The following is a 57,671-nucleotide window of genomic DNA, read 5'->3' on the forward strand; positions in this document are numbered from 1 at the left end:
GGCACGGTGCGGGTGTTCGTCGACGCCCGGCAGCTGATCTGGTCGAACAAGGCCCGCTGCGTGCCGATCGATCTCGCGTGGATCGACGGCGCGCTGGTCGGCGAGATCCCCGAGGTGCTCGGCACCAAACCCGGAGCGAAGAACGCGTGGTTCTACACGCTGCGCCTGCACGACGGCGTGGACGTGCTCGGTCCGGGCCGCACCACGTCCGGCCCCGACGGCGACGGCGCGGAGGCGATCGGCGGCTTGCAGTCGTTCGGGCTGCACCTGCGCGCGACCGACGACGCCCTGCGCTACACCGGCACGCACTTCGCCACCGAGGTCGCGTGCGGCAGCGCGAGGATCGAACGGCCTGGTTGCGAGCCGGTGGCCTGCGAGGGCTGCAGCGAGCTCGCGCTACGCAAGCGCCCGCTCGATCGCGGCGTCGCGACCGGCCCCGTGGCTGGCACGATCACGCGCTCCGGCGGCGCGTGCGAGCCGTGCCCCGCGGACACCTTCGGCCCGCTGCTGCATCGCCTCGACGCCGCCGTCACCGGTCGCATCTTCATCGACGACGCGGGCGACGACGCGGGTCCGGTGTTCCACCGCCGCGTGCAGACCTGCACCGTCGAGCTGAAGCAACGCTCCCGCCGCCTCGCCCGCGCTCGCCGACCGCTGTGATCGCACCGACGTCGCGACGCGAGCCCGCGGCCCGCCGCGTCGCGGCAGTCGGTGTCGACGCGCTCCACATCGTGCCAGGCAACCGCCCTACCGCTTGCCCTGGTTCAGCCAACCGCTCCATCGCGCCACCCGCTGGCCGCCGGGCAGGTACACGCGGGTGGCCTGCGGTGGGGACGTGCCCCGCAACACGTGCTTCAGCAGCGCGACGCTCTGGCTGCCGATCCCCGACGACGTCGTGCCCTCGACGCCCACCGTGGTGATCCGCGCGTCCTCGGAGAGTTCCTGCACCCAGCGGTCCGCGTGGTCGTACTGCGCCGTTTCGTATTGGTTCGATCCCGCCGAGTGGCAGGCGTGGATCACCGCGACGCCGCCGGCGGTGAGCATGTTGCGGAACCACGCGCAGACGGCCGGCCAGGCCATGTTGCTGTAGCCGCGGGCGATCTGCGGACTGAGGTTCCGAGCCTGCAATGGCGCCCCGCCGAACACCAACGGTCCATCCCAGCCGCCGTGCGCGAGGCAGACGATGACGTCGACCCGCGTCATCAAGTTGGGGTAGGCGTCGATCCATGGCTGCGGATCCTTGCGCGCATCGCCGACGTCGAAGGTCTGGCAACTGAACTTCTCGGCCTGGAGGTAACGAACCACAGCGTCGCACGAGCCCTTGAAGTCGGGACCAGCGTGGAAGACAAACGCGCGTCGCATGGCGACTAGATGCCGCGGGCACGCGAGGGGTTCACGGCGCGCGCGGTCGCAGCGACGACGGCGGCATGACGAGGTCCGAAACGCTGTTTGCTCTCGCGAGCGAGGGGAACCACCGCGGCGTGATCACGCGCCGCAGACATCGTCGGGGCATGGGGTCCCCAGCAGCTCCCACACGTACGACGTCAGCGTCACCGGTCCGCCGTACAGGCCGGTGCCGCCGGCCGCGAAGCCGCGGCTGGTCTCGTTGACGGCGGGTGAGTTGCCCGGCGGCGGATCGTTGGGCTCGGCGAAGACCTCGGCGATCCGACGCTCGCACGGCCACGGCCACAGCGGCTCGTCGGTGGGCTGATCGAACCCGGCCTCGCCCCAGTGCGTGCCGGAGATCCCCCACCGCGTGCGCAGGTCGGCGCCCGGTGTGTTCGACACGACATCGGGTCCGGTGGGATCGATCACCGATTGCGGCGCGTCGCCATCGTCGAGCAGGAACGGCTCGCCCGCGAAGCCGCCGACCGTGACGTGCGACGCCGTGTTGGCGCGAACGCCGGTCGCACCGTCGGAGACGCCCCACACCACCGCGTGATCGACGACGTTGCCCTGGCCCCACTCGACCCCGAAGATCCCGGCGTGATCGACGGCCTCGCCGATCACCATCACGCCCTGGAACCGGATGTTGCTCCCCACCTTCGCGATGTAGAAGCCGCCGTACTTGCCCTCGCCGCCGGTCTGTGGCGCGTGGCCGTCGATCGCGATCACGTTCTGGTAGAGGTGATCGCGGACGGAGTCGTCGGCGTTGTTGCCATAGGTGTTGAAGGTGGATTTCGGCAGCGGCGAGCTGGTGTAGTCCATGCGCCCGACCACCCGGCGCCAGATGTTTCGCTGGGTCGAGGCGTCGGGCCCGCCCTGGACGAAGCATGCCCGGCACGATCCGACGCCGGCGACGTCCTCGACGAGGTTGTCGTTGCCCCACAGCTGCAGCAGTCCGCCCTGCTCGCCGGACTCACCGGCGCGGCGGAAGATGCTCCGCGTCAGGCGGCTGTGATCGCCGGCGATGGTCCCGACGAACTCGTCGCCATCACCGGCATCGAACACGAACCCGTCGACGTGCACGCGATCGCCGATGAACAACAGATCGCTGCCACCGACGATGCGCACCGCCAGCGGGTGCCGGGCCGCGATCGTGGTGAAGCCGTCGGTGCCGGCCGGCACGTCGACGATGGCGTTCTGCGGTCCCGCGTACTCGCCGTCGTCGACGAGCAGCACGTCGCCGGGCGCGAGCTGGGCGATGCCGTGCGCGAGTGTCTTCCACGGCGCGGCTTCCGAGCCGTCGCCGGTGTCGTCGTCTCCGGTCGGCGCGACGTGGAAGGTCGGGGCGAGCGGGAGCGCGACGTCGCAATCGGAGGGGGGCACGGGTGGATCGTCGCCGCCGGTGGTCGGATCTGCGCCGTCGGTCGCTGCGGCGGAATCGGACGATGCCCCGCCCGAGCTGGTCGCCGGCGACTCGCTCGTCGGGTTCGGTCGGCCGTCGTCGCCGTCGCTCGCCGCGAGCGACGGGTCGTTCGTGTCGCTCGCGTCGGCGTCGGCGGGGGACGTCGAGGTGCACGCGATCGCGCACGCGAGGGTGCAGAGGCTCGGAGCCAGGACAGTGCGGGCCATGTTCCGGCCTTGGTGGCCGGCACCCCTCGGTTCCGTGCCGATCGCCGCGCTCGCCCTGCGACGGCGTCGCGCGGCCGCAGGCAGCGTCGATCCTCGTGGGCTGCTCTAGCGTCGTTGCGCAGGCGAGCGGCCGCGTCGAAGGGACCCATGGGGATGTCGCCGAGCGCGACCGCCTCGTCACGCGACCAAGGCGAGGCTACCTTGGCCGCATGCCACGCCGCCCTCCATGGCTCGCGTTCGCGCTGCTCGCCTGCCGCCCGAGCGAGGACACGAAGCCGACCTCGCCGCCCTCCCGCGACGCACCGGATCGCGGCGAGGTCGAGGCGTTGTGGCTCGGCGCACGCGTGCCCACGCACCCCGACGGCATCGTTGCGATCGCCGTGCAGGACGACGCCGTGATCGCAGCGACCGAGGCCCCGCTGGTGATCGAGGGGCGCACGATCGGCGCGGTCGATCCCGGCGTGCGCGTGTGGCGTGCCGACGGCCGCCTGCTTGCGCAGTTCGGCGACACCCACGTGGTCGCGATCGCCCCGGTGCCGAACGATCGCGTGGCGACGGCGGACGTGAACGGCCGCGTGCGCGTGGCGACGCTCGACGGCGGCAACCCGATCGAGCTCGGCGGTGGCGCGCGCGTCGTGGCGCTGGGCTGGATCGCAGCGCGCGAGCGACTGGCGGTCGTGCGTGGCGACGGACAGATCGCCCTGGTCGAGCTGGCCCCGAACGCGGCACCGCAGGTCGTCGGTGCGCTCGGGCGCGAGATCACGTCGGCGGCGATCGGTGCCACGCGGGTGGTGATCGGTGGCAAGGACGGCAGCGTGGTCGCGCTCGACCTCGACACCCCGGCTGCCGCGCTGCGCCACCACGCGACGGCGGGGCGCGCCATCACGGCGATCGCGATCGCGGCCGACGGGCGCGGCTTCGCGGCCGGCGACATGGAAGGCGAGATCTTCGTCGGGCGCATCGGTGAGGCCACGCGATCGATCGCCGGCAGCAACGGCTGGCCGGTGCGCGCGCTCGCGATGATGCCGAGCGGCGACGTGGTGGTGTCGACCTCGACCCAGGGCTGGTACCTGCAGGTCCACGATCCCAGCGGCCACGTCGCGATGCTCCCCGCCGACGACGGCCCCTACGACGCGATGGTCGTCGACGGCACCCGGCTCGTCACCGGCAGTGCCGGCGGTGTCGTGTCGGCGTTCGACGTCGCTGGCAAGCGCGAGCTGCTCGCGGGCGCCCGCAATGTGTCCGCGCCGCGTGCGATGGGCTTCGATGCCGCGGCCACGTCGCTGGTCACCTACGCGCGCCCCCAGCCGCTGCGCTGGTCGCTCGCGGACGCCTCGGGCCAGCAGCTCGCCGCGCCGGAGGTGCTTCCGATCGCGATCGCGCCTGGTGGTGCGCAGGGCCTCGTGGCCGACACCGAGCGCAGCGCATGGGCGTGGAACGAGGTCGGCACCGACCGCCTTGGCCCATGGCACGCCTTCGTCGGCACCGAAATCGACGTCGCGTTCGCGGGCGACGTGCTCGGCATCGCTGTGCACGAGGGCGGCCAGCGCGATGCGGCGACCAACTTCGCATTGTACCGCGGGGAGGTCATCGTCGCGAGCTGGCGCGCAGACGATCACGTCGGCCTGCGTGGCTTCGCCGCGGCACCCGACGGTAGCCGCTGGGTCTCGCTCGACGGCGACGATCGCCCGCATGTATGGAGCGCCACCGGTGAGCACGTGTGCGCCGTGAAGGAACCGCGGCTCAACGCCGAGATCGTGTTCGGGCGCGACGCGAGCGAGCTCGTGCTGGTCTCGCAGAGCGATGGCCTCGAGCTGCTCGACGCGAGCCGCTGCACCACGCGCACGAAGCTCTGGGAAGGCGACGGCGATGCGCCCCAGGGCACCACCGACGCGATCTGGGCGCTCGCGGCCGCACCCGGCCAGGCCCTGATCGCCAGCGGTCACACCAGCGGCACGGTGCGGCTGTGGTCGCTCGTCGACGGTCGCGAGCGCCGGTCACGGCACGAGCAGACCAAGCTGATCGAAGATCTCGAGTTCGATCGCAGCGGTCAAATGCTCGCGAGCGCCGCGCAGGACGGCAGCCTCGTGGTGTACCGCTGGTGACGCGAGCTCGGGTCCCTGGCCAAAGCCCGCGTGGGCGATCGTCTCAGACCGCGCGACGACGACGCCGCCGCAACGCGACGCACGCAGCCGTGAACCACGGCACCGCGGCGTCCCGCGTGTCGCCGATGCTGTTGCACTGACATCCGCTCGGCTGCACGTAGCCGTCGTCGGCACCGGCAGTCACCGTGCTGATGCCACTGCCGCCCTCGCCACCGCCGTTGCCCCCGGTGCTGCCGCCCTCGGTGCCCGCAGCGTCGTCGTTCGATCCGCCACCGGCCTCGCCACCGCTGCCACCACCGGCCTCACCGCCTTCGCTGCCGGAGTCTGCACCGCTACCACCGTCGCTGCCCGAGTCCTCACCGCCCGGGTTCCATTCGCCGTCGGCGCGTCGCGCATTTGCGGTGAAGGTCTCGGCGGCGAAGTACGAGAGGTTGAGCCCGGTGCCCGCGACGTACGAGGTCGGCGGCCCTGCGGTGCCCGAACCCGAGGGCCAGTTGTGACCGACGCCCATCGAGCTGATCGACGCCACGCGCTCGCCCTCGGCGTCGTCGTAGGCCAACGCCGAGCCCGCGGGATTGGTGCCGGGCAGCGAAGCGACATCGAAGGGTGCGCTCCCGAGCAATGTCCCGCCGCCGTAGATGGTCGCGTACATCTCGGCGTTGATCTGCGCGTAGCCCTGCGCGACCGTGAAGTCGTTGCTGTCGGTGAACGTGATGGCCAGCTGGGTGTCGAACGACGCCGCATTCGCGCCGGCGTACTGCTGGCACAGCGTGACGGTCTGCCCCACGTTGGTGCCGACCTGCGCGATCTGACTGACGCTGGTGCCGAGCGATGGCCCCGCCGAGACGCCGACGCCGGCGAAGATCTCGGGTGCGAGGCAGCCCACGATGAGCGCCTGGCCGCCGCCGGAGGAGAAGCCGACCAAGTAGATCTGCGCCGGATCGACACCGTAGCCGGCGTCATCCCGCAGGCTCTCGGCGAGCTCGATGATGGGCTTGTTGTGCCCGCTCGTGCGCGTGTGCGTGGCACCGTAGTAGTTCCAGCAGCCGGCGATCACGCCGCCGCCCGGCACGGTCGGCAGCGCGACGACCATGCCGAAGTCCTCGGCGGCCGACTCGAAGTTGCCGTACTGCTGCAGCTGGCTGCCGGTCTGTGCGCAGCCGTGCAGCGCGATCATCAGCGCACGGCCGCTGCCGATCGGGCTCACGCCCGCTGGCGTGTAGACCTCGACGCTCATCCCCGCGATCTGCTTGGTCTCCCACGCGGCGTGGGCGACGGACGAAATCGACATGGCCGCGGCGACCAGCCCGGCGATACGAAGTGGCGACATGACGACGCTCCTTGGTTTTCACCCGCGAGAGCAGGCGCGAGCACGATGCGAGTTCACTGCTGATAGTCGACGAGGAACTGGTGTGCACCACCGACGTTGGTGCTGGTCAGCCACGGTGGCGAGCCGACCACGAAGAGGCGGTAGTCGGCATCGACCACCCGCCACGGTGCGCGCCACCGCGAAGCGACACTCACGTGTGCCGTGACGATCGCGCCGGCGGGCACCTGCACGCTGATCCAATCGACGACGTCCGCGCTGTCGGCGGTGATGCTCTGGAGCTTGCCGTCGACCTCGATGTCGAGCACGAGATCGACGTCGTCGAAGCTGGCCGCGTGCTGGTAGAGGTTGAACGGGAACACGGCGCCGGGCACGAACGGCGGGATCGCGAAGCCCAGCGTCGCCGACTCGCCCAGCAGCAGCATCGCGGTCGCGAACGGCCACTTCGTCCACGCCCCGAACGCCACCACCGTCACCATCTGCAGCTCGTCCGCATGCATCGGGTAGCTGTCGACCTCGTCGCCGTCGATGCGCCCCTGCACCATGAACGAGGTGTCGTTGTCGGGCATCGCCTGCGCGAACGACTCTGGGTAGTTCTCGAACAGCTCGAACACGCGGGTGTCGTTGCGTGCCCACTTGACCGTCACCACGCGGCACACTCCGTCGGCGTTGCGCGGATCCTTGCCGTGGCAGGTACCGGTCCAGTTGCCGTTCTCGTCGGCATCGTGGCCGTGCGCGCCGACTGGACCGAGCGGTCCGGTCGCACCCAGCGCACCGAGCGGACCGATCGGGCCGAGCGGCGCGAACAAGCCGCCGGGCTCGAGCTGCCGCAGGAACGCCGGCGTGAGCGAGGACTCGCGGGCCGCGAGGTCGTCCCAGTAGGCGTCACCGAGCGGGCCGTCCGGTCCCAGCGGGCCCGACGTCGACAGCGGACCGCCGGCATCGGTGAGCAGCGTGGCGAACGAGTCCCACGGCGCCGACAGTCCGATCCACGACGACGCGGTCCAGCTGCCGTCGCCGACCGGACCGAGCACACCGAGCGGACCGTAGGGACCGAGCGGACCGTAGTAGCCGAGCGCGCTCATCGGCTTCAGGTACGTCGATAGTGGCAGCGGGTCGCCGACCACGAACGCGTCGATCTCGGGCCGTACGCTGCTGAGGTCCCCGCCGAGGGCCTGCACCGAGCTGGAGCTGAGCGCGACGCCTTGCTCGATCATGCCGTCGGGGTCGTCGGCCTTGCCGCTGACACTGCCGGGATCGCCATCGTCGTCGGCCGCGCCACACGCTGCGAGCACGACGCTCGCCGTCAGTACCCGAGGAATCGATCGCAGCGTGCGTGGCCGGGTCATGTCGCGTCTCCGTCTGCGCCGCCGCCGAGCCCGAGTCCATCGCGAATCAGCGTGAACACGTCGTCGATGGTCTTCTTCGGCGGCAGGCGATTCTCCCACAACACCCAGCGCATGCCGAGGAAGTCGAAGATGCCCATCAGCGCGAAGGCCACCGCCTCCGGATCGAGCTTGCGGATCTCGCCTTGCTTCATGGCCTTCGCGAGGCCGTCGCGGTAGCCCTGGGCCAGACGTTGGTAGTAGTCGCGATACAGCGCTTCGTCGACGAATTCTGCCTGACGAATGATGCGGTAGAGGTTCTTGTGCTCCTGCACGAACCGCAGGAACGCCACGAAGCCGGCGCGCTCGACCTCGAGCCGCTCGCCGTGGCCCTCGATGGCGGCCGCCAGTGTTCGGCGCAGGGTCGCGCCGAGCTCACCGACCAGCTCGGCGAAGACCGCCTTCTTGCTGTTGAAGTAGAGATAGAACGTGCCTTGCGCGACACCTGCGGCGCGGGTGATGTCGACGATCGACGCGGCCTCGTAGCCGCGCTCGCCGAAGACGGTCTCGGCGGCGTCGAGGATGCGCTGACGCGTCCGTTGACCGCGCGCCGTCACCGGCTCTTGCACGCCTTCGCTGGGGGAACTCGCCATCAGACCTGCTGCTCCTCGAGCGCCCGTGCGGGGGCGCCACTGCGCTGGTGCACCAGCAAACCCACGACGCCGACGCCAACGCTGATCGCAATGGCGATGCACGACGACACCGCGGGGTTCGCAACCCCACCGAACCACTGCAGCCCGACGTGTACCAGCAAGGCGACCGCCGCAGCGCTCGCCACGACCCACGCGGGGATCGCGGTGCGCACCATCACCCCGAAGAGCACCGGCACGAACGACGCGGCGGCGAGTCCGTAGACACCGCGCTGCGCGAACAGCCCCACCAGGGCCGGAGGCTCGAGCGCCAGCAGGAACGCGATCACGCCCACCGCCACCAGCGCCAGCCGCGACGCGGTGAGGCCCGCTCGGGCGTCACCGTCGCGCCGCCCGCGGAGCACGAGGTCATGCGTGACCATGGTCGAGAGCGCGACCAGGATGCCGTCGAGGGTCGACATGCCCGCGGCGAGCATCGTGACGAGCGTGATCGCCGAGACCACCTCGCCAGCCCCACCGCCGCCGAACGCCTGCACCACATACTCGGTGACCACGCGGTCCTGCTGTTCGGGCGGGAACACCATGCCGTCGAGCCGGGCGTAGAGCCCCGCGAACAGGCACAGCGAGAACACCACGCCGAGCGCGACCGACGTGAGGATGAAGCGGTTCACGTCGCGTTCGCTGCGAAGGTACAGCACCTTGGTGAGGATGTGGGGCTGCAGCATCAGCGCGAAGGTCACCACGAACGCGCTCACGAACACGGAGAACACCGAGCCGTACAGGTTGCTCTCGGGGTTGAGCACGGACGCGAACGAGGTCGATACCTGCGCGAAGGCATCCACCACGCCGTTGCCGAGGTGGTGGGCGCCCGAGGCGAACAGCATCACCGCCACCACCGCCATCATCGCGGCCTGCACGACGTTGGTGTAGGCGTGGGCGTAGGTGCCCCCCAACAGCACGTAGCTGAACACGACCACCAGGGTGCCCGCCAGCGCCAGCTCGTACGAGACGCCGAACAGCGCCACCACCAACAGCGCGCAGCCGACCATGATCAACACCACGAAGGCGATCGACAGCAGGTTCAGCACCGCGAAGGCGCGCGCGAGCGTCTCGCTGCCGTAGCGCGCGCGGATCCAGTCGGGCACCGTGAGGCAACCGTGGGTGTCGCCGACGCGGCGGAAGCCCTTGCAGACCGCCAACAGCCCGCACGCGACCCCTGCCTGCGCCGCGACCCCGTAGTGGAGCAGGGCCGACAGGCCGTGGTTGTAGACGAATCCCGGGTTGATGACGAAGGTCGCGGTCGAAGCGATCGACGACGCCATCACGACACCGACCAGCACCGGCCCCATGTCGCGGTTGCCGATCGCGAAGCCCACGAGCGAGGTGGTCTTGCGCATGCCGAGCCACGACAGCCAGTACACCGCGGCGAGATAGACCGCGAGCACGCCGAGCTTGACCGCGAGGATCATCGGCCACCTGGGCGGGTCGGGCTGCGAGCCGCGACCGGGGCGATGGTGACGTCGTCGTCGGTCGCGGGCGTGGGATCCTCCGCGGGCGGCGCGGCGTCGCCCGGCACCGGCGCGGGCGCAGGTGCGGGCGCAGGCACAGGCTCGACCGGCGCCGCGGCCTCGTCATCGCGCGCGTCCGGATCGGTGCCCGGGGTGTACAGCGGCTCGATCGTGGTGCCGACCGGCGCGCCGCCGCCACGACGCTGGCGTGGCGCACCGGGCTCCTTGGTGTCGGCGAGGAAACGCAACACCGCCTGGTTCCACTGCTCGGCGGCTTCGAACTGCGCCATGTGACCGGCCTTCTCGAGCATCACCAGCTCGGCGTCGGGCATCTGCGCGACCGCCTTCTTGGCCAGGCGCTCGGTGCTGCCGCCGTGGAGGAAGGGATTGGGGATGAGGCCGTCGTCGTTGCCGAACAACACCAACGTCGGGAGGTCGAGGTCGTGCAGCCGATGCAGCACCGGGCCATCGATCATGCCCGCGACCGAGCGCGACACCGCCATGCAGTAGGCCTGGAAGTCCGGCCCACCGACCACCGCGAGGCGGTCGCGCACCATGAACTCCGCCGCCTTCGGGGTGCGGTGGAAGTTCTGCGTGTGACGCAGCCACACCGCCTCGGCATCCGCGGCACAGGTGAACTCGGGCGTGACCGTGCCCGCCAGCCATCGCGCCTCGCCATCCTCGAAGGCCTCGAGTCCGGCGGGCGAGGTCAGCACGAGCGCCTCGACATCCTCGGGGTAGTCGAGCGCGTAGGTCATCGCGATCTGCCCGCCCATCGAGTGACCGACCAGGGTCACGCGGCCGAGCTGCAGCTCGCGCACGACGCCTCGCACCGCTTGGGCGAAGAACGCCATCGAGTAGGCGTAGTTGCCCTTGGTGCTCTTGCCGTAGCCGGGCAGGTCGATCGCGACCACGCGGTAGCGCTGCGCGAGCGCGTCGATGTTGCGCTGCCACGCCGGCATCGAGCTGCCCAGGCCATGGATCAGCACCAGCGTGCGCTCGCCCTTGCCGGTGTCGTGCACCGCAATCTTCGCGGTACCCACGGCGACGGTGGTGGTGTCGACGGGGTACTTGATCTGGGCGAACGCGACGCCCTGGCGCTTGGTGCAGCCGCTGGCACCGAGCCCGAGCAGCAGCGTCGCAGCGAGCGCACCGGCGCGCGCGAAGGATGATGTGCGTGAACGGTTCATCGTCGCGGGCCTCAGATCATCAGCCACTTGAGGGTGAGAAAGCCGGTCCAGGGATCGCGCGGTCGCCCGCTGCCACCGCCGCTGGCCGCGGTGCTGACGATCTCCGAGCTGGCGAAGAAGTCGCCCAAGCGCAGGTACGCCGCATGGGCCTCGACGCTGAGCAACGGCCGGATTCGCCACGAGAGGCTACCGTTGACCTCGGCGCCCATGAAGTATGCGCCGTCGATCGGCTGCACGTTCGATCGCGCGAACGCGGTGCCGATGCGACCCGTCAAGCGATTGCGCAGGAAGTCGTAGGAGACCCCGAGCGAGGCCGCCATCATGCCGTAGCCGGCGTTCGAGATGTCGGTCGCGGCGGCGTAGAAGCGGTTGACGACGTTGCCGTGCGGCAGCAACAAGTAGGTGCCGAACGTGGTGAACGGCGCCGCGGGAGCGCCCCAGGTGTTGCCAGTGACCACGCCGCTGTAGGTGCCGTCCTCGAGGCCATTCTTGTCGCCCGAGGTGTAGAGGAGGTCGGCGACGATGGCGTCGCGCGGGGTCCGGCCGAAGCGGAACGCGGCGCGCACGTTGGCCGCCAGGCCGAGCACGTTGGTGAGCTTCTGGAAGTCGCCGGGCTGGTTCGGGATCGCCGTGACGATCTGCCCGAAGTTGCCGACCGCGAACGCCGAGCCGCCGAAGCGACCGGCGGTCAGCTCGGGATTGTAGGAGACGTCGCCGGCCAGCCACGCGAAGCGACCGCGCCAGGTCTCGACGTTGTCGGGAATCGTGAAGCGATAGCCACCGGCGTAGTCCACCAGCGTGCTGTCGGGGCCCTGGCCGAGGATGCCGACGCCACCCTGCCCGGTCGAGGTGTCTCGCAGGTAGCGGAAACTCGCGCCGGCGTGGAGCGTCTTGCCGAGGTGACGGTCGGTCGCGAACTCGAACAGCGAGACGTCGTCGTCCTTCTGGATCAGGTTCTCGTACAGCTGGTAGGCGCCGAGCTTGAAACGCTGCCCCCACTGCGTGCCGTGCAGCACCGCGCCGACGGCATCGGTGCCCCACATCGCCAGGCGCGTGCCCGTGAGCTGCATCGTCGAGACCGGCGTGCGGTAGGGATCGTAGGCGCTGTCGTAGAGCCGCTGCAGACCGACGTCGACCGACCAACCCTTCCACAGATCGATCTCGACCGCGACGTTCTGGGTCTGCAGGTTGACCTGGTCGGCCGTGATCGACGAGCCGAAGTTGCCGCCCGCCGAGTTCGAGGTGTCGCCGAAGGTCCAGTCGAGCTCGAACGACGCGCGCAGGCGAGCCCGGCGGTTGAGCAGCGCCGGCTCCACGACCAGGAACGGAATCAACCGCTGCTCGAGGAACACCGCCCGCTCGCGCGAGGTCGTGGTGGTGTTGGGCCCGAACAGCCGGCCGACCACCTGGCCCTTGAAGAGATCGTTCGCCGGCGCGACGTTGGTGATCTCGGCGCGGGTCAGGAAGTAGCCGTACAGCTGGAACGCGCGGAAGTCTCGCTTGCTGCGCTGGATCTGCTCCGGCGCCTGCTCGACGTAGGGATCAGGCTCGGGCGGCGGCGAAGGTGCCGCGGCGAGCATCAACGACAGCATCGACCAGGACAGCATCGGTTCCCAAGATCCCCTGACGTCACTGGCGGACGAACAGCTGCGTGAGGTCGTCGCCGAAGCTGGTGGAACCGAAGCCGCCCTCGGCGGTCGGCGGGATCGCACCGACGCTGGGCTCGGTCTGCACGACCTCGTAGCGCATGATCGGCGGGCTGACACTGTTGTCGATCTCGAAGATGCCCTCGACGGTGACCGCCTGCGGCATGGTCTGCTCCAGCGTGATGTCGAAGATCTCGCCGACGCCCGATGGCGTCGCGGTGTAGACCCCGACCTGCTGCACCATCTGTCCCTGATCGTCGATGGTGACGACGGTGAAGGCCTGGGGGCCGAAGGTCGCCGTGATCGAGACCGCGTGGGTCAGGTCGACCAGCAGCGGCGCGACGTCGTCGCCCTCGCTCAGCCACGTGCCCTCGAGGGTGACATCGCCGGTCGCAGTGTCGGAGCCGCCCGAGTCCGAGCCCATGGCGGTGTCGTTGCCCGACGCCGACGCCGTGCTGGGATCACCGCTGGTGTCGGCGTCGGAGTCCACGCCGGTGTCGTCGCTCGCCGAGGCAGACCCTGCGGTCGGATCGGTGGTCGCGTTCGTGGCGGACGCGCTCGCGCTCGCGGACGCGCTCGCGGACGCGCTCGCGTCACCCGCGGAGTCGTCGGTGTCGCCGCCGGTGCGGGCCGTGGTGGAGACGCCGGCACCGCTGCAGGCGGTGAGCGCAACGAACGTCAGGACGTGAAGGGCTCGCATGGCGACTCCGGTCTCTTTTGTGCACCGCAACATGACGACTGATTCATGTCTCATACCCCGGGCGCAGGACCCTGTCAAGGCGGCCGCACGGGGCGATACCTCGATTCCGGACCGTCGTCAGGGCACCCCGAGGACGCGCGCACTCACGACCGCGGAACGTGCCGCGCAAGAAACGTCAGCGCCGCTGCGTTCCACTCGTCGGGTCGTTCGAGCTGCACCATGTGGCCCGCACCGCGAACCATCGCGAGCGTCGCGTTCGGCATCCGCTGCACACCGCAACGCGCGAGCGTAGCGGTGTCGCGGCCGTGCAGCATGCGATTGGGCACCAGCGCGTCCTCACTGCCGAAGCTCACGAGCACCGGCATTCGCAGCGCACCGAGTCGGTCGATGACCGGGCGCTCGAGCATCGCCGCGACCGATCGCGTCACCGCGCGGGCGTAGGCCCGCACGTCGGGTCCACCGATGATCGCCAGGCGATCGCGCAGCAGCGGCCAGGCTGCCGTGGGCATGCGATGGAAGGTCGGCAGGTAGCGAGCGACGACCGTCGCGGCCGAGGCACGCGCGGTGTAGTCGTCGTCGACGGCCGCGCGGATCCACCTGCCCTCGGCCTCGCTGAAGCGCTCGAGCCCCGCGGGCGCCGCCAGCAGCAGTGCCGCGACGCGCTCGGGCTGGGACAACGCGAGCTCCATCGCGATCTGTCCGCCCATCGAGTGGCCGCACAGCACCACGCGATCGAGCCCGCAGCGATCGAGCAGCTCGACCACCCGCGCCGCCATCCACGGCAGCGAGTAGCTGACATCGGGCTTGCTGCTCTTGCCGAAGCCCGGCAGATCGACCGCGAGCACCCGTGCACGCCCCGACAGCGCGGCGAGGTTGCGCGACCACACACGCATGTCGCTACCCAGGCCGTGCAACAGCACGATCGGCGGATCGCCCTCACCGCAGGTGTGGACCGCCAGCTCGACCTGGTCGAGCCCCACGAGCTCGAGCGGGAGGCCGTAGTCGAGCGATGCGAACGACCGACCGGGACGCACGCTGTTCCACGACCACGACCACGGCCACGACCATGGCCACGACCACGCCGAGCTCGCGCTGCCGGAGCGGCCGCCCTGCATCAAGCGCTCCGCACGTGTCGCCACACCGAGCACGCCATCGCGAGCCCGCCACCGGTGGCACAGAAGACGATCGGCGCGCCATCGGGCAGGTCACGCTGCAGCAGCGCGTCATCGAACGCCACCGGGATGCACGCCGAGCCCAGGTAGCCGAAGCGATCCATGATCATGTGGGTCTTGGCGCGCGGCAGCTCGAGCACGTCCATCACCGCCTCGATGGTGCGGGCGTTGAGCTGGGTGAAGACCAACAGCTCGACCTCGGACAGCGAGACGTTGGCCTTCGCGAGGCACTGCCGGATGAGCGGCGGCCAGCGCTCGGCGTTGAAGGTGGCCGGGAACTTGCGCACGAACTGCACCCGCGGCGCGCCCTCGGCTGCGATCGAAGCGGCCGTCACCGGGCGACTCGCACCACCTTGATAGATGCCGAGCGCGTCGTGGTACTGGCCGTCGGCGACCAGCTTGCCAGACAAGAACCCCGGCTTGTCGCCGGCCGCGAGCACCACCGCGCCGGCGCCGTCGGCAAACAGCGTGGCGGTGTGCTTGTCCTTCCAGTCGATGAAGCGCGACATGCCGTAGCCGCCACAGACCAGCACGTGTCGCAGATCGTCGTCGGTGGCGATCATGCGTGCGCCGATGTCGAGCGCGGTGACCCAGCCAGCGCAGGCGGCGTTGACATCGAACACGCCGCAGCCGTGGGCACCGAGCTTGTGCTGCACCACCGATGCGGTGGCCGGGCTGGGCTGGTCTGGCGTGTCGGTCGCGACGATGATGAGATCGAGATCGCGGGGCGTCAGACCGGCGCGGTCGAGCGCCTGCTTGGCGGCCTGCGTGACGAGGTCCGAGGTGGTCTCGCCCGGCGCCATCACGTGACGCTCGCGGATGCCGACGTTGGCCTCGAGCCACTCGGCGACCGGTTGCTCGAGGATGTGCTCGATCTCGGCGTTGGTGATGCACCGCTCGGGAATCGAGCGGCCGGTCGACACGATGCGTGCAATGCTCATGGGGTTCGGCTGCGTTGGGGGCCAGGGTTGGGGCGGTTGGGTGGTGTCAGGCCGCCGACATGCGGGCATCGTCGTGGCGACGCCAGAACGCCGACAGTCGCGGCCACAGGGTGCTGGCGGCCTTGCGAGAGACCACCGCGCCGACGTGGCCGCCCGGCAGGCTGATGTGCTCGCGGACGTCGGCCCCGATGTGCTCGAGCAGGACCGCGGCGCTGCGCCACGGCACGATGTGATCGTCGGTGAAGGTCACCGCGAGGGTCGGACACTGGATGCGACCCAGCTCCACCGGGCGCCCCGACAACGTGAAGCCGCCGGTGACCAACGCGTTGCGCCGGTACAGCTGCTCGATGTACCGCGCGAAGCAGGCCCCGGGAAACGCGACGTTGTCGCTGCCCCAACGCTCGGTGGCGAAGAAGCCATCGAGGAACTCGTCGTCCCATGCGCGCTCGACCAGGCTCACGGCCTTGCGCAGCGGTAGCGTCGGTCGCAACAGGTGGAACGTCGCCTGCAGCAGCTGCCATGGCACGTTGCCGAGCGCCGCGACCAGTGCCTCGGGATCGAAGCTACGGGTCCGCGACCACACCGAGAGCAGCCCGTCGTCGCTGAAGTCGACCGGCGCCGCGAGGGCCACCAGCGAAGCGACGTGCCGTGGCCGCACCGCGGCATGGATCGCCGCCAGCGTGCCGCCCAGGCAGTAGCCGAGCACGTGGGTGCGACCGCCGCCGTGGCGCGCCGCCAGGCGGATCGCGCGTCCGAGGTAGCCGTCACAGATGTCGTCGAACGACAGCCAGCGATCCTCGGGGCCGGGCGTGCCCCAGTCGATGAGGTAGACCTCGTGGCCGGCCGCGACCATCGCCTCGACGAAGCTCTTGCCGCGCATCAGGTCGAGCACGTAGTGGCGGTTGATGAGCGACGGCACCATCAAGACCGGCGTACGGCAGCGCTGCGGCGCGGTCGGCAGGTAGTGCAGCAGCCGCCACTTGTTCTCCTCGTGCACGACCTCGGCGGGCGTACAGCCCACCTCGGGCGCCATCGAGGCACCCGACATCGCACCGGCGATGCGGCGCAACAGACTCACGCGTAGAGCTCCTCGAAGCCGTCGCGGAACGACGCGTAGACCTGCTTGCGACGGACCTTGAGCGTGGTGGTGAGCAGGCCACCAGCGACCGTCAGCGGGGCCTCGAACACGCGGAATCGCTTGATCTGCTCGAAGCTCGCCAGCTGCGTGTTGACCCGATCGACCGCCGCCTGCACCACCGCGGCCGCGGCCGCCGCTCGCTGTGCGCGGTCCGTGACCGCGCCGACGCGTGCGTCCAGCACCTCGTCGTCGAGCCACACGCCCGCGACCAGGTACTTCTTGCCGTCGCCGTAGACCAGCACGTGGCGGAACACCGGATCGTCGGCGAACAGGCGCTCGATGTTCGCGGGCGGAACGTTCTTGCCGCCCGCGGTCACCAGGATCTCTTTCTTGCGATCGATGATCTGCAGGAAGCCGTCCTCGGTCCAGCGACCGACGTCGCCGGTCTTGAACCAGCCATCGTCGGTGAATGCGGCGGCGGTCGCCTCGGGATCGTCGTGGTAGCCCCTGAACACGCTCGGCCCGCGCGCCAGGATCTCGCCGTCGTCGGCGAGCTGGAGCTCGACCGACGGTAATGGACGGCCGACCGAGTCGAAGCGAAACGCGTCGGGGCGATTCAGCGTCAGCGTCGGCGAGGTCTCGGTCAGGCCGTAGCCCTCGATCACCAGCACGCCCGCGGCGTAGAGCGACTCCTTCACCGCGCGCGCCAGCCCGGCGCCGCCCGACAGACAGAACCGCAGGCGTCCGCCGGTGCTGGCCTGCAGCACGGCGCGGGCTCGTGCCGGATCGGTCTCGACCATCGCGCGGGCGGCGATCTTCTCCCAGTACGCGGGCACGCTCATGAACACGTCGGGCCGCACCGCGGGCATGCGCTCGAGCACGTTCGAGGGCTCCGCGAAGTAGGTCGTGAAGCCCAGCGCCGTGCCGATGCAGGCCTCGCCGAAGCCGAAGATGTGGCTGAACGGCAGCCACAGCAGATCGACCGCGCCGTCGGGGATGAGCGGCGAACAGGCGCGGACCCAGTCGGCCTGGTTCACCGCGAGGTTGCGATGACTGAGCGGCACGCCCTTGGGCCGCCCGGTGGTGCCCGAGGTGTAGAGCATCAGGGCGCTTGCATCGGGATCGATCGCCGCCAGGCGTTGGGCGAGGAACCCGGGCGTGCGATCGATGCGGTCGCCGCCGTGTTCGAGCACCCGCGCGAAGCCGATGACGCGACGCTGGAGCTCCGCGGCCTCGGGCACCGCGACACCCTCGCGCGCCAACACGCGGGCGCGAGCGACCACGTCGGTGTCGTCGAGCACCACGAACCACTCGACCCCCGACAGCTGCGACCAGCACCGCAGCACCCGATCGACCAGCGCATCGCCGCCGACGAACAACACCCGCGCGGCGCTGTGACCGATCACGTAGGCGATCTGGTCCTCCGTGGAAGCGGGGTAGATCGGCACCATCACGCCGCCGGCGGTCTGGATCGCCAGCGCAGCGACCAGCCACTCCACCGAGTTCGTGCCGAGCACCGCGGCGCGCTGCCCGGCCGCGAGCACGTCGCCGTGCAGGAAGGCGCCGGCACGCGCCACCGAGTCCGCGAACTCGTTCCACGTGACTGCGCGCCAGCTCTCGCCCTGCGGCAGCATGAAGCGCGGCCGCGCGCCGAGCTGGGCGGCGCGCGCGAACAACATCTGCGGCGCGGAGATGGGCTCGAAGGCGAGACTGCGATCAACGGCCATGGTCGTCCTCGGCGTCGCGGGCCTGCAGCTGCTCGGTCAGATCCAGGAGGCGCGACTGCAGGCGATGGAGCTCGTGCAGCAGGCGCTGCTGCTCGCGCTGGGTCGGCAATCCCCAAGCCGACCACCACGCGTCGCGGGTGCGCTGGCCCATCGACCACAGCTTCATCGAGGCCGTGAGCGCGCTGCCGCCGAGCTCGAGCAGCGGCTGCGTGCGCAGCAGCTGCTCGAACGCCGCGGTCGCGCCGGCGTCCCAACGGTCGAACCACTGCCGCCACGGGGGCGGCGCGGTGCGCCCGTTGGCGGCCTGCGAGCGGGGTTCGGTGCCGCCTTGGCTGTCGGGCATCGACACCACGGTGGCCGGGGCGGTGCGGGTTCCTGGCTTCGAGCGGTCCATATTGCAGTGCAGCAATGCGCGGCGCCACCCTAGCCAGGTCGACCGGGCCCGTCAAGCGCCGTTGTGCCGCAGGCATCTCACATCGGGCGGTTCTCGGCCCGCACGCCCCATCGCGGGCGGTCCCGAGTATCATGCTGCGGCGCAACCAAACAGCCTGAGCCTCGGCCGCGACCTCCACGAGGGACGCGCCGCCTGTCCTCGCCATGATGATCGTCAAGAAGTACAGCAACCGTCGGCTCTACGACACCGAGCAGAGCAAGTACATCACGCTCGAGGAGCTCGCGCTTCGCATCCGCGACGGCGCCGACGTCCGGGTCCTCGACGCCAAGACGAACGCGGATCTGACCCAGGCGACGCTGGTCCAGATCATCCTCGAGGGCGACGCCTCGCGCCTGCTGCCCGTGCCGTTGCTGGTCCAGCTGATCCGCATGGGCGACGACGCTGCAGCGGAGTTCTTCGGCAAGTACATGGGCATGGCGATGGAATGGTACCTGGCGGCGAAGTTCGGCCTGCAGCAGGCGGCGCCGATCTTCCCGTTCGCGCAGATGCCGATGCAGGCGACCAACGCGTTGCTGCGCATGTTCACCGGCGGTGGCTTCGGCGGCGCGAGTGCACCGCCACCCACGCCACCGCCGCCTGCGGCCACCTCCCCCGCCACGACGACCAACGACGACGACGTGGCCGAGCTCCGTCGCGAGCTCGAGGCGCTCAAGCGCGAGGTCAAGGGTCGCCGCCGGGCCTAGGCAGCTTTTTTGTGCACTGCAACAATCTGGGCTTGACGCCGGACCCCGGCGGTCCTAGCTTCGCAGCCGTGGCCGGGCCCTGGTGCCCCCACAGGGGAACGAAGACCATGGAACCCATCTTTACGCAGATGCAGCAATTCTCGGCCGATCTCAGCCGGATCGTCCACGACACCGTCGCCCGCTGCCAGACCCTCGCGGAGCAGGCGCAGCAGGGCGTCGGTAACCCGGCGAAGCAAACCGAGCGTCTCGAGGCGGCGGTCGACGAGGGCGCGCGGTGGGCCAAGGCCAGCCTCGCGATCGGCCAAGAGCTCGCACAGGGCTACACGCGCATGGCGCTCGCGGCGTGGCGCCGCGCGACCGCGTGGGACCTGGCCGCCGGCTTCCACGCCCACGAGCCCAGCTGAGTTCGCGCGCATGCGGCCCCGCGTCGACGTGCGTCGGCGCGGGGGCCGACCACGCCTCACTGCGGCAGGCAGTTGGAGGCGTCGAGCTCGTGGTCGATGAGCATCTCGATCTCCGACTGGTTCTCTTGCGCGTACATGAGCTCGCGGATCTCGTCGTCGTACAACCCGATGTTGTCGTGGAGATCGGCGGCGTCGTGCAACAGGAAGTGCAGCCGTAGCCACTGCAGCTTGATCATCTCGTTGTAGTCGGGGTCCGACTTGATGGCCTCGTACACATCGGGATGCTGCGTGCGAGCGCGCTTGAGGTAGAGCTCGAGGTAATACATGAACGCGACGGCGCCATCGCGACCCGAGACCCCATACGGAATGTACTCGCCGGTCACGCCGATCGCGGCCATGCCATTGATGTAGCAGTTCATCTCGTCGAGCAGCTCGTAGAACCCATACGTGCCCTGGTCGCCGACGAGGTAGAGGTCTTTGTAGATGTCGGTCGAGCTGCCCTCGACCATGTCGTAGATCTCGCTGCGATCGAAGCCGTGCAGCTTGGGCGGGAAGAACTGCAGATCGTCGCGCAAGAAGTAGGCGAACTCGTCCACGCTGGCGTTGCCGTACTCCCACCCATGCGTGCCCTCGTGGGCCTCCGTCATGAGCCCGTCCATCAGCGACGCGAAGCTCGACGGATCGCTGAACGAGCCGAAGTAGGGGTCGCCGAGCTTGTCGGTCAGCAGGTCGCGTCCCGCGGGCCAGCGTCGACCGAGCACCTCGAGGATGGTGTCGAGGTAGGCCTGCGGGCTGTAGCTGCCCTCGAGATCCCCGAGATCGGCCGCGGGATCGAGCGGTTCGCAGTAGCAGTTCGCGGGGCAGTCGACCCCACCGGTGCCCGCGTCGCCGCCGTCGTCGGCGGGGCCGGTGCCGTGCCCCGTGTCGTTGCCCCCACCGCTGGTGGGCGCTTCGCTGGTCCCCTCATCGCCCGCGTCGTCGTCGGCGTTGGTCGCCTGCACGGTACCGCCCTCGTCGAGGGACGGCCCGTCGGTGTCGACACCACCGTCGTCGCCGAGCGCCGTCGTCATGCCCGCCCACGGCCCAGCCTCGCGCGCCTGCCCGCAGCCCGAACCCATCAGCACCCCCACCGCCACGAGCACGCAACACCGCATGTCGGCCGCGCGAGAGCACGCTCCGTGCCATGCGCGAGTGCGGCATGGAACCCCGGGCACATCGGATCGGGGCATTCGTCGGCCCCGGGCGAATCGCGCAACGGCTGGGCGAACTGCTGCACGGCAAGCCCGCGCGCCGTTCCCCCGGGCGGACGCGCGTCATCGCCCGAACCCGCACGCCGTCGAAAAAGAAACTTCACCCGCAGCCAGGCACGCATGTGTCCCGGAGGGGAGCCATGCCGACGACCGCGAGAGCCCCCGTCCTTGCCGCGTGCGTGACCTCGATCGCGCTGATTTCAGGGTGCTACGAAGGTCTCCGCGGCGGCGCCGATGGGGACGCCGCCGAGGCCGGCGGACCGGGGGGCAGCGACGCCGGGGGCAGCGACGACGGGGGTGGGTCGACCGGCGGCGACGAACCGTTCGAGACCACCAAGTTCACCTGCGATCCGACGCAGGTGCCGACCGACCTCCCGCTGCGCCGTCTCTCGCGGGTGCAGTACGAGAACGCGGTGCGAGATCTCGTCGCGTCATTGGTCCCGAGCGACGCCGACGCGGTGCTCGAGGTGGCGCGCCAACGCATGGGGCTCATCCCCGTCGACGCGCGCTCCGGCCCTGATCCGCTCTACGGCGGCTTCTCGCGGCTCGATCAGTCCATCTTCCAGGAGACCGTCGAGGGCTCCTACCACGTCGGCGCCACCATCGGCACCGCGATCGTCGGCGACGATGCTCGCCTGACCGCCGCCGCCGGCACCTGCGCGACCGATGCGGACACCACCAACGACGCCGCGTGCGTCGAAGACTTCGTGCGTCGCTTCGCACCGCGGGCGCTGCGTCGACCGCTGACCGACGAGGACGTCGCGTTCTACGTCGACGTCGCCGGCGACACCCTCGAGCGCGAGGACTACGGCGACATCGTGGCCGTGCTGCTCGCGGCGCCGGGCTTCCTCTACTTCATCGAGACCGGCGGCGAGGGCGAGCCCGGCACCCGCGCGCAGCTGACTGCGTACGAGATCGCCGCGCGGCTGTCGTTCCACTTCTGGCAGACCATCCCGGACGACGAGCTGGTCGCGGCGGCCGAGGCCGGCGATCTGCTCGACGAGGACGGCTATGCCGCGCAGGTCGAGCGCATGTTCCTCGACCCGCGCTCGGCCACCGCGATCGCAGAGTTCTACGGCGAGTGGCTCGACCCGCCCCACGCCGAGGAGCTCGACGCCAGCGTGGGGATGGCCGACTACGACGCCTTCCTCGACGGCTTCGTGCCCACGCCCGACACCCGCAGCAACATGGCCGCCGAGGTGCAGCAGATGGGCATCCACCACACGCGCGACACCGCGGCGTCGTTCGAGGAGTGGTTCCGCTCGGATCGCTCGTTCGCGCAGACCGAGGACGTCGCCGCGATCTACGGCGTGCCGGTGTGGAGCGGCGGCGAGCCGCCGCTGCTGGGCGACGGGCGCGAGGGCCTCATCACCCGCGCGCTGATGCTCGCGAGCGGCAGCGCGATGACCCACCCGGTGCTGAAGGGCGTGTACGCGCGCAAGACCCTGCTGTGCGACGCGGTGCCGCCTCCGCCACCCGATGCGAACGCGGTCGCGATGGGCATCGACGACACCGCCTTGGGTGCGCGTGCCCGCGCGGTCGCCATCAGCGAGGCGCGGGGCGACTGCGCCGGCTGCCACAAGAACGTCGTGAATCCGATGGGCTTCGTCACCGAGGACTTCGACGGGCTCGGCCGCCACCGCAGCTCCGAGCGGGTGTTCGACAAGCAGACCGGCGCCGTGGTGGCGGAGGTCCCGGTCGACACCACCGCGGTGCCGCGAGTGGCAGACACCAGCGACGAGCGCGAGGTCTCCAGCGCGGCCGAGCTGAACGCGATCATGCTCGAGAGCGAGAAGCCGCAGGCCTGCTTCGCGCGCCGCTACTTCCGTTTCACGTTCGGACGCGCGGAGGACGACGTCGCCGACGGCTGTACGCTGGCGACGCTCCACAAGGCATTGCTCGACGGCGAGGACCTCGGCGTGGTCGTACGCGAGATCGCGCTGCGACCGGAGTTCCGCACCAAGCTCATCGAAGGGGGCGAGTGAACATGTCCACGCGAATCCAACCCGGCAGCACGCGCCGCATGTTCCTGCGAGGCACCGGCGGGGCCCTGCTCGCAATCCCGCTGCTCGAGTCGCTGCTCCCCCGGGGTGCGCGGGCCGGCACCGCCGGGGTGCCGCGTCGCTTCGCGGCATTCTCGACCGGCCACGGCGGCATCCGGGGTGCCAACATGTTCCCCGACGGCGCGACGCTGACGAGTTCGCAGCAGTATGCCGGTCACACCATTCGTCGCGGCGCGCTGACGCTATCGGTGGACGGCGGCGTCGCGAGGCTGTCGCCAGTGCTCAGCGCGAGTTCGTCGGTGTTGACGGCCGCGCTCGCGGGCAAGCTCAATGTGCTGCGTGGCCTCGACGCCGGGTTCTACGTCGCGCACACCCGCGGCATCCACCTGGGCAACCTGGCCGGTCACGACGAATCACTCGCGCCCGTGAGCGAGCGCCGCCCGACCATCGACCAGGTGCTGGCCTACTCCGACAAGTTCTATCCGCAGGTGCCGGCCGTGCGGTCGATCAACCTCGGGCCCGAGTACTCGATCTCGGTCGGGCGCGAGAACCCCTTCGATCCGGCAAGCCCGCTGCAGGACATCCCAACCATGCGGCGCTCGCTCGACCTGTTCGGACAGATCTACATGGCGCCGGATCCGGACCACGTGCAGCGCCCCCCGGTGGTCGATCGCGTCCTCGCCGACTACAAGCGCGTCCGCGACGGCGCCCGCATCTCGGCGCAGGACCGCACCCGCCTCGACGCCCACATCGCGCGACTCGACGACTTCCAGGCCAAGCTCGCCGCAGTGCAGAGCTGCGAGGATGTGCAGCCGCCGACGCAGGAGGCGGAGGGCGTCATCAACGGCGCGCCGAACTGGGGCACCGACCCGTCCGCGCAAGCGCTCTACTGGCAGCTCTTCAACGAGGTGGTGGCGATCGCATTCAGCTGCGACACCTGCCGCATCGCAACCTTCGCCGCCGATGCGCTGCGCGACTACTCCGGCCCGGACTACCACCAGGACGTCGCCCATCGAGCCGATCGCGACGCGCCCACCGAGCCACCCGAGGATCCGCTCTCGCAGGTGTGGGCGCAGGATCTCGTGCGCGATGGCCACCAGCGCTTCTTCGAGCAGGTCTACCTCGACTTCGTGGCCAAGCTCGACGCCATCGACGATGGCACCGGCGGCACGCTGCTCGACTCGTCGCTGGTGGCGTGGACGCAGGAGTCGGGCATCTACACCCACGACGCGATCGACTGGGGCGTGGTGTTGGCCGGTGGCGCCGCTGGCAACATCGCAACCGGCAGCTTCTGCGACTATCGCAACACCGCGGTGTCCGGCAACCAGTATGGCCAAGCGTACCCAGGCCCCTACCCGATGTACCCCAACGACACCACGCCCGAGTACAGCTGGTTCGGCCTGATGCTGCCGCAATACTACGGGACCCTGCTGCAGGCGATGGGCCTCTCGCCCGAGGACTACGAAGAGACGTCGTACGGTGGTTACGGGCCGATGCACGTCGACCCCGACTACGCGCAGCACTCCGCGGGCGTGCTCGCTGCGGCACACGAGATGCTGCCGTTCCTCTGAACTGGGGATGAGAACGCGAAGCGTTCATCCGCGACCAAGGCAAGCAGCAGGAGCGGTCCCGCGAGGGGGAGGCTCCGGCGTCGTCGACCCATCTATCGGCCGACGCAGGGCTCCGGTAGCCTGTTGTCATGGACGAGCGCTGCTCTGACCGGTCGAGGAATGTCCTGCGTGCGGCCGCGGGCGGCGTGGTCGTGGGCGTCGCGCTCGCCGGCATGGGGTGCGGCGGCGAAGACGGCCCTCGGCTCACCGGCACGTTCGGCAGCTCGACGCTGAGCTCCGCCACCTCCGCGGCAGACTCGGGCGACGACGACACCACCAACGGCGACACCTCGACGACCGAGCCGGGCACGACGACCGAGGTCGGCACGACCACCGACGTCGGCACCTCCACCACCGACGTCGGTACCTCGACGCTCACGGGCGCAGGCGACAGCTCGTCGGGCAGCGACGGCGGCCCCGTGTGCGGCGACGGCATCCTCGACGCCGGCGAAGCCTGCGACGGCGACGATGTGGCGGGGGCGGACTGCACCGATCATGGCTTCCCCGGCGGCACGCTGATGTGCGCCAAGGACTGCAGCATCGACACCACCGCGTGCGTCTCGATGCTCTGCGGCAACGGCATCCTCGAAGGCGCCGAGGACTGCGACGGCAGCACCCTCGGTGGTGCCACCTGCGCGACCCAGGGCTTCTCGATGGGAACCCTGGCGTGCAGCCCGACTTGCACCTTCGACACCGACGCCTGCAGCAACCCCGAGTGCGGCAACGGGATCACCGAGATGGGTGAAGTCTGCGATGGCGCCGACCTCGACGGCGAGACCTGCGTCGGCCAGGGCTTCGCCGGCGGCACGCTGGCGTGCCTGGGCAACTGTGCCGGCTACGACACCGACGGCTGCGACTGCGCCGAGGAGGACATCGGCGGCAGCATGGGCAGCGCCGTGACCACCGGCAACACCACCTTCGACGACGACGGCCTCGCGCCGTCGTGCGGTGGTGCCAGCGGCAACGACCACGTGGTGCGCTTCACCGCCCCGTTCGCGGGTCAGTTCGCATTCGACACCTCGGGCTCGGCGTTCGACACCAAGCTCGCGGTCTACGGTGACTGCGCCACCGAGTTGTCATGCAGCGACGACGCCGGCGGCGAGCTTCAGTCGCTGGTCACCGTCGATCTGCTGGCTGGGCAATCCGTGCTGGTCGTGATCGACGGCTTCAACGGTGCCGCCGGCAACTGGGTGCTCAACGTGTTCCAACCGGCGGTCTGTGGCGATGGCTTCGTGCAGTTCCCCGAGCCGTGCGACGGCACCGACGTGGGCACCGGCACCTGCGCGGACCTCGGATTCTCCGCCGGGACGCTGCTGTGCGACGATCTGTGCGTGTCGTTCGACGGCGGCGGCTGCTTCAACGGCCCCGCGTGCGCCGAGCAAGACCTCGGCGCGGCCACCGGGGTGGCGGTCGCCACCGGCGACACGACCACCGACGACGACGGCATCGCGCCGTCGTGCGGCGGTGCCAATGGCAACGACCACGTGATGCTGTTCACCGCCGGGGTGGCTGGCACCTACTCGTTCAACACCTTCGGATCCGGCTACGACACCAAGCTGGCGTTGTCATCGGACTGCGCCACCGAGCTGGCGTGCAACGACGACGCCGGCACGGTGTTCCAGTCGCGGCTCTCGCTCGCGATGGCGGGCGGCCAACAGGTGCTGATCACGGTCGATGGGTTCAACGCCAACGCGGGCAGCTGGGTGCTCAACGTGACCCCCCCGTTTGCGTGCGAGGACCAGGATGGCGGCAGCGCGCTCGGCAGCCCGGCGCTCACCGGCAACACCACGGCCGCAGACAACGACCTCGATCCGAGCTGCGGGTTGGGCAACGCCAACGATCAGGTGGTTCGTTTCACCGCCACGGCGACCGCGTCGTACACCTTCACGACCGTCGGCTCGGCCTACGATACGGTGCTGTCGCTGTGGTCGGACTGCGCCACGCAGCTGGTGTGCAACGACGACACCAACGGCCTGCAGTCGCAGGTGCAGCGCAACATGGTCGCAGGCGAGACGGTGCTCGTGCTCGTCGACGGCTACAACGGCGCGACCGGAAACTGGAACCTGAACGTCACGAGCCCGTAGCGGCCGGGCCGCGGCGCGATCGCTTCGCGGCCGGCTTCTTCGCGGCCGGCTTCTTCGCGGCCGGCTTCTTCGCGGCCGGCTTCTTCGCGGCCGGCTTCTTCGCGGCCGGTTTCTTCGCGACCGGCTTCTTCGCGGCCGGCTTCTTCGCGGTCGCCGGCTTCTTCGCTGCCCCGGCCCGCTTCGGGGTGCGCGACGCGAGCTGGGTCGGCACGCGAGCCGGCAGCGTCGCCACGTAGTCGAGCCCGATCGAGATCCACTCCCGCAGCGCCGCCGGCGAGCGCACGCCGCCGGGCCCGACGTAGAGCATCCCCGCGGAGGGGCGCCCGGTGAAGTCCATCGGCCGCGCATGCGGGCGCCGCAGAGCCGCAGGCGCGACCTCCGGGCCGGCGCGCAGCATCAAGTCGTCCCCCACGATCCCGCACGTCATGTGTCCGCGGACCATGAACGCGATGCCGCCGAACATGCGGCGCTCGAAGATCTCGGTCGCGTCGACCAGCTGCGCCAGCGCGGCGCGGATGCGATCGGCAAGCATCGGGTCGTACGTCATGTCTTCGCCTCGTTGCCCGAGGATAGGCGATCCTCGCGACGGCCTCGACAGTCGTCCATGGTGCCGAGGCCAGGGCGCGCGGTGGTGCCATCGCGCTGCGCCGCTCGACGCTTCGACAGGCGGCTGGCGAGGCAGTTGCACCGTCGACGCCCGTGCGCGTTCTGTCCCCTTCGCCGCGCGGCCTGGCCGCAGTCCTCCACGACCCCACGGTGTTCGCCCTCGTCCTGGCGGGAGTGCTCGCTTGCGGATCGGAGCCGGGCCAGATCGCCGCCGGCAGCAGCGGGAGCAGCAGCGCCACCGATTCGTCGACCTCGGCGGGCACGCCGGCCACCTCCGTCGACACGCTGACGTCCACGACCGACGGTGCGAGCACCGGACACGTCGACGGCACCAGCGGCGACGCCACGGCCACCGCCGGTGACGACGGCTCGAGCGGCGACGGCACCACCGGGGACGACGCGCCGATGTGCGGACCGGATCCACTACCGATGCCGTGCGACGACGCGGCCGCGCTCGGCCCCGACGACGGCTACGGCAACGAGGTCGAGATCGCGATCGATGTCCAGGCCATCGACAACCCCCACCCGACCGCGCCGGGCCCGATCCGCATCTATCGCCCGACGGGCGTCGACGACCCCCCGGTGCTGTTCTTCTCGCATGCGTTCGGAGCCACCACCCCCGTCCCGTACTACGACGAGACGCTGCGCCACCTCGCCGGGCGCGGCCTCGCTGTGGTGTACGTGCCGTATCCGCTGGTGCCCGACGTCGACGACGACAATCTCGATCGCTACGAGTGCCTGTGGACCGGCTTCGCGACCGCCGCGACCGCATTCGCCGACAGCCTCGATCTCACGCGTGTCGGCTTCGTGGGCCACTCGTTCGGTGGCGGCGCGACGCCCGAGATGGCCCGGCGTGCGTTCGTCGAGCAGGGCTGGGGTGCGCAGGGGCGCTTCATGTTCATCATGGCGCCCTGGTACTCGTGGGGCGAAGATTACGACACGCTGCCCGACGACGTGCGCACCGTCGTCCAGGTCTACGCGGACGACGAGGCCAACGATCACCAGATCGCAGTCGACGACATCTGGAACCGGTTGCCGGCCGGCATGGAGAAGGCGTGGCTGATGGTGCGAACCGACGTCTGCGATGGCTGCGGTCTGTCGGCGCCGCACGGCGTGCCGATGACCGGCACGGGCCCGGCGATGAACGACCAGGCGGTGTTGAATGCGGTCGATCGTTGGGCGGTGTGGCGCCGCATCGATGCGCTCGCAACCTATGCCTTCGAGGGCGATCCGAGCGCGCGCGCGATCGCGTACGGCGAGGACGACGAGATGGGCCACTGGGTCGGCTGTGGCGGTCGCGCGGTGCGGGCGCTCGAGCACAGCACCGACACCCCGATCCTCGCCAGCTGCGTCGCGCCGCTGTTCACCGCCGCGGCGCGCTGCGAGAACGCAGACCCCAGCTACCCGGGTTGCCCGTAGCAGCCCGTCACGCCGCGTAGAGACGACGGATGATCCACTCGAACAATGCCGCGGGCAGCCAGGGTCGCAGCCACACCGCCGCGCGCTGGATGAAGGGGCCGACGGTGTAGTGGAACCGCGGTGCGCTCGCGTCGAGGATCGCGAGCACGCACTCGCCGACGGCCTCGGGCGTGGCGGCGTTGCGCTCGTCGCGGGCCATCACCGCGACCGCGGCGCTGCAGCGCCCGTGGTAGGCCGAGTCCGCAGTGCTGGCCGCGGTCATCCGGCGCGCGGTCGTGAAGCCGGTGCGGAAGTCGCCGGGTGCAACGACGCTCACGTGGACGCCGTGGGCGACCAGCTCGTGGCGCAGCGCCTCGCTCAGGCTGTCGAGCGCGGCCTTGCTGGCGCTGTACAGGCCCTGGAACGGGATCGCGATGCGACCGGCAATCGACGAGACGTTGACGATGCGACCGCGCCCCTGCGCGCGCATGAGGGGCAGCACTGCACGACACACCCGCATCACGCCGAACAGGTTGGTCTCGAACTGCGCGCGCGCCTCGTCGACGGTGGTGTCCTCGACCGCACCGGCGAGCCCGAAGCCGGCGTTGTTCACGACCGCGTCGATGCGCCCCGCCTGCGCGACGATGCTCGAGATCGCCGCCGCCACCTGGCGCTCGTCGTCGACGTCGATCGCGACCGGCGTGACGCCCGGCCCGCACTCGCGGCCCGCACGACTGCCGCCGAATACCGTGTCGCCTCGCGCAGCCAGCCGCACCGCGATGGCCCGGCCGATCCCCGACGAAGCCCCCGTCACCAGCACGACGCGCGAGTCGCTCATTCGGCACGAGCGTACCGCCGCACGTGGATCGGGTCAGCCCCGGTTCGTCAGCCGGGCACCACGCCCGGTGGCGAGGCGTCGACCGACCACTCGAAGTCGTCGAGCAACACCAGCGAGTCCAGGATCTCGTCGCCGGTGTCCCAGATCGCGAAGCGGAGCGTGACGAGCTCACCCGGCACGACGTTGCCACGCATGCGCAGCCACCCGGTACCCCCGCCGATCTGGCCCCCGTACGCACAGCTGCTGCCCCACAAGACGGTGTCGAAGCCGGTGCCCGCGAGCTCGGCGGTCGACTCGCAGCCGGCGTAGTGGGTGCTGCCCGGCGGCATGCACTGCGACGCGTCGTCGTTGCTGCACGCGGTGAAGAGGCCGTCTGCGGCGTCGAGAATGTTGACGCCGATGGGCCAGACGTCGGTGCCGTCGTCGTAGGTGGCGATGTTGCCGTCGCTGGGATTGGCGCCGCTGCTCGAGTCGATCAGTGCGACGAACGTGTCGTTGTACATCGAGCACACGTACTCGGGGTACTCGGACGACAGGAAGAAGAACCGCACGGAGAACGAGCTCGCATTGGTCGGCGCGCGGACGACCAGCTGCAGCATCGTGGGGTTGTACGCGGTATCGACGAACGCACCTGGGCAACCAGGGGCGTTGGGCGCGACGTTGCCGTGGGCCGCCAGCCAGTCGGCCGGCATGCCGCTCGACGTGCCCATTGCGGTGCCCGGCTCGAAGGCGGCGTAGCCGGGACTCACGTCGCTGGGATCGGCGGCGTGGCCGGTCGACAACATCGCCAGCGCGCTGCCAGCATGGGGTGTGATCGCAGTGCCGAACCCCGGACGGATCGCTCGCGACGCCGCGGCGGGATTCGGACTGCCATCGGCGCGCAGCAACTCGGCCGAGATCAAGCCCCAGGTCCGATCGGTGGGCTCGGCCGGCGCCAGCGTCGTGACGCGGCAGAGGTCGATGGCCTTGGCGAAGTCGCCCGCGCTCGCGGAGTCGCTGGCCAGCCCGCCATCACAGGCCGCGAGCGCGTTGTCGACGACGCCATCGCAGTCATCGTCGACCGCGTTGCCGGCGAACTCGAAGGCACCGGGGTTGACCAACGTCGGCGCGAAGCAACCGACGCCGACCTCGTCGCAGCAGTCACCGCCGCACGCCGTCCAGCCGTCGCCATCGAGATCGGGATCTTCGTCGACGCTACCGTCGCAATCGTCATCGGCGGCGTTGCCACAGACCTCGAGTGCGGGCAACACCTGGCCGACGCAAGGACCCAGCGCGGTGCCCTCGGCGTTGCAGGTCTGCTGACCGTCCGCGCACACGCCGACGCCCTGGGTCGCGAGCGCGCCGGTGTAGCAGGCGTAGGCTTGGCCCGGCGTGCACATGCAGGTACCGGCGATCTCGCAGCCGTCGTTGGCGGCGTCATTGCAGTCGTCGTAGCCGTCGTCGCACGACGCGATCATGCAGACCCCGCCATCGCAGAGGCCCTGCGCGTGGCTCGGCGCGCACGCAACCGCACAGCCGCCGCAGTTCGCCGTGTCGCCCAGCAGATCGACGCACGCATCGTCACAACACGCGAGCGCGGCGGGACAGGGCTGGGTCGCGCTGCAGCCGGGCGTGCAGCCGCCGGCTCGACACACCTCGCCCGCCTCGCAGTGTGCGTCGGTGATGCACGCGTGACAGGTGCCGTTGTCGACGTCGCAGTGACGATCGCCACCGCAATCGCGGTCGTCGTCGCACTCGGGCGGCTCGCCACCGCTGGAGCCGTCCTCGCCCGGGTCGGGGCCGCTGCTGCTCTCGCGACCGTCGTCGCCCGCGGTGGATGTATCGACCTCGCCGCTGTCGACCGCGGGCGACGTGGTGCTCGACGAGCTACCTGCGGTGGTGGTGACCTCGGGGTTGCTCGGCGCGCCGACGAAGGTGGTCGGCGGCTCGCCGCAGCCCACCAGTGTGGCGAGCAGTCCGAACGCGACGCCGGTGTGGGTGGTGGGTGACGACGCAGCGGCGCGGCGCGGAGGGGCTGACGGCATGGAAGGTCCTGACGGGGCGCGGGGGGTTCGCGCGTGGGTGTTCCACGTCGGCGGCAACGGTTTAATCGCCAGCGTCGCGCCGCGGCGCCGTGCCCCGTGGCCGCGCCGCTCGGTCGCCGCGGTCCGCGGCGGCCCCTCGCTGCGTCCTGGAGTCCGCTACCCTTGCCGTCGATGAACGCTGCCCACGCCGATCGCGTCGCCGCGGCCACGCAGGCACGCGCGAGCGTGTGGGCGTCGCTCGGACGCGTCGAGCCGGAGCCGCTCACGATGCTGCCGGGACCACTGGCGCGGGTCTCGGCGCGCTGGCCCTCCACGCCGCGTTGGCGCGTGATCCGTGCGCCGCGCGGCACCATCCTCGTGAGCGACGGCCTGTCCGATCCGTGGGACGACGAGCACGGCGTGGGCCTCGGCCTCGAGCTTTGGATCGGCAGCACATCGCCGCTGCCACTGGTGATCGGCAGCTGGGCGGAGGCCGCAATCCAGGCCGTGAGCGTCACGGTCGCGAGCCACGGCACGGTCCGCACGATGATCGACACGCTGGGCCCGCTGTCGATCGAGATCGATGGCCGCGCCTTCGCACCCGCAGCACGCACCGCCAGCGGCCGCGTCGGCCTGCTGCTCGGCGCCGACGACGACACCGTGCCGCGGTGGCTGACGCTCCCGGAAGGGCGCGCGCGCATGGTCGCGATCACGACCCTGCGATCCGAAGAGCTCGAAGCGGTGACGCGGGGTGGACAACCCGCACGCGATGCCCTCGCACGCCGCATCGCGGCGCGGCCCCAGGGCGCCTTCTGCAACGACTGACGGCCCGCCTCGCGGGCGTGTCCCCGTGCCCACCGACGCGCGCACTCGCGCCTCGAACGTCGTTCTGATCGGGCGGGAAAGCATATTCGGATCGCGCACTTGCATACATACCGAACGTTCGTTATGTATCCGCACCCGAACCGATGGCGCGTGCACTCGACCACGATGAGCAACGACGCTCGCTCGCGCTGCGCTGTGCGCCGCTGTTCGCTCGCGCCGGCTACGCGGCGATCAACATGCGGCAGATCGCGAGCGAGCTCTCGGTCTCCACCGGCGTCCTCTACCACTACTTCCCGAGCAAGGCGGCACTCTTCGAGGCCGTTGCACACACCACGGTCGAGACCGACGTCGACGTCGGCACGCGCCTCCTCATGAGCGCATCGAGCGAGCCTCGCGCGCGGCTCGAGCTGTTGCTGCGGACGCTGCAGCAGCGCGTGCAGCTGTTCGCGACCCACTATCGCGTACTCGTCGAGTACGCCGGGCAGATCGACGACGACGCCACCGCAGCGGCGTGGACGGCCACGGTCGCCGCGCTTCGCGAGCGCTACGCCCGTGCCATCGGCGAGATCATCGGCACCGGCAACGAAGGCCTCCGCGACCACGTCTTGCTGGTGCTGTGCGGCCTGATCCTCCGCGCGATGTGTGGCGACCCGACCACCGACATCGACCGCGTCGCAGCAACCCTCGCAACCACCCTGGGCTGGAACGATCCGAGATGATGGCACTTCGACGAATGCGACCTCACGCGCTGCTCGGCGCGCTGCTGCTGCCCGCCTGTCACTCCACCGCCCCCGACGACGCCGCCAGTGGCCCCACGTGCGTCGGCGCGAAGTGTGACGATGTCGAGGGCCTCGACGACGGCGGCCCGCTCGGCAAGCTCGACCTGCCACCGCCGCGCGCCGACCTCGGGGTTTCGCCCTCGGCAACCTGTGATGCGCGCTGCGCCGTGGTGTCGAGCTGCCTCGGTGTCGGCGAGGACGACTGCCTGCTGCAGTGCGCGGCCACCCGCGCGGACGCGGTCGAGCTCGGCGAGGCCTGTGCGAGCGCGTTCGATGCCGCGCTGAACTGCGTCGCCGCGCTGGATTGCGACGGCGCCGCAGCGTGGCAGGCCGGCGATGTCGGCCACCCCTGCGAGGCGGAGGACCACGACGCACAGGCCGCATGCTCCGAGACCCCCACCGCGAGCGTGTGCACCGACTTCTGTGCACTCGCCGGCGGCTGCATCGAGGGCGGCGCCGAGATCTGCACGACCAGCTGCGCCGACGCATTGGCGGCCGCCGACGCCTACGGCCCCGCGTGCGCCGCGGCGCAGGCCGAGGTCTTCGCGTGCGTCGGCGAGCTCGCCGACTGCGACGCCGTCGCGGCGTGGGGCGCCGCCGACGGCGACTACCCCTGCGCCGACGCCGATATCGCCCTGGTCGCGGCCTGCGACGCCAACTGACGGGAGCCGAACACCATGCACGATCACTCGACGAAAGCCGTCACGGCTCCCCGCATCCACCGCGGCCTCGGCGTCCTCGCGGCGCTGGGCCTCGTCACCTCGACACCCGCCTGCGACGATGAGGACGGCGAGGCCAGCGATGCCGGCAAGGTCTGTGTCGACGGCAAGTGCGACGCGCTCGGCGGACCCGACGACTTCGAGTTCATCATCGTCGGCTCGGGCGCGGGCGGCGGGCCGCTGGCGGCCAACCTGGCGCGCAACAACCACCGCGTGCTGCTGCTCGAGGCCGGCAGCGATCAAGGCGGCAACACCAACTACCAAGTGCCGGCGTACCACGGCTTCTCGACCGAGGATCCCGAGATGCGCTGGGACTACTTCGTCGATCACTACGGCGACGACGCCCAGGCCAATCGCGACTCGAAGATGGTGAGCGACGCCAACGGCCAGCCGGTCGGCATCCTCTATCCCCGCGCCGGCACGCTCGGCGGATGCACCGCCCACAACGCGCTCATCAGCATCATCCCCCACGACAGCGACTGGAACCGCATCGCCGAGCTCACCGGCGACGCGTCGTGGACCGCCGATCGCATGCAGCCCTACGCCGACCGCGTGTTCCGCTGGCTCGGCAACGAGCGCGCTGCGGCCGATCTGGCGTTGTTCGACCTCAAGCTGCAGAAGGTCGTCAGCGCCGGGGTCTTCGCGTTCGTCGACGCGACGGGCAAGGGCTCGCTCGGCCAGCTGTTCAGCGACCTCGGCGAGCTGAAGTCGCTGCTCGGTCGTGACATCAATGATCAGGGCCCCGGTGTCGAGGGCGTGTATCCGTTCCCGCTCGCGATGAAGGACGGCAAGCGGCACGCGGTGCGCGAGTACCTGCGCGAGACCCAGGCGGCCGGATTCCCGCTGACGATCCAGACCGGTGCGTTCGTGACCAACCTGGTCTACGCCGACGAGCCCAGCGCCGACGGACGCCCGCACGTCGTCGGCGTCGACTTCGTCGGTGGCGAACATGTCTACCGCGCCGACCCGGCCGCGCCTGCGACCGGCGACGGTGGCCCGCGCCAACGCATGCTCGCGAGCCGCGAGGTGATCGTCGCCGCCGGCGCCTTCAACACCCCGCAGATCCTCAAGCTCTCCGGCATCGGGCCCCGCAAGGAGCTGGAGTCGTTCGGCATCCAGCCGCGCGTCGACCTGCCCGGTGTCGGCGAGAACCTGCAGGATCGCTACGAGGTCGGCGTCGTGAGCAAGACCCGCGGCGACTTCTCGATCCTCGGGGAGTGCACGCTCGACCAGGATCCCGACCGCGACCCCTGCCTGGAACAGTGGCAGGACGGCGAGGGGCCCTATCAGAGCAACGGCGGCGCGATCACGATCGTCAAGCGCTCGTCGCGGGACCTGCCGGATCCCGACCTCTTCATCTTCGGCGTGCCGGGGAAGTTCGCTGGTTACGAGCCGGGCTACTCGCAGGAGGCGCTCGCCGATCGCAGCCTCTTCACGTGGCTGATCCTGAAGGGCCACACCCGCAATCGCGCGGGCACCGTGACGCTCGCGTCGGCCAACCCGTTCGACAGACCACACATCGACTTCCACTACTTCGACCGTGGCACCACGGCCGGAGGCGCCGACGACCACGATCTCGATGCCATGGTGAAGGGCGTCGGCTTCGTGCGCGACATCGGTCGCAAGGCGCGTCTGTTGATGGGCGCACCGCTGCTGGGCCGCTACGACGAGATCTGGCCCGGGCCCGAGGTCCGCAGCGCCGACGAGATCGCGACGTGGGTGAAGGACGAGGCGTGGGGCCACCACGCCTCGTGCACCGCGAAGATCGGCGGCGACGACGACCCGATGGCGGTGCTCGACAGCCACTTCCGCGTGCGCGGCGTCGACGGCCTGCGCGTCGTCGATGCCTCGGTGTTCCCGGAGATCCCCGGCTTCTTCATCGTGATGCCGATCTACATGGTGGCCGAGAAGGCCACCGACGTGCTGCTCGGCGAGCTCGGCGAGAGCCGCATCGCTGCCAACCAGCCGTAGGCATCGCGGACTGCTACGTCGCGGGCGAGAGCTCGCGGCGCAGCCGCGCGTCGAACCAGAAGGTTGCGAATGGGATCGACGACACCACCAGCGCGACCAGCAGCCGCACGTTGGTCCACTGCTTGGTGAGCCGCAGGTCGATCGCTTCGTACACGTACCAGAGGAACAGCGCGCCGTGCAGCGAGCCGACGACGCGCACGGCCAGCGGCAGGTCGGCGGCGTACTTGAGCGGCATCGCGACGAACAGCAGCAGCAGCAGCGACACGCCCTCGACAAAGGCGACCTTGCGGAAGCGACGGGTCGGGTCGGGTTGCACGGCAGTCGGACGCATGCTCGACCGCGGATGTTACCGCGCCGGGACGCGGCGGGCGGGCGATCCAGGCCCCCGGCCGAGGTTCCCGCGACGCGACCGTCGCCGTTCCGGCGCCGGCGGGCGGCCCTTCGACCCCCACCTCAGCCGCGGCCTCGACGCGGACGCCGCGCTTCGCCGTACCATCTCGACTGGGCCAGCCATGCGCGAGCACGAGCCGAGCGACGCCGACGCGGTGCCGGAGGGTGGACCGGCTCCGGACGCAGAGACCATCGAGCACGCGCCCGGGGTCGAGTCGCAGTTTCTACTCGCGCGCGCGCAGCAGCGACTGCTCGGCGCACCAGCGGACGCCGCACCGGTGGTCGTCGGTCGCTACCGCATCGTCCGACGGCTCGGCGCCGGCGCGATGGGCCTGGTCTACGCCGGCCGCGACGACGCGCTCGATCGCGAGGTCGCGATCAAGCTCCTGCAGTCGCAGCTCGCCGACTCCGAGACCTCGCGCCAGCGACTGATGCGCGAGGCACAGGCGATGGCGCGGCTCAACCATCCCAACGTCGCCCACGTCTACGAGGTCGGTGAGCACGCGCAGCAGCTGTTCATTGCGATGGAGCTGGTCCGCGGCGAGACGCTGCGGCAGTGGCAGCGCGAGCGCCCCCGTAGCGTGCCCGAGCTGCTCGCCATGCACCTGCAGGCGGCCCGGGGCCTCGCCGCCGCCCACGATGTCGGCCTGGTGCACCGCGACTACAAGCCCGACAATGTGATGATCGACGCGGGCGGGCGAGCGCGCGTGATGGACTTCGGGCTCGCGCGCGCCAGCGGCGAGGCGTCGCCATCGCTCGAGCAGCTGCCGAGCGATGGCGAGCCCTCGGCCTCGCAGGAGGCGATGGCCCGCAGCCCGTTCTTCGCCGACGCGACCGTGACCGGCACCGTCATGGGCACGCCCGCGTACATGGCGCCCGAGCAGATGGCGGGGCAGCGCGTCGACCACCGCGCCGATCAGTTCGCGTTCTGCGTGGCCTTGTACGAGGCCTTGTACGGCGAGCGCCCGTTCTCGGGCGCGACCGCGACCGCGCGCATCGATGCAATCCGCGGCCGCGAGCGTCACCCCCCCGAGCGCCCACGACGGGAGGTCCCGCGGAGCGTGCACGCGCTGCTGCGGCGCGGGCTCGCGTACGCGCCCGCGGATCGCTTCGCGTCGATGCACGCGCTCATCGACGGGCTCGCACCCCACGTCGCACGCGCCGAGCGACGCACGGTGACCCGTTGGTTGGCGGCCGCGGGGACGATCGGCGCCGCCGGACTCACGATCGCGCTGCTCGCCCGCGAGCCGCCGGTGTCGGCGGCCGCGCAAGCCCCGGTCGCCCTGCCGAGCGAGGTCGACCCGTGGGCGCCGATCGTCGCGGCCTCCGAGCTGCCGGCGACGATGCCCGCGCCGCTACCAGACGACCCGACCCACGTGACCAGCCACCGGCTGCGCAACGGGCTCACGATCCATCTCGCGCCGCGACCCGGCGTGCCGCTGGTCGAGACCGCGGTGGTCGTGCGCGTGGACGCGACCGACGAGCGCGCCGACGAGGCCGGCGTCTCCGAGTTGCTCCGCGACACGCTCGGCGACAGCGAGCTGCTCGGCAGCATCGATCCCGCCGCCGAGGCTACCGTGCGCGCGCAGGAGCACGCAGTGCTGGCCGCGATCACACCGCAGATGACCGAGGCCGAGCGCGACGCCAAGCTCGCGGAGGCCCACCGCATCCGACAGCGGGCACGGCCGTGGATCGTCGACCTCGAGGACTACACGCTCGGTGCCGAGCTCGGCTTCGGCACCATCGCCAACGAGCTGCCGCCGGGCTCGGCGGTGAGCCAGGGTATCCCGCGCCCGCATCTGCGTGCGTGGGTGCAGATGCAGGCCGAGCGCCTGCGACGCCCTGCGTTCCGCCGCTTCCTCGGCCAGCTCGGCCACGATCTGAATGCCCGCCGCGTCGGCGCCGACGATGCGCTGCGGGTGGCGATCGATCGCGCGATCGGAGACGAGACCGGTTGGCCGCTGGCGGCCGACGTGGTCGCGAACGCACTCGCAAAGATCCCCTTTGCGCAGATGGTCGACCTCCACCGCCGGTACTACCGCCCCAACAACACTGCGTTCGTGCTGGTGGGTGACGTCACGGCGACCGAGGTGATGCCGCTGTTCGAAGAGGCGTTCGGCGACTGGGAGCCCGCCGAGCTGCCCCCGCGTCGGATTCCCGCGAACGAGCCCGACGCTCGAGTCCACGTGATCGACGATGGCCCCGCGCAGGTCAGCTTCGCGTGGCCGGCGACCCTCGCCCCTGAGATCACCGCGCCGCTGCTGGTGATGCTGCAGCGTTCGACACTCGCCGAGCAGTGGCTCGCCGCGGATGGGCGCGCGCGCTGGGTGCCCCAGGACGCGACCCCGTACACCCTCGAGCTCGCGGTCACGCCGACCCCAGGCCACGATCTCGACGACGCCGAGGCGGCCGTGCTCGCGATGCTCACCGCGTGGGCCGAGCAGGGCCCCGATCCCACCGCGTGGGCGAGCGCGCACCGCCAGCAGCGACGCGAGGGCCTGACCAGCATCTCCAGCTCCCGCGGCCTCGCCACCGCGATCGCCGATGCGTTCGCACGACGCCGCAGCTGGCAGGACCATCTCGCGTCGCTGCGCGGCGAAGGCATGTCGCCGGCGGCGATCCCCGTCGCTGCGCGCACGCTGCTCGACCACCCCGCGGTGGTCGTCCGACGCGAGCCCGGGCCCCCGACCGCGAAGCCGCTACCGTCGCTCGAGCTCGCGAGCAACGCGAGCGGTGCCCCGGGCCCGTCGGCGCTGGCACAGGCGCTGCGCAGCGCGCCCTCCAGCGTGCTCGAGCCGCAGTTCCTCGCGCCTGGTCGCGACGCGTTGGTCCAGCCGTGGGGCGAGGGCCGCGTCATCGCCGTCGACGAAGACGTGCCGGTGTTCCGGCTCGCGTGGGTGCTGCCGACCGGCGTCGCCGACGATCCATGGAGCTGCGATGCGTGGCGCGCACGCGTGAACGAGCTTGCGCCCCGGGGCGAGCGCGACGGCGCGGCGATGCAGCTGCGCTGCGGTGCGCGCGAGCTGGAGATCGAGCTGTTGCTCGCGGCCGAGGATCTCCCGGCCGCATGGGCCAGCATCGCCGCGCTCGGCAGCGGCGAGCTGGGCACGAGCGCGGCCGCACGCGCACTCGACGACACCCGCGGTGCCCGCGAACGCCTGCGCAGCAGCGCCGAGAGCATGGCCGAAGCGTTCCCGATCGCGGCGTGGTTCGGCGACGACGGTGTCGATGCGCACTTGCCCGATGACGCCGCGCTCACCCGCGCGACCCCCGAGCTGCTGCAAGCGTCGCTGCGACGCACGCGGGCGGCAGCACCCGATCTCCTGCTCGCCGGGCCCGATGCACGCGCGCGCGTCGGCGACCTGCCGCCGCCACCGGGCGGGCACACGCGCGCACCGGTGCTCCCGCGACCACGCGCCGACGGACGCACGGTCGTGCTGCTGCTCGACGCGCCGGCACTCGGTCGCACCCGCGTCGACGTCGGCGTCGTGTTGCCCGTGGGTGACGGCCACGCGCGCGCCCGCGACGAGGTGCTGCGCTTCGTCGGCTCCGATCGCGAGATGCCCGAGCTGCGCGAGCCTGCGTCGTATACCTCGATGCCGCTCGCCGACGGGCTGTATGGCGCCGCGCTGTGGACACTCGATGGCGCCGATTGCCAGTCCGTCGACGCGGCGGTCGTGCTCGCCGACCTCGTGGCGCGCCTGTCGAACCCGATGGACGACGAGATCTTCATGGGCGCCCGGGGACTCGCCGAGGGAGTGCTCCGCGCCCAGCGGCGTACCGGGCTGGACGCTGCGCGCTACCTGTGGAGCTGGGCGGGCATCGGCCTCGACCACGATCCCGCGCTCGAGCAGTGGACCGCGCTGGCCAATCTCAGCGCCGCCGAGCTGCGCGCTCGACGGGCCGAGTTCGCGACGGTGCCGAAGGTGCTGACGGTGTCGGGCGATCTGTCGCGCCTCGATCGCGCCGCGCTCTCGCGCCTGGGCACCGTCATCGAGGTCGACGCGAGTACCCTGCGAGACCCGACCCTCAGCGACCTCGCGCGGTTCGGCTACGCGTTGCGCTCGGACTGACGGGCGCCGACGACTCGCGCGCCGACGCCATGCCCTACTTGGTGGGCTTTCGTGGCCGCGCCACGCCGTACGCATCGAGACGCGCCAACAAGGTGTTGCGCGAGATGCCGAGCATCCGCGCGGCGCGGGTCTGGTTGCCGGCACACTTCTCGAGCGCGTCGAGGATCTTCTGCCGCTCGGGATCGCCGTCGTCGCTGTCTCGCCCGTCGACGCCGCGTCCGGGGCCCGACGGCCCGGTGGTCGGCGGCAGGTGATCGAGCGTGATGACGTCGTCGCTGCACAGCAGCACCGCGCGCTCCATGGTGTTCTGCAGCTCGCGGATGTTGCCGGGCCACGCGTAGCTGGCTAGCCACGCCATCGCCTCGGGCGAGATGTCCGGCGCACGTCCTCGCTCGGCGCGGGTGCTGGCGTCGGCCACGAAGCGCCGCGCGAGCCCGTCGATCTCGCCCACGCGCTGGCGCAGCGGCGGGATCGTCAGCGAGATGCCGTTGAGGCGATAGAACAGATCCGCGCGGAAGCCACCGTTGTGGACCGCCTCGCCGAGATCGCGGTTGGTCGCGGCGATGAAGCGGATGTCGAACGGCCGCGAGCGGATGCCACCGACGCGTCGGACCTGGCGCTCCTCGAGCACGCGCAACAGCTTGACCTGCACCGACAGCGGCAACTCGCCGACCTCGTCGAGGAACACGGTGCCGCCATCGGCGGCCTCGAGCAGGCCTTGCTTCGCCTCGACCGCGCCGGTGAACGAGCCGCGTTCGTGGCCGAACAACTCGCTCTCGAGCAGCTGCTCCGACAGCGAGCCACAGTTGAGCGGCAGGAACGGCTTGTCGGCTCGCGGCGACATCGCGTGGATGCGACGCGAGAGCACGTCCTTGCCGACGCCGGTCTCGCCCAGCAAGAGCACGTTGATGGTCGACTTCGCGATGCGCTCGGCGAGCTGGTAGATGCCCGCCATCGTGCGGTCTTCGATGACGATGCCGCCCTCGCCACGGGCGGCCTGGCCGTCGTCGAACGCGAACGGCGACTGCAGCATGAGCAGCGCCGAGCCGACCTCGAAGGTCTCGCCGGGCGCGAGCGCAACCTTCTGGCCCGCCGTCAGCGCCTTCCCCCGCACGCGGGTGCCGTTGCTGCTACCAGCGTCGGCGATCATCACGGGCTTGCCCTTCTCGAAGAACAGGCGCGCGTGCTCGCGCGACACCGAGGGGTCGTCGATGCGTAGCTCGGCGTCCTCGCCACGGCCCACGCGGACCTCGCCGGTGTCGGGCAGCAGGTGGGTGCCGACGCGATCGCCGGCGATCACCAGCATGCGTCGCGCGGTCGGATCGGCCCGGGGGACCACCGGCATCGTGCTCGGCACGTCGACCACGCGCGGCTTCGAACCCGGCAGGCCGACGGCGCCGACCGGCTGCGTCGGCGCGCGACCCGGCGCCGACGGGGCCGAGCGCCCGCCATCCTCACCGCCGGGCTCGTGGTCGGGCTGGTCTGGCTGCTTCGGATCGCTCATGCGCGCGCGCGTCAGGATACCCCGACCGTCCCGTGCGCGTCCATCGCGGCGGGGCCGTGGCCGCACGGGGTTCCTCGCGAAGCATCGCACGCGCGCGGCCGACCATCGCCGGCGCGGCACCGCGTGGATGAACCACCCTAGTTGCTCGAACGGGCGAAGCGTTACAGCGCACCGCAACGGGACTCGTCACTCGACACATCGTCGGTGATGCACGGACCCGCCCACGCACGACAAGCCCGAGCGCCGGTGCTATGCCTGATTTCGATGCTCGGATCGCGGTTGTGGTGGTGCTGGTGCGTCGCAGCGGTGTCGCTGCTGCCGCGACTCGTCGCGGCCGAGGGGCCCGTCGATGCACCGATCGATCGCCTGAGCGACACCCCGCCACCCTCGACGCCGATCATGGGTGGCGATCCGACCGACACCGGCGAGTTCGACGAGGTGGTCGCGATCACGATCGGCGACGAGCTGTGCACCGGCACCGTGGTCGCGCCTCGGCTGGTGCTCACCGCCGCCCACTGTCTGGTCGACACCACCGACGCCACCCGCGTATTCGTCCACTACGGCAAGGACGTGTTCGGTGGTCGCATCGAGGCCAGCGGCTGGGGCACCCACCCCGACTATTGCCACGAGTGCCGCAACGACATCTTCGACTACGGCTACGTCCTGCTGCCGGCGAACTTCTCCGTGCCAGGTGGCTACCCCGCACCGATCACCGATCAGGACCAGTGGGACGCGTACATGACCGCCGGCACGCCGCTCACCTTGGTCGGCTACGGTGGCGATCACGAGACCGAGGACATGGTCTACAACGCCGGTCGCAAGCGATCGGTGGACACCACGCTGCGCAAGCTGACACCCAAGGGCACCGAGTTCACCGCCGGCGGCAGCGGTGAAGACACCTGCCCAGGCGACTCGGGTGGACCCGCGTTCGTGGTGCTGCCCGACGGCACGCGGCGACTCGCTGGCATCACCTCGCGCGGCGGCAGGCCGTGTGGCAAGGGCGGCTACTACGGCACGCCCTACCCCGCGCTGTGCTGGGTCCGCGACGCCACCGGCGTCGACCTCATCGGCCCCGAGTGCGGCGCGTGCGATTGCCTCGACATCGCGCCGCCGGCCGAGAACGACCGCTGCGCCGTCGCCTCGAGCGACGACGCGCCCGGCTGGCTCGGGTGGCTCGCGATCGCAGTGATCGTCGTGCGCACGGGCGCGGCCGCGCGGCGGGTCGCTCGTCGCGGCCGCGCGAGCGCCTGAGGTCGACGGGAACGCGTCGCCTGTTCGCGGCGTCGGGCCCCGGGCATGCTGCTGCGCGATGCACCATCGCCTCGCCGTCCTGCTCGCGCTTCTCGCCGGTTGCCGCGCACCCGCGTCGACGACACCGCCGGGGACCTCGCCGCCTGGCACCACGCCGACCGCGGACGCGGTCGTGGTCGCGCGGCCGGGCGTGCACGGCATGGTGCTGTTCGGACGCGAGGCGCTCTACGCCTCGCACCTGCCGATGTACGAGGCGCCCCACGACGTGCAGGCGGTGCTGCGGCTGCACCCGCGCGATCCAGCCATCCTCGAGGCCTGGCGTCGCGAACTCGCGTCACAGCCGATCATCACCTTCGTGCCCGCGCCCTTCGATCTCTCGCAGCTCGCCGGCGGTGGCGACCTCGAGCTCGTGGGCGACATCTACCTGGGACACTTCGAGCGCGGCGGCACGGTGTGGACCTCTGGGGTCGAGGTCCGCGCGGAGGTGGTGTTCTTCCACGTGATCCCACCCGACCCGCCGACGACCAGCGACGCCATCGCCTTCGGCCACGGCACCGAGACCTACGTCGTGCCGCTGATCGGTCCGCGACCGGGGGTCGATCGCATCATCGCCGTCGATGCGCCCGCGCCCGCCAAACCCGAGACCATCACGTTCGATACCCTCACGCTGTCGCGCATGGGCTGGACCGAGCAACGCGTGCTCTACGAGGAGCGCGCCGACCTGCAGTGATTCGCGACGCACCGCGATCGACCATGCGGTCGCGCGCGTCGTTCACGGACGGTGGGCGGCGATGAACGTCGACGGCGCGACGTGGTCCGCCGAGGTCCCGTAGCCACCCCCCAGCGGCGCGCCGACCCGCGTGCGTAGCTCGAGGTGCAGGTGCGCCAGATAGCGGCCGTCGGCGGTCCCGATGGCGCCGAGCGGCGTGCCGCGCCCGATCGGAGCCCCGAGCTCCACCGCGATGACATCGAGGTGGGCGTACAGCGACTCGTACTCGCCGCCGTCACCACAGCGATGCACGACACGCACGACGTTGCCCCATCCCTCGCCCTCGTGCCGCGCCGAGCTGACCTCACCGTCGGCGATCGCGAACACCGGATCGCCGAGGTCGGAGTCGCCGCCGCCGTTGCCGTTCCAGTCCTCGCCGAGGTGGGCCTCGAGGCCGCCGAAGGGCTGTGCGTCGTAGTAGCCCGACGCATCCGGTGGTCCGACCGGCCAGTCGAAGCCGCCGCACGGCGGTGGGGCCGAAGGCGGCGCCTCGATCGGCTCGGCGTGTTGACGACACGCGAGCAGGCTGGCGAGCCCGAGCACCGCGCGTCGAAGGCGACGAGATCCCACGCGTGGGGTGTCGACGCACGCTGCAGGGCCCTTGTTCCAACGGGCGGGGGCGCCCGCGGCAGCCTCGGCGATTCCGCAGGTCGCGTCGTACACTCGGGCGGCCGCCATGGCCGATCACCAGCGCTTCGAGCTCTTCGCCGACCTGCTCGTGCGGCGGTTCCCCGACGCGAGGCGCGTCTACGACGTGGCCGGCGGCATGGGCAAGCTGAACGCCGCGCTCACCGCACGGGGACGCGGGTGTCTGAGCTTCGATCGACGCCACAAGCACCTCGACGTGCCGTTCGCCGAGCGCGAGTTCACGCTCGACGAGCCCTGCGATGCCGACCTCGTGGTCGGCATGCATGCCGACGGCGCAACGCGGATCATCGTGGAGTACGCCGCCCGGCACCGCGTGCCCTTCGCGGTGGTGCCGTGCTGCAGCGACAACTCGATGCCGTACAAGCCCTGGATGCGACACCTCGACGAGCTGGCGCGCGGGCTGGGGCTGCGCACCGAGGAGGCATTGCTGCCGATGCGGGGTCGCGCGCGGACCCTGCTCGGCTGGCCATGACAAGTGACTTCCGGTGGCTTCCGGTGGCCCCGCATGCCGGCCTGCAACGCGCTCGCAGCCTCGCGATCACGAGCAGCGGCACTCGACCTGCCACTGCGGCGGCCCTCCCTGCGGATCGTCGACGAAGCGATGGCCGCGGCTGCACTCGGCCGAACACGCGAACTCGGTGAGCGTGAATTGGTGGATCACCGAGGTGGTGCACCGCTGGGGCGCCGCGCTCGCACACGCACCCGCGTCGCCGTACGAGGTCGTCGCGACGACCTCGAAGCCCTCCGCGCCCGCGTTGCGCAGCTCGGTGCTTCGCGTGACCGTGTACGCCGGGCACGCGGGGTCGGGCGTCGTCTCGTGCACGCGCGGGGCCGCGCCGAGCGTGAAGTCGGAGCGCGCCGTCGTGGTCGCCCCGCCCGGCGACGCGGTCGGCATCGGCACATTGATCCGCACGACGCCGTGCTCCGCCGCAGCCGCGACCAGGAGCCCGCGCTGGGTCGATGCCGTGGCGACGCCGCAATCGTCGGTCACGACGCGCGTCGACACCGAGTACGTGCCCGACGGTGGCGACGACGACGTCGTCCCCACTGTCGGCGCGGCCACGAGCGCGGGCGCGGGTGCGGGCTGGGCGGGCGCGCGTCCGCACGCGGCGGTGGCGACGGTCGCGGCCAGGATCGAAACTGCGAAGAGCGGGCGCATCGACGTCATCGGTGACCGTGGAGGTTCCGCGAACATGTGGACGGTTTAACCCGACGCCCGCGGGGTTGCCCAGCGCCCGTGGCGCGCGCCCGCCAAGCGCACGCCCGAGGCCGGCCGGGTCAGAACATCTCGGGCATCCACGGCGCGCCGTCGCCGAACGCCAGCGCGAGGCGATCGAGCGCGGCGGGGTCGCCCTGCAGCTGCCCCAGTGCGATCGCGGTGCCGGTGTCGACGAAGCCGCTGTAGATCGATGCCAACGTGCGCACGTCGAGGTGCACCTCGGGCTTGCCACCACTGCACACGCTGGCGCGGCCGTCGGCGAACTCCACGGTGAACGTGCCGTCGTTGGCAGCGATCACATCGTCGCGGATCTGCAGGCCCAGCGCGAATCGCAGCGCGCTGCGGTAGCCGCGGGCAGCGATCGCCTTGGCGACGTCCACGATGCGCAGCATCCACGCCGCCTCGAGCTGCACCTCGAGCCGCGGGTCGGGTAGCACGCGGAGCATCGGATCGGCGGGCGCGGTATAGAAGCGGACGTCGTCGATCATCGTGCGCAGATCGACGATCGTGCTCCACAGCCTGCGGTACCCCTGGGGCGTGAGCGCGACCCAGTCGGTGACCTCGAGGCGGTGGAACATCTCGCGTCGGTGCAGGCGCCAGAACAGATAGGCCTCGGGTGCGCCGTCGTCGTCGTGCAGCAGCAGGCCCTGCGCGGCGATGCCGTGTCGCACGCGATGCAGGCGGTGCCACAGGTACTCGGTGCGCGCCATGTGACCATTGCGGTGGCGCGCGACCGATTCGTAGAGCCGCTGCACCGAGATGCTGTCGGCGCCGACGAGATCGCGGCTGCTGCCACTGCGCTCGTGGAACGGCAGCTCGCGGGGGCGCACGGTCGCGGCGAATCGCGTGCCGGCGTGCTCGTAGCCCACGCGGCGGTAGAGCTCCGCGTTCGAGGCATACAGCGTCGACAGCGGGACACCCCGGGCATGCAGCTCGTGCAGCGCCTCGGTCATCATGCGCGTCGCGACGCCGCCGCGTCGAGCATCCGTGCGCACGCCGACGCCCGCGATCGCACCCGTCGGCACCACCACGCCGCCGAAGTGCTGCCCCATCGGCAACACCATGCAGCCGCCCTCGACCACCGCACCGCGTCGCACCACGCGGATGTTGTCGCGTCCCGCGAGGTCGAACCACGGCTCGCACTCGGCCGTGGTCACACCGAAGGCTCGGCCCAGCAGCTCGCGCAGCGCCGGCGCATCGTCCGGCGCGAGCGCACCATAGTGGAGAGCATCGGTCCCGGCCACGACGGGGCAAGGATAGCCGCGAGCGCGAGCGATTGGGGCAAGTCCGCCGCAGACGTGTCCGGCTGGGACGGCGGCGCGAGAGCGTGCCGAGCAACGCCGTCGTCGGCCTCGGACTCGGACCATGCCCGCACGCTCGCGCCCGATGTACCGATACCGCGACGGGCTCACCTCCACGTCGTTCGCCGCTGCGAAGCACCCGTCACAGCCATGCGACGGCGATGACTGCCGCCACCGCGATCACCACCGCGACGGCCCAACGATCATACATCCGCAGCCACACCCCCGCGTCCGTGGCGACCGGGGCGGGCGGCCGCTCGCTCGCCCACGTCCACGCGCCGGCCCAGACCACCCACCACGCGATCGCCATCAGCTCGGCGTAGACCCGCGGCTCGTAGGCGTTGGCGACGACCAGCAACCCGCACAGCGCGACCAACAGCGGCGCGTGCATGCGCACCAGGTCCCGCGGGGCCACCCGCCGCACCGCGAACCATGCCAGCGGGAGCATCGCGACGCTGCCCCACCACTGCGCGATGTTGGCGGGCTCGGCCAGCCAGCGAAGGTTGTGGTGCAGGCGCAGCTCGTCGCCGAGCATCACGTGCAGCGCGGCGCCACGGGCCTCGGGTGCCAGCCACGGCAACACCGCACGCGCGCCGACGTAGGCGAACAGCAGCAGCACCGTGCGCGCGAGGTTGGTGCGCAGCGACTCCCTGTCGAGCCGCAAGATGGCACCGACCAATGGCACCAGCACGACACTCTCGCGATTGAGCGCACCGAGGATCACGACCGCGAATGCGAGCACGGTGCGACCACGACGCAGCGCGTGGGTGCCGAGCACGATCGCGACCATCGCCCATGCATCCCACGGGTAGAAGATCGGCCAGCGGTGCGCGAGCAACAGCGGCAGCGAGAGCACCGGCAGTACCAGCACTGCCCCGAGACGGGCGGCGCGCAGCGGTAGATCGTCGCGCAGCGCAGCCGCGAGCGTGAGCAACAAGGCGATGGTCGCGAGGGCTTCGCTGACGCCGAACACCCACGCCACCGGCGCGCCGGCATGCACGAACGGCCGCGCCAAGAGCGGGATCAACACGCGATGGCCGAACGGCAGCGGCGCGCGCAGCTCGACGAGCGCCGACCAGCTCGCGGGGCCGTACTCACGCGTCATCGCCAGGCGCAGCACGGCCCACACGCACGACACGAGCACGACCGCGACGATCCACGTCGCGCGTGACGACGCGGACGGTGCGGGCTGCGTGGCGGGTGGCGGTGGGCTCGGCAAAGGGACGGCCGCCCGCAGCATGCCGCAGGCACGGCCGCGCTGGCGAGCCTGCGCGCGGCGGTCAGCGGGGCGTCGCGGGTGCCCGCGGCAGCACCAGCTCGAAACAGGCCCCGCGATCGCTGGCAACCAGCTCGAGCCGGCCGCGCATCTGCACTGCGAGTCGGCGCGACAGCGCGAGCCCGAGCCCGACGCCGGGCTTGGTGCCCGACGCGTGCGCGCTGCCCTTGGCGAACGGCTCGAACACCCGCGCGCGCTCGCCCACCGGAATGCCGGGGCCCGCATCGGAGACCGCGAGGATCACGACGGCGGGCTCGATCCGCACCGACAGCTGGACCTTCGGCGCGACCGCGGTCGCGCCGTACTTCGCAGCATTGTCGACCAGGTTGAAGAGGATCTGCTCGACCGCCGTGACGTCGACCGCGACCGACGCGGTGGCGCCCTCACCGAGCAGCTCGAGCTCGAGCTCGAAGCCGGCGCCACGACAGCGCTGCTCGAGGCGATCGGCGACGCGCTCGACGAGCGCCTCGATCGTGATCGACTCGAGCTCGCGCTCGTGCCGATCGGCCTCGATGCGAGCATACGACAGCACGTTCTCGACCAGCTGCCCCAGCCGCTCGGCCTCGCGGCGCAGCGTCGAGACGTACTGCTGGCGCTTGGCCTCGACCATGCCGGACTCCAGCATCTCGGTGTACATGCGAAAGGTCGTCAGCGGAGTGCGTAGCTCATGGGTGACCGCCGAGACGAACGCTGCGCGACGCTCCGAGAGGTTCATCGAGCCCCGCAGCAACGAGGCCACCGCCGCGATCGCAACGACGACGAACATCCACGCCGCGGCGATCGCCAGCCACAGCGGGCGCTGGGCCGGGTCGTGCGGAAGCGACAGCACCCCGGCCTCGACACCGACCGGCAGCGTCGCGAGCCGATGCGCCTGGTCGTCCGCCTCGCCGGCCAAGAGCGGCCGCAGCTGGGCATCGGGCAGCAGATCGGCAACCTCGGCCCGCAACAGCTCGCGCACCGCGGGCCAGTCCAGCCACGCGCCCTCGAGCCGCTCACCTTCGGCGCCCCGCACCCGCCGTACGAGCACGAGATCCTCACCCCACCACAGCGGGCGCATGGTCTCGAGGATCGCCGGCGGCACGTCGTAGGCTGCCGCGAGCGCCTGTTGCTCGACATCGCCCTCGTCGAGCTCATTGGCGGGGTTGCGCAGCGACGAATTGGCGAGGTTCTCCTGCAGCGACGCGACCCGCTTGCCGTACTCGAGGGAGTTGCGCTGGTTCTGCGTGATCACGCCGGCCGACTCGACGCGCTGCTGCTTGCTCGAGCGGTACGAGCTCGCGACCTCGATCGTCGCGCCCGCGACGGCAACCGCGGTGTCACGCGGCGATTGCTGTGCGAGCAGGGCCAGCAGCGCGTCGCGCTCGACCCCCTCGAGTGCATCGAGCGGCTCGGCGTCGCCGCCGGGGTGGATCACGAAGCGCGCGCGCACGCCGACCGGGTTCGGGCCGTCGATGGGCCGCCCGGCCTCGGCGATCTCGCGCGCCAGCATCGGCGTGATCGCGCTGTCCATGCGCCACAGCGACAGCCGCACCAGCTCCTCGCGCAGCGCGTCGTGCTCGGTCTGCACGCGGCGTGCATCGAAGCGCAGCAGCCCCCAGGTCGCCGCGCCGAGCACGGCCAGCAACGTCGCGACCGCGGCCGAGAACACCAGCCAATGGGTGCGCGCGCGCATCGACTAGGCTCCGCCGCTGCCGAACATGTAGCCCTTACCGCGCACGGTGAGGATCACCCGCGGCTCGTCGTGGGTGTCGCGCAGCTTCTCGCGCAGCCGCGCGACGTGCATGTCGATGGTGCGGGTCTGGTAGCGCGAGGGGTTGAGCCGCCATACCTGCTGCAGCAGCTCGTCGCGACCGACCGCACGCTCGGCGTGGCCGACGAGGTAGCCGACCAGCTGCGACTCGCGCTCCGACAGCTCGACCCGCGCACCATCGTCGAAGCGGACCTCGCGGCGCGCGAGATCGATGGTGCCGCCGGGGATCGCGACCTCGGTGACCGCAGCGGGCTCGGGCCCCGCCACTCGCACCCGACGCAGCACCGCCTCGACCCGCGCCAGCAGCTCCTTCACGCTGAACGGCTTCACCACGTAGTCGTCCGCGCCCAACCGCAGGCCCTGCACGCGATCCGCCTCGCGGCCGCGGGCGGTGAGGATGATGACCGGCAGCCCGCTGCGGGTGCGACGGACCTCCTTGAGCACCTCGAAACCGTCGCCGCCCGGGAGCATCAGATCGAGCAGCACCAGCCCGACCGCGCCCTCGATCGCCGCCTGCAGCCCACGCGGTGCGGTCGCGGCCTGCACCACCGGATAGCCCTCGAACTCCAACGCGTCGACCAGGCCCTGGCGAATCGCGTCGTCGTCCTCGATGACCAGCACGGTGGTGGACTTGGGGCTGCTCGGGGTCATGGGCCGCTCGCGACTAGCTGTGTCGCATCGTAAACCCTGCAGCCTCGGCCTGCGCCGCCATCCCCTCGATCATCGCGCCATCGAGGGAGTTGCTCGGGGTATCGCCGGCGTGCTGCCGCAGGAAGCCGTCACGTTGCTCGCGGAGCTGGGTCAGCCGGGCCGCGATCGCGGCGCGCTCGGCCCGACGCGACGCGACAAAGGCGGCCAGCTCGGCGGCATCGAGCCCGCGCAGGGCCTCGGGCAACGCGTCGGGCACGATGGTCTGGAGATCGACCACGCCCTCGGCGACGCCATCGACGAGATCCCAGCTGGGGTTGCGATAGTTCGCCATCGACTTGCTGAGTCCGCGCACCACCGCGCTGCCGACCGCGACGCTGTTGCTGTCCTGCTCGGTCTGGTTCTCGAGCCCGTGTGCGCCCTCGTTGCCGTAGCCCACGTAGGTGCCGTTGATGGCGACACCCAGGCGGCCGATCTCGTCGTCGTACGGCGTGGGCGGATCGACCGCGCGGGTGTTGTGGTCGATGTTGAAGTGGCGACCGCCGGCCCGCGTCGCGGCCTGGGCCCAGCCGACGTCGTCGCCCGCACCGTCGGGGCCGCAGTAGATGCTGTTCACGACCACGCCGCGCGCCCGTGCGCGATCGACCGCGTCGGTCCACCCGACCGGCCCCTGCTGGAACTCCTCGTTGCCCGCCACGTAGACCATGCGCAGCACGCCTTCGCCATCGCGCCACGTCAGCTCGTCGAGCGAGCGCGTGATGGCCTGCGGCGCGAACTCGCTGCCGCCGTTGGTCGACAGCGCGAACAGGGCCTGCGAGACGCGGTCGAGCTCGGGCGTGAAGCCCACGACCTGGCGGATGTGACCATCGGCGTAGCCGATGCGGTCGTTACCGTACTCGTAGATCGCGACCTCCAGTCGCGGCGTCGCGCCGTGGAAGGTCGCGCCGTCGAGCGCATTGACGACCGACCAGAGCCGGCTGCGGGCCTGATCGATCAGGCCGTCCATGCTGCTCGAGGTGTCGAGCAGCAGCGCGATCTGGATCGTCGGCGCGCCCTGCGACGGCGGGGGCGACGGCATCGCAGGCCCGCTGCCGCCGGGGTTCGGCGCCGCGAGCTGGGGGTCGGCCGCGATGGCCTCGGGGTCGCGGGCGCGCGAGCCGGTCGCGATCGGCCACGCGACCGCGGCCAGCAGGCAGGCCGTCGAGGCCAGCAGCACGGTCTCGAGCGCGGAGCTGTCTCGGCGTCGACGCGATCGCTGCCGGCGCGCGACGTCGTGCGGGCCACGATCCTGGCCACGATCGTGACCATCGTGCGGGCCATCGTGCGGGCCATCGTCGTGGCCATGGTCGTGGCCATGGTCGTGGCCATGGTCGTCGCCATGGTCGTGGGGAGTTGCCATGCGTGAAACCTACGCGCGAGACGGCAGCGGGGCTGTAACACGCGGGTAACCAGCACGAGCGGGGCAGCATCGCGGCACTTCACACTTCTTCATGGCGCCAGGCGATGTCCCTTCACGAAGGGGTGGTCATCTTGCGAAGCGACGGAGGCAACGACAGCATGTTCGGTTTTCTGGTGGGTGCGGCCTGTGTGGCCGGTTTGTTCCGCGTGATGCGACGACGTCGCGGCGACTACGGGTGGCACGGCTGCGGCGACCATCGACATCATTCGCATCATGGCCATCACTCTGGTGGCTGGGACGGCGGACGGGGTCCGTGGGGTCGCGGCGGCGACGACGGCGGCAGTCGTACGCCGTGGTGGCTGCGCGGTCTGTTCTCGCGGCTCGACACCACGCCGGGTCAGGAGAAGGTGATCCGCGAGGTGATGAACGAGCTGCGCGACGAGGGTCGAGACCTGCGCGGTGAGTTCCGCAAGGCACGGGGCGACCTGGCCGGCGCGCTGCGCAGCGAGGGCGTCGACGAGACCGCGCTCGGCGAGGCGTTCGCACGGCACGACGACGCGCTCCTGCGCATGCGCAAGGGCGTGGTCGGTGCGCTGGCCAAGCTCCACGAGGCGCTCGACGAGCGGCAGCGCCGCGTGCTGGCCGACTGGCTGGAGTCGAGCCGTGGCTTCGGCGGGGGCGCTCGCGACCGCGACGAGGACGAACGGGGGATGGCATGAACGACCGCGTGAAGATCGCCCTGCTCCTCACCGGCGCGACGCTCGGGTTCGGCTCCGGCTTCGCGAGCCTGGCGTGGCACGCCGAGCACGGCTGGCACCACGGTCGTCGCCACCACGACGACGCGTGCGACCGTGGTCGCGACCGCGATCGCGACCGGGACCGCGACCGCGAGCACGACGACGAGCCCTGACGTAAGCTGGTCGACGTGAGCCTGCGGGTCCTGCTCATCGACGATGACGAGCGGCTGTTCGAGCTGCTCGCGCGATACATGGGCGACAACGACGTCGTGCTCACGCACGCCGCCGACGGTGCGCGCGGCCTGGCTGCGCTCGCCGCCGGCGGTTTCGACGTGATCCTGCTCGACGTCATGATGCCGCGGCAGGACGGCATCAGCGTGCTGAAGAAGATCCGCGAGCGCGACGCGATTCCGATCGTGATGCTCACTGCCAAGGGCGACGAGGCCGATCGCGTGGTCGGGCTCGAGCTCGGCGCCGACGACTACGTCGCCAAGCCGTTCTCACCGCGGGAGCTGCTCGCGCGGCTGCGTGCGGTGACGCGGCGCGGCCAGCCGGGTCTGCTGTCGGAGCGGCTGTCGGCGGGCGGCATCGTGATCGACGTCGGCACGCGGCAGGTGACCCGCGAGGGCCGCGTGATCGAGCTGACCGCGGTCGAGTTCGACATCCTCGTCGCGTTGATGCGAAGGGCCGGACGGGTGGTGCCACGCACGGCGTTGCTGTCCGAGGCCGGTCGCGGCGACGTCAACGTCGGCGAGCGCACCATCGACGTCCACATCTCGCGGCTGCGACGGCAGATCGGCGACGACCCCAAGGCCGCGACCCGCATCCAGACCATCCGCGGGGTCGGCTACATGCTCACACGCGAGGGCGAAGAATGAGACGACGACCTGCGCGGCATCGCGGCCGCCGGCTGCGGCACCTGTTGGTGCTGTGGTTCGGCGTGACGATCGTCGCGACCGGCCTGACGGTGATCGCGGTGTGGTCGCTGTCGAGCCCGGGCCCCCGCGCGTGGGACCACATGACCGCGAACCTGCAGCGCTTCGTCGGCAGCGAGTTCGGCCAGGTGTGGCACGATCCGCAGCGACGCAGCGCACTGGCGGCCCGGGCGGCACACGACCTCGAGGTCGGCATCGAGCTGCGCGACCTCGACGGACGGACGATCGAGCGCCATGGCCCAACCTGCGACGATCACGTCCTGACCGCACCGGTGCAGGACGAACACGGACGTTTGGGGGAGATCGCCGCGTGCTGGGCCCACCCCCACCGTGGTGGCCCGGCGATGTTGCTGGCGTTGTTCGCCGCCGGCTTGGTGCTGTGGGGGGCGGCGGGCATGCTCGCGAGGCGCCTGACGCGGCCCTACGACACGCTCACGCGTTTCGCCAAGCGACTCGCGGACGGTGAGCTCGACGCGCGGGTCGACATCGGTCGCGAGCTGCGGGGCGAGCCGGCGGTGGTCGGTGTCGCGCTCAACGACATGGCCACCCGCGTCCAGGCCCAGCTCGCAGAGGCGCGCACGCTGCTGGCCGCGGTGTCCCACGAGATCCGGACGCCGCTCGGACACCTGCGGGTGCTGGTCGAGCTGCTGCGGGATCGCGGCGCCGACGATGCCACGCTGCAGGATCTCGAGCGCGAGATCGCCGATCTCGACGCGTTGGTCGGCAAGCTGCTGGCCGACGCACGCCTGCAGTTCTCCGCGATGGCGACCACGCCGCTGTCGGCCCGCGCGGTCGCGATCCGGGCGCTGGCGCAGGCGGGGCTGCCCCGCACGTTGCTGGTCGCCGGCGACGACGACGACGCCTTCCTCGGCGATCCGACACTGCTCGGCCGTGCGCTCGGCAATCTGCTGGAGAACGCGCGTGCCCACGGCGATGGCGTGGTCGCACTGCGGGTGGAGGGCGACCGCGACAGCATCACGTTCGCCGTCGACGACGACGGGCCCGGCATCGACGCGACCGCGCGGGCGCGGGCGTTCGAACCATTCGCACGCGGGGCCCAGGGCCACGACGGGCGCACGCACCTCGGGCTCGGGCTCGCGCTCGTGCAGCGCATCGCGCAGGCCCACGGCGGCGGCGCGTGGATCGACGCGCGTCAGGGTGGCGGCACCACCGTCGGTATCCGCGTGCAGCGGCGCTGAGGCGCCCGCCTCAGCGCAAGGCTGTGCGCGCGGCCGCGACCAGCCGCGCGTCGTCGCGGGGATCGACCGTGCGCAGGTCGAGCCACACCGCCTCGTCCTCGATGCGACCCACCACCGCGATCTCGCCGGTGCGCAGCCGCCGGGCCAGCGCGCTCGCCCGCCCGCCCGCCGGCAATCGCACCGCGATGCTGGGCATGCGATCGCCCGGCAGCGAGCCGCCGCCGATGGTCGCGTCGCACGCCTGCACGGCGTCGGCTTCGAGCCCGAGAGCATCCGCGACCGCGGCCGCGCGCGTGCGTAGCTCGTCGAGGGTCCATGCGACCATGCGGTGCAGCGGCAACGGTGGCGGCTCACGACCGGCGTGCGATGCCGCGGTCGCGTGCAGGGCCGCGAGCGTGACCTTGTCGGGTCGCAGCGCCCGTGCCATGGGGTGCCGACGCATGCGCTCGACCACCTCGCGCGTGCCCGCGACGATGCCGGCCTGCGGACCACCGAGCAGCTTGTCGCCGCTGGCCAACACCACGTCGGCACCGTGCTCGAGGTAGGACGCGATGGTCGGCTCGCGCGCGGGCAGCCCCGTGCCGAGCGAGCCGCTGCCGAGATCGGCGACCAGCGGCACGCCGTGGGCGCGCGCGATCGCGGCCAGCTCGGGCAGCGCGACCTCGGCGACGTAGCCGTGCTGCTCGAAGTTCGACAGGTGCACCCAGAGGATCGCCGACGCGCTGCCGTCGGGGCCGGGCGCCAGCGCGGCCTCGTAGTCGGCGGCGTGGGTGCGATTGGTGCTGCCGACCGCGACGATGCGGCAACCGCCGGCGGCGGCCATCGTCGCGACCCGGAAGCCGTCGCCGATCTCGACCATCTGCCCGCGCGACAGCGCGACCCCACCGGGGCTGCCGAGCACGGTGCAGGCCAGCAGGAGCCCCGCGGCGTTGTTGTTCACCACGTGGACGTCGGGCGCGCCGATGACGGCCGCCAGGAGTGGTCGCGTCCACGCGAAGCGAGAGCCGCGTTGGCCACTGTCGAGCTCGACCTCGAGATCGCACGCCCGCGCGGCAGTGATCGCGGCTGCGATCGCGGCGTCGGACCACGGCGCGCGACCGAGGTTGGTGTGCAGCAGCACGCCGGTCGCGTTGATCACTGCGCGCGGATGCGGCCCGCACAGCGCCTCGAGTCGCGCGGCGACCTGCACCGCGAACTGCTCGGCGTCGGGCACCACCGTGGGCGCCCCCGCGCCGCGACGAATCGCATCGCGCAGCGCCGCGAGCATGCCCTCCGCGACCCGGCGCACCACCTCGCGCCGCCACGGCGTCGTCGCGAGCGCAGCCGCATCGAGCACGCGGTCCATCTTGGGCAGGCGGGAGAGGGCTTCGGTCACGGCTCGCGAGTGTACCGAGTTCCACCGAGCCAGCGGCGAAGCCGGCCCGGACCTCCCTGCGTTGCGTCGGTCCGCGGCGACTTCAGAGCAGCATCATGGCCGCCACCAGCGCGCCGAACACGAGCACACCGAGCAGCGGCAGCCACAGCGTGCCGACGCCCCGGCGCTCGAGCGTGCGCGGATCGGTGGCGGTCATCGTGGTCTCACCGGCGCGCGCCAGCACGTCCGCGACCTGCGACGCGGGGTGGCTCAAGGTCAACGCGAGATCGCCCAGCGCGATGACCTGGCCGTGGCTGACCTTGGTCGGACCGGTGATGGGCTCGCCATCGATGCGCACGCCGTTCTTGCTCTCGAGGTCGCGCACGACCACGCCGTCGGGGCTGACGATCAGCTCGGCGTGGCGTCGCGAGACGTCCTCGTGCTCGACCTGCACCGAGGCCTCGCTGCCGCGACCGAGCACATGGATGCCATAGGGCAGCTCGTGCGCGCGGCCGTGATGGGGGCCGTTCGACTCGAGCAGCAACGGGTAGAGCGTTCGCGCCGGTGGCATCGCCGAGGTCATTGTAGACCGACCCCGTCGAGCCAGCGCTCGCCCGCGAAACAGTGCACCAACGTGCCATCGAAGGCAGCGAACGAGGGCCCGTCGTGGCGGCGGCGACAGACCGCGATCGCGGCGCTCGCCATCTGGACGCTGGGCCCCTCGCAGCCGCCGTTCTCGACCACGGCGGCGTCGTAGCCGGTGGCCGCGAGCTCGCGACGCAGCGCGACCACGTGGGGTGCGTCGTCGAGGGTGCCCGGCCGCGGCGGTCGCCGAGTGACGACGTCGTCGATCACCGCGACGCCGAGCGCCTCCAGCATCGGTGGCCACTGCGCGGGATCGCCGGTGGGATCGACCACGCAGGCGTGGCCTTCGTCGGCGCCACGCACCACCAGCGCGGGCGCCCGCAGGGGGCCGAACGCGAACCACCGCGCGTCGCGGATCGCCGGCACCGACCCCGGCTCGATGGCGTCGCGTCGCCACGCCCACGCCGCGATCACGAGCACCGCGACCAGCGTCGTCGGGGCCCACCGCCGCCACGCGGGCACGCACGCCAGCCGCCGCCACGCGTGCCCGACCAGCACCAACGCGGCGATCGCAGCGAGCGCGGCGGGTGGTACCCGCGGCAACGCGGCGCCGACCGATGCG

At 71.2% G+C, this 57,671-nt stretch carries 50 protein-coding genes (2 of these 50 cut by a window edge); 20 read left to right on the forward strand and 30 right to left on the reverse strand.

What is annotated here, in order from left to right; translation table 11 throughout:
- On the forward strand, positions 1-660 hold the 3' portion of the coding sequence (locus IPH07_28305) for a hypothetical protein (protein ID MBK6921333.1). Its footprint begins 363 nt before the window's first position; only the last 660 of its 1,023 coding nucleotides appear in the window; its start codon lies beyond the left edge, outside the window; the stop codon is at positions 658-660.
- Positions 661-747: 87 nt separating this feature from the next.
- Here IPH07_28305 and IPH07_28310 read toward each other — a convergent pair whose 3' ends face one another.
- Both IPH07_28310 and IPH07_28315 read right to left on the reverse strand, forming a co-directional pair.
- A complete protein-coding gene (locus tag IPH07_28310) occupies positions 748-1,362 on the reverse strand; it encodes a hypothetical protein (GenBank protein ID MBK6921334.1) in 615 nt (204 codons plus the stop codon).
- Between the two features lie 123 nt (positions 1,363-1,485).
- Positions 1,486-3,015 (reverse strand): hypothetical protein, encoded by a 1,530-nt coding sequence (locus tag IPH07_28315; GenBank protein ID MBK6921335.1) that lies wholly within the window; start codon positions 3,013-3,015, stop codon positions 1,486-1,488.
- Between the two features lie 209 nt (positions 3,016-3,224).
- Here IPH07_28315 and IPH07_28320 point away from each other — a divergent pair, with 209 nt between their 5' ends.
- A complete protein-coding gene (locus tag IPH07_28320; GenBank protein MBK6921336.1) occupies positions 3,225-5,120 on the forward strand; it encodes a WD40 repeat domain-containing protein in 1,896 nt (631 codons plus the stop codon).
- 43 nt (positions 5,121-5,163) lie between these two features.
- Here the strand turns inward: IPH07_28320 and IPH07_28325 are convergent, their stop codons facing one another.
- From IPH07_28325 to IPH07_28380, 12 genes are all read right to left on the reverse strand, one after another.
- Positions 5,164-6,411 (reverse strand): PHB depolymerase family esterase, encoded by a 1,248-nt coding sequence (locus IPH07_28325; protein ID MBK6921337.1) that lies wholly within the window; start codon positions 6,409-6,411, stop codon positions 5,164-5,166.
- A 92-nt stretch (positions 6,412-6,503) separates the two neighbouring features.
- Entirely contained in the window at positions 6,504-7,796 is a 1,293-nt protein-coding gene (locus IPH07_28330; protein MBK6921338.1) for a hypothetical protein, read from the reverse strand.
- A complete protein-coding gene (locus IPH07_28335; GenBank protein ID MBK6921339.1) occupies positions 7,793-8,425 on the reverse strand; it encodes a TetR/AcrR family transcriptional regulator in 633 nt (210 codons plus the stop codon). Before IPH07_28335 ends, IPH07_28330 begins: the two co-directional genes overlap by 4 nt.
- The gene (locus IPH07_28340) at positions 8,425-9,819 is read right to left on the reverse strand and encodes a sodium:solute symporter family protein (GenBank protein MBK6921340.1); all 1,395 of its coding nucleotides are present in this window, start codon (positions 9,817-9,819) and stop codon (positions 8,425-8,427) included. The genes IPH07_28335 and IPH07_28340 overlap by 1 nt, the downstream gene beginning before the upstream one ends.
- Before the next feature lie 68 nt (positions 9,820-9,887).
- Positions 9,888-11,120, reverse strand: a complete 1,233-nt coding sequence (locus IPH07_28345) for an alpha/beta hydrolase (GenBank protein MBK6921341.1) — start codon at positions 11,118-11,120, stop codon at positions 9,888-9,890.
- An 11-nt stretch (positions 11,121-11,131) separates the two neighbouring features.
- Complete coding sequence (locus tag IPH07_28350) at positions 11,132-12,727, reverse strand: hypothetical protein (GenBank protein MBK6921342.1); 1,596 nt, start codon at positions 12,725-12,727, stop codon at positions 11,132-11,134.
- A gap of 22 nt (positions 12,728-12,749) precedes the next feature.
- On the reverse strand, positions 12,750-13,466 hold the full coding sequence (locus IPH07_28355; protein MBK6921343.1) for a hypothetical protein: 717 nt from the start codon (positions 13,464-13,466) through the stop codon (positions 12,750-12,752).
- A 143-nt stretch (positions 13,467-13,609) separates the two neighbouring features.
- Positions 13,610-14,605: an alpha/beta fold hydrolase gene (locus IPH07_28360; GenBank protein MBK6921344.1), complete on the reverse strand. Its 996-nt coding sequence runs from the start codon at positions 14,603-14,605 to the stop codon at positions 13,610-13,612.
- Positions 14,581-15,579 carry a ketoacyl-ACP synthase III gene (locus tag IPH07_28365; protein MBK6921345.1) on the reverse strand — a complete coding sequence of 333 codons (999 nt, stop codon included), beginning with the start codon at positions 15,577-15,579 and terminating at the stop codon, positions 14,581-14,583. Before IPH07_28365 ends, IPH07_28360 begins: the two co-directional genes overlap by 25 nt.
- Before the next feature lie 46 nt (positions 15,580-15,625).
- On the reverse strand, positions 15,626-16,657 hold the full coding sequence (locus tag IPH07_28370) for an alpha/beta fold hydrolase (protein MBK6921346.1): 1,032 nt from the start codon (positions 16,655-16,657) through the stop codon (positions 15,626-15,628).
- Complete coding sequence (locus IPH07_28375) at positions 16,654-18,384, reverse strand: AMP-binding protein (GenBank protein ID MBK6921347.1); 1,731 nt, start codon at positions 18,382-18,384, stop codon at positions 16,654-16,656. The genes IPH07_28370 and IPH07_28375 overlap by 4 nt, the downstream gene beginning before the upstream one ends.
- Positions 18,374-18,778, reverse strand: a complete 405-nt coding sequence (locus IPH07_28380) for a hypothetical protein (protein MBK6921348.1) — start codon at positions 18,776-18,778, stop codon at positions 18,374-18,376. The genes IPH07_28375 and IPH07_28380 overlap by 11 nt, the downstream gene beginning before the upstream one ends.
- A 203-nt stretch (positions 18,779-18,981) precedes the next feature.
- Between IPH07_28380 and IPH07_28385 the strand changes: the two genes are divergently transcribed.
- Complete coding sequence (locus IPH07_28385; protein ID MBK6921349.1) at positions 18,982-19,521, forward strand: hypothetical protein; 540 nt, start codon at positions 18,982-18,984, stop codon at positions 19,519-19,521.
- 107 nt (positions 19,522-19,628) lie between these two features.
- Complete coding sequence (locus IPH07_28390) at positions 19,629-19,925, forward strand: hypothetical protein (GenBank protein MBK6921350.1); 297 nt, start codon at positions 19,629-19,631, stop codon at positions 19,923-19,925.
- 56 nt (positions 19,926-19,981) lie between these two features.
- Here IPH07_28390 and IPH07_28395 read toward each other — a convergent pair whose 3' ends face one another.
- On the reverse strand, positions 19,982-20,995 hold the full coding sequence (locus tag IPH07_28395; protein MBK6921351.1) for a hypothetical protein: 1,014 nt from the start codon (positions 20,993-20,995) through the stop codon (positions 19,982-19,984).
- A 320-nt stretch (positions 20,996-21,315) separates the two neighbouring features.
- Between IPH07_28395 and IPH07_28400 the strand changes: the two genes are divergently transcribed.
- The 3 genes from IPH07_28400 to IPH07_28410 all read left to right on the forward strand — a co-directional run bounded on the left by IPH07_28400 (position 21,316) and on the right by IPH07_28410 (position 26,872).
- Complete coding sequence (locus IPH07_28400) at positions 21,316-23,160, forward strand: DUF1592 domain-containing protein (protein ID MBK6921352.1); 1,845 nt, start codon at positions 21,316-21,318, stop codon at positions 23,158-23,160.
- 2 nt (positions 23,161-23,162) lie between these two features.
- Positions 23,163-24,749 carry a DUF1552 domain-containing protein gene (locus IPH07_28405; protein MBK6921353.1) on the forward strand — a complete coding sequence of 529 codons (1,587 nt, stop codon included), beginning with the start codon at positions 23,163-23,165 and terminating at the stop codon, positions 24,747-24,749.
- A gap of 128 nt (positions 24,750-24,877) precedes the next feature.
- Positions 24,878-26,872: a hypothetical protein gene (locus IPH07_28410; protein MBK6921354.1), complete on the forward strand. Its 1,995-nt coding sequence runs from the start codon at positions 24,878-24,880 to the stop codon at positions 26,870-26,872.
- Here IPH07_28410 and IPH07_28415 read toward each other — a convergent pair.
- Complete coding sequence (locus IPH07_28415) at positions 26,859-27,419, reverse strand: TfoX/Sxy family protein (protein MBK6921355.1); 561 nt, start codon at positions 27,417-27,419, stop codon at positions 26,859-26,861. The two genes, IPH07_28410 and IPH07_28415, sit on opposite strands and share 14 nt — an antisense overlap.
- Positions 27,420-27,628: 209 nt before the next feature.
- On the opposite strand from IPH07_28415, the gene IPH07_28420 reads away from it, so the two are divergent.
- On the forward strand, positions 27,629-28,897 hold the full coding sequence (locus tag IPH07_28420) for a hypothetical protein (protein MBK6921356.1): 1,269 nt from the start codon (positions 27,629-27,631) through the stop codon (positions 28,895-28,897).
- A 7-nt stretch (positions 28,898-28,904) separates the two neighbouring features.
- Here IPH07_28420 and IPH07_28425 read toward each other — a convergent pair whose 3' ends face one another.
- Both IPH07_28425 and IPH07_28430 read right to left on the reverse strand, forming a co-directional pair.
- Complete coding sequence (locus IPH07_28425; GenBank protein MBK6921357.1) at positions 28,905-29,714, reverse strand: SDR family oxidoreductase; 810 nt, start codon at positions 29,712-29,714, stop codon at positions 28,905-28,907.
- Between the two features lie 47 nt (positions 29,715-29,761).
- Positions 29,762-31,738, reverse strand: a complete 1,977-nt coding sequence (locus IPH07_28430; GenBank protein ID MBK6921358.1) for a choice-of-anchor L domain-containing protein — start codon at positions 31,736-31,738, stop codon at positions 29,762-29,764.
- Between the two features lie 171 nt (positions 31,739-31,909).
- Here IPH07_28430 and IPH07_28435 point away from each other — a divergent pair, with 171 nt between their 5' ends.
- The 4 genes from IPH07_28435 to IPH07_28450 all read left to right on the forward strand — a co-directional run bounded on the left by IPH07_28435 (position 31,910) and on the right by IPH07_28450 (position 36,011).
- A complete protein-coding gene (locus tag IPH07_28435) occupies positions 31,910-32,542 on the forward strand; it encodes a hypothetical protein (protein MBK6921359.1) in 633 nt (210 codons plus the stop codon).
- A 143-nt stretch (positions 32,543-32,685) separates the two neighbouring features.
- The gene (locus IPH07_28440) at positions 32,686-33,261 is read left to right on the forward strand and encodes a TetR/AcrR family transcriptional regulator (GenBank protein MBK6921360.1); all 576 of its coding nucleotides are present in this window, start codon (positions 32,686-32,688) and stop codon (positions 33,259-33,261) included.
- 14 nt (positions 33,262-33,275) lie between these two features.
- Entirely contained in the window at positions 33,276-33,983 is a 708-nt protein-coding gene (locus tag IPH07_28445; protein MBK6921361.1) for a hypothetical protein, read from the forward strand.
- A gap of 15 nt (positions 33,984-33,998) precedes the next feature.
- The gene (locus tag IPH07_28450) at positions 33,999-36,011 is read left to right on the forward strand and encodes a GMC family oxidoreductase N-terminal domain-containing protein (protein MBK6921362.1); all 2,013 of its coding nucleotides are present in this window, start codon (positions 33,999-34,001) and stop codon (positions 36,009-36,011) included.
- Between the two features lie 13 nt (positions 36,012-36,024).
- Here the strand turns inward: IPH07_28450 and IPH07_28455 are convergent, their stop codons facing one another.
- Positions 36,025-36,342, reverse strand: a complete 318-nt coding sequence (locus IPH07_28455) for a DUF3817 domain-containing protein (GenBank protein MBK6921363.1) — start codon at positions 36,340-36,342, stop codon at positions 36,025-36,027.
- A gap of 181 nt (positions 36,343-36,523) precedes the next feature.
- Here IPH07_28455 and IPH07_28460 point away from each other — a divergent pair, with 181 nt between their 5' ends.
- Entirely contained in the window at positions 36,524-40,474 is a 3,951-nt protein-coding gene (locus IPH07_28460; GenBank protein MBK6921364.1) for a protein kinase, read from the forward strand.
- A 34-nt stretch (positions 40,475-40,508) separates the two neighbouring features.
- Here the strand turns inward: IPH07_28460 and IPH07_28465 are convergent, their stop codons facing one another.
- Positions 40,509-41,819 (reverse strand): sigma 54-interacting transcriptional regulator, encoded by a 1,311-nt coding sequence (locus IPH07_28465; protein ID MBK6921365.1) that lies wholly within the window; start codon positions 41,817-41,819, stop codon positions 40,509-40,511.
- A 423-nt stretch (positions 41,820-42,242) separates the two neighbouring features.
- Between IPH07_28465 and IPH07_28470 the strand changes: the two genes are divergently transcribed.
- Positions 42,243-43,229: a trypsin-like serine protease gene (locus IPH07_28470; protein ID MBK6921366.1), complete on the forward strand. Its 987-nt coding sequence runs from the start codon at positions 42,243-42,245 to the stop codon at positions 43,227-43,229.
- 58 nt (positions 43,230-43,287) lie between these two features.
- The gene (locus IPH07_28475; GenBank protein ID MBK6921367.1) at positions 43,288-43,959 is read left to right on the forward strand and encodes a hypothetical protein; all 672 of its coding nucleotides are present in this window, start codon (positions 43,288-43,290) and stop codon (positions 43,957-43,959) included.
- 42 nt (positions 43,960-44,001) lie between these two features.
- Here IPH07_28475 and IPH07_28480 read toward each other — a convergent pair whose 3' ends face one another.
- Positions 44,002-44,676 (reverse strand): M23 family metallopeptidase, encoded by a 675-nt coding sequence (locus IPH07_28480; GenBank protein MBK6921368.1) that lies wholly within the window; start codon positions 44,674-44,676, stop codon positions 44,002-44,004.
- Here IPH07_28480 and IPH07_28485 point away from each other — a divergent pair.
- The gene (locus IPH07_28485; protein MBK6921369.1) at positions 44,675-45,118 is read left to right on the forward strand and encodes a hypothetical protein; all 444 of its coding nucleotides are present in this window, start codon (positions 44,675-44,677) and stop codon (positions 45,116-45,118) included. The genes IPH07_28480 and IPH07_28485 overlap by 2 nt on opposite strands.
- A 66-nt stretch (positions 45,119-45,184) precedes the next feature.
- Here the strand turns inward: IPH07_28485 and IPH07_28490 are convergent, their stop codons facing one another.
- From IPH07_28490 to IPH07_28515, 6 genes are all read right to left on the reverse strand, one after another.
- Complete coding sequence (locus IPH07_28490; GenBank protein MBK6921370.1) at positions 45,185-45,814, reverse strand: hypothetical protein; 630 nt, start codon at positions 45,812-45,814, stop codon at positions 45,185-45,187.
- A gap of 110 nt (positions 45,815-45,924) precedes the next feature.
- The gene (locus IPH07_28495; GenBank protein ID MBK6921371.1) at positions 45,925-47,109 is read right to left on the reverse strand and encodes a GNAT family N-acetyltransferase; all 1,185 of its coding nucleotides are present in this window, start codon (positions 47,107-47,109) and stop codon (positions 45,925-45,927) included.
- A gap of 199 nt (positions 47,110-47,308) precedes the next feature.
- Positions 47,309-48,310, reverse strand: coding sequence for a hypothetical protein (locus IPH07_28500; protein ID MBK6921372.1), 1,002 nt, complete (start codon positions 48,308-48,310; stop codon positions 47,309-47,311).
- Between the two features lie 136 nt (positions 48,311-48,446).
- Complete coding sequence (locus IPH07_28505) at positions 48,447-50,114, reverse strand: HAMP domain-containing histidine kinase (protein ID MBK6921373.1); 1,668 nt, start codon at positions 50,112-50,114, stop codon at positions 48,447-48,449.
- Between the two features lie 3 nt (positions 50,115-50,117).
- Positions 50,118-50,843 carry a response regulator transcription factor gene (locus tag IPH07_28510; GenBank protein MBK6921374.1) on the reverse strand — a complete coding sequence of 242 codons (726 nt, stop codon included), beginning with the start codon at positions 50,841-50,843 and terminating at the stop codon, positions 50,118-50,120.
- Positions 50,844-50,856: 13 nt separating this feature from the next.
- On the reverse strand, positions 50,857-52,056 hold the full coding sequence (locus IPH07_28515; protein MBK6921375.1) for a VWA domain-containing protein: 1,200 nt from the start codon (positions 52,054-52,056) through the stop codon (positions 50,857-50,859).
- Positions 52,057-52,370: 314 nt separating this feature from the next.
- Here IPH07_28515 and IPH07_28520 point away from each other — a divergent pair, with 314 nt between their 5' ends.
- Genes IPH07_28520 through IPH07_28535 form a run of 4 tightly spaced genes read left to right on the forward strand, consistent with a single transcriptional unit; the run spans position 52,371 to position 55,110 of the window.
- Positions 52,371-52,958 (forward strand): periplasmic heavy metal sensor, encoded by a 588-nt coding sequence (locus IPH07_28520; protein MBK6921376.1) that lies wholly within the window; start codon positions 52,371-52,373, stop codon positions 52,956-52,958.
- Positions 52,955-53,149, forward strand: coding sequence for a hypothetical protein (locus IPH07_28525; GenBank protein ID MBK6921377.1), 195 nt, complete (start codon positions 52,955-52,957; stop codon positions 53,147-53,149). The genes IPH07_28520 and IPH07_28525 overlap by 4 nt, the downstream gene beginning before the upstream one ends.
- A 15-nt stretch (positions 53,150-53,164) precedes the next feature.
- Positions 53,165-53,854 carry a response regulator transcription factor gene (locus tag IPH07_28530; protein ID MBK6921378.1) on the forward strand — a complete coding sequence of 230 codons (690 nt, stop codon included), beginning with the start codon at positions 53,165-53,167 and terminating at the stop codon, positions 53,852-53,854.
- Positions 53,851-55,110 carry a two-component sensor histidine kinase gene (locus IPH07_28535; GenBank protein MBK6921379.1) on the forward strand — a complete coding sequence of 420 codons (1,260 nt, stop codon included), beginning with the start codon at positions 53,851-53,853 and terminating at the stop codon, positions 55,108-55,110. The genes IPH07_28530 and IPH07_28535 overlap by 4 nt, the downstream gene beginning before the upstream one ends.
- Positions 55,111-55,120: 10 nt before the next feature.
- Here IPH07_28535 and selA read toward each other — a convergent pair whose 3' ends face one another.
- The 3 genes from selA to IPH07_28550 all read right to left on the reverse strand — a co-directional run.
- Positions 55,121-56,485 (reverse strand): L-seryl-tRNA(Sec) selenium transferase, encoded by a 1,365-nt coding sequence (selA, locus tag IPH07_28540; protein MBK6921380.1) that lies wholly within the window; start codon positions 56,483-56,485, stop codon positions 55,121-55,123.
- An 82-nt stretch (positions 56,486-56,567) separates the two neighbouring features.
- A complete protein-coding gene (locus IPH07_28545) occupies positions 56,568-57,035 on the reverse strand; it encodes an FHA domain-containing protein (protein MBK6921381.1) in 468 nt (155 codons plus the stop codon).
- 8 nt (positions 57,036-57,043) lie between these two features.
- Positions 57,044-57,671, reverse strand: the final stretch of a protein-coding gene (locus IPH07_28550) for a ComEC/Rec2 family competence protein (protein ID MBK6921382.1). It continues 1,235 nt past the right edge of the window; 628 of the gene's 1,863 nt are visible here — the last part of the coding sequence; its start codon lies beyond the right edge, outside the window; the stop codon is at positions 57,044-57,046.

Source organism: Deltaproteobacteria bacterium, from assembly GCA_016709225.1.
Taxonomy (GTDB): Bacteria; Myxococcota_A; Polyangia; order Nannocystales; family Nannocystaceae; genus Xiheibacterium; species Xiheibacterium phototrophicum.

Bases quoted from the DNA above. Each gene is read 5' to 3' on its own strand.
- IPH07_28535 (MBK6921379.1), top strand. From the start codon at position 53,851: ATGAGACGACGACCTGCGCGGCATCGCGGCCGCCGGCTGCGGCACCTG.
- IPH07_28430 (MBK6921358.1), bottom strand. From the start codon at position 31,738: ATGCCGTCAGCCCCTCCGCGCCGCGCCGCTGCGTCGTCACCCACCACC.
- IPH07_28460 (MBK6921364.1), top strand. From the start codon at position 36,524: ATGCGCGAGCACGAGCCGAGCGACGCCGACGCGGTGCCGGAGGGTGGA.
- IPH07_28340 (MBK6921340.1), bottom strand. From the start codon at position 9,819: ATGCGCAAGACCACCTCGCTCGTGGGCTTCGCGATCGGCAACCGCGAC.
- IPH07_28435 (MBK6921359.1), top strand. From the start codon at position 31,910: ATGAACGCTGCCCACGCCGATCGCGTCGCCGCGGCCACGCAGGCACGC.
- IPH07_28320 (MBK6921336.1), top strand. From the start codon at position 3,225: ATGCCACGCCGCCCTCCATGGCTCGCGTTCGCGCTGCTCGCCTGCCGC.
- IPH07_28385 (MBK6921349.1), top strand. From the start codon at position 18,982: ATGATGATCGTCAAGAAGTACAGCAACCGTCGGCTCTACGACACCGAG.
- IPH07_28415 (MBK6921355.1), bottom strand. From the start codon at position 27,419: ATGACGTACGACCCGATGCTTGCCGATCGCATCCGCGCCGCGCTGGCG.
- IPH07_28510 (MBK6921374.1), bottom strand. From the start codon at position 50,843: ATGACCCCGAGCAGCCCCAAGTCCACCACCGTGCTGGTCATCGAGGAC.
- IPH07_28475 (MBK6921367.1), top strand. From the start codon at position 43,288: ATGCACCATCGCCTCGCCGTCCTGCTCGCGCTTCTCGCCGGTTGCCGC.
- IPH07_28400 (MBK6921352.1), top strand. From the start codon at position 21,316: ATGCCGACGACCGCGAGAGCCCCCGTCCTTGCCGCGTGCGTGACCTCG.
- IPH07_28485 (MBK6921369.1), top strand. From the start codon at position 44,675: ATGGCCGATCACCAGCGCTTCGAGCTCTTCGCCGACCTGCTCGTGCGG.
- IPH07_28505 (MBK6921373.1), bottom strand. From the start codon at position 50,114: ATGCGCGCGCGCACCCATTGGCTGGTGTTCTCGGCCGCGGTCGCGACG.
- IPH07_28450 (MBK6921362.1), top strand. From the start codon at position 33,999: ATGCACGATCACTCGACGAAAGCCGTCACGGCTCCCCGCATCCACCGC.
- IPH07_28350 (MBK6921342.1), bottom strand. From the start codon at position 12,727: ATGCTGTCCTGGTCGATGCTGTCGTTGATGCTCGCCGCGGCACCTTCG.
- IPH07_28315 (MBK6921335.1), bottom strand. From the start codon at position 3,015: ATGGCCCGCACTGTCCTGGCTCCGAGCCTCTGCACCCTCGCGTGCGCG.
- IPH07_28375 (MBK6921347.1), bottom strand. From the start codon at position 18,384: ATGGCCGTTGATCGCAGTCTCGCCTTCGAGCCCATCTCCGCGCCGCAG.
- IPH07_28355 (MBK6921343.1), bottom strand. From the start codon at position 13,466: ATGCGAGCCCTTCACGTCCTGACGTTCGTTGCGCTCACCGCCTGCAGC.
- IPH07_28440 (MBK6921360.1), top strand. From the start codon at position 32,686: ATGGCGCGTGCACTCGACCACGATGAGCAACGACGCTCGCTCGCGCTG.
- IPH07_28330 (MBK6921338.1), bottom strand. From the start codon at position 7,796: ATGACCCGGCCACGCACGCTGCGATCGATTCCTCGGGTACTGACGGCG.
- IPH07_28545 (MBK6921381.1), bottom strand. From the start codon at position 57,035: ATGCCACCGGCGCGAACGCTCTACCCGTTGCTGCTCGAGTCGAACGGC.
- IPH07_28335 (MBK6921339.1), bottom strand. From the start codon at position 8,425: ATGGCGAGTTCCCCCAGCGAAGGCGTGCAAGAGCCGGTGACGGCGCGC.
- IPH07_28445 (MBK6921361.1), top strand. From the start codon at position 33,276: ATGCGACCTCACGCGCTGCTCGGCGCGCTGCTGCTGCCCGCCTGTCAC.
- IPH07_28365 (MBK6921345.1), bottom strand. From the start codon at position 15,579: ATGAGCATTGCACGCATCGTGTCGACCGGCCGCTCGATTCCCGAGCGG.
- IPH07_28325 (MBK6921337.1), bottom strand. From the start codon at position 6,411: ATGTCGATTTCGTCCGTCGCCCACGCCGCGTGGGAGACCAAGCAGATC.
- IPH07_28405 (MBK6921353.1), top strand. From the start codon at position 23,163: ATGTCCACGCGAATCCAACCCGGCAGCACGCGCCGCATGTTCCTGCGA.
- IPH07_28310 (MBK6921334.1), bottom strand. From the start codon at position 1,362: ATGCGACGCGCGTTTGTCTTCCACGCTGGTCCCGACTTCAAGGGCTCG.
- IPH07_28390 (MBK6921350.1), top strand. From the start codon at position 19,629: ATGGAACCCATCTTTACGCAGATGCAGCAATTCTCGGCCGATCTCAGC.
- IPH07_28455 (MBK6921363.1), bottom strand. From the start codon at position 36,342: ATGCGTCCGACTGCCGTGCAACCCGACCCGACCCGTCGCTTCCGCAAG.
- IPH07_28380 (MBK6921348.1), bottom strand. From the start codon at position 18,778: ATGGACCGCTCGAAGCCAGGAACCCGCACCGCCCCGGCCACCGTGGTG.
- IPH07_28470 (MBK6921366.1), top strand. From the start codon at position 42,243: ATGCTCGGATCGCGGTTGTGGTGGTGCTGGTGCGTCGCAGCGGTGTCG.
- IPH07_28465 (MBK6921365.1), bottom strand. From the start codon at position 41,819: ATGCCGGTGGTCCCCCGGGCCGATCCGACCGCGCGACGCATGCTGGTG.
- IPH07_28345 (MBK6921341.1), bottom strand. From the start codon at position 11,120: ATGAACCGTTCACGCACATCATCCTTCGCGCGCGCCGGTGCGCTCGCT.
- IPH07_28425 (MBK6921357.1), bottom strand. From the start codon at position 29,714: ATGAGCGACTCGCGCGTCGTGCTGGTGACGGGGGCTTCGTCGGGGATC.
- IPH07_28395 (MBK6921351.1), bottom strand. From the start codon at position 20,995: ATGACGACGGCGCTCGGCGACGACGGTGGTGTCGACACCGACGGGCCG.
- IPH07_28525 (MBK6921377.1), top strand. From the start codon at position 52,955: ATGAACGACCGCGTGAAGATCGCCCTGCTCCTCACCGGCGCGACGCTC.
- IPH07_28410 (MBK6921354.1), top strand. From the start codon at position 24,878: ATGGACGAGCGCTGCTCTGACCGGTCGAGGAATGTCCTGCGTGCGGCC.
- IPH07_28480 (MBK6921368.1), bottom strand. From the start codon at position 44,676: ATGGCGGCCGCCCGAGTGTACGACGCGACCTGCGGAATCGCCGAGGCT.
- IPH07_28490 (MBK6921370.1), bottom strand. From the start codon at position 45,814: ATGACGTCGATGCGCCCGCTCTTCGCAGTTTCGATCCTGGCCGCGACC.